The following is a 54520-nucleotide window of genomic DNA, read 5'->3' as shown; positions in this document are numbered from 1 at the left end:
CTGCGCACCGTGCTGGCCGGCATGGTGCCGTTCAATGTGGTGCAATCGCCTGACGGCGAGCTGCCGCTGCGCGTCCACCGCGCCAGCGACGGCAAGGTGATGATCGAGGATGGCGGCCCTGCCGGCCGTCTCGATGTCGCCGGCCTTCTCGATGTCGCCAGTCTTCTTGATGTCGAAGGGCTGGCGGTAGAGACGCATGGCGACATGAAGGCCGTGCTGTGGGGCAAGCTTTTGATGAACCTCAACAACGCTCTGGTGGCATTGTCGGACCTGCCGCTGGCGAGCGAACTCGCCGATCGGCGCTGGCGGCTGATCCTGGCCGGCCAGATCGACGAGGCGCTGCGGGCGATGAAAGCCTCCGGCATCGCGCCGGCGCGGATCGCCGGACCGCGGCCGGCGCTGCTGCCGAAAGTGCTCCGGCTGCCGGACTGGCTGTTCAAACGGCTGGCGCGGCGCATGCTGGCGATCGACCCTCAGGCACGCTCGTCGATGTGGGACGATCTGCAGCGCGGCCGGCCGACGGAAATCGGCGAGCTGCAAGGCGCGGTGCTCGGCCTCGCCGAAAAGACGGGGACGCCGGCGCCGCTCTTGAAAAGCGTTACCGCTTTGGTGCGCGCGGCGGAAGCGGCGCGGCTTGGCCCGCCCGGCCTGGCGCCGGAACAGGTCGTGCCGCCGGGTGCCTCTCGATCAGCGTGATCTTCTGCCAGATCTTGCGCGACAGGTTGGACGCCAGGTTCTCGATGTCATTGACGCCGTCGATGACGACATTGTCATTGACCGACTGCGCGAACAGCGCGGCGATCTTACCGGTGATCGACAGCATTTCGGAGCAATAATCGAGGTAGCGAGCGAGATCGGCGGCATTGGTGATGCGGGCCGGGGAATGCGCCGTCGGCTTGAAATCGGCCGAGAGCGCCGCCGGATCCTTGGTCAGCTGGTGCATGTCGATGACATGGATCAGCGAGCGCAGGCCGTGCAGCTGGCGAAACACCCGCTTGCGCTTTATGCGCTCCTCGGTGCGGATCAGCGCCAGCAGGCCGAGCACGGCAAGGATGATCATGTTGATCGTGGCTTCGATGCCTTGCACCGACTGCACCGCATCGTCAGCCTGGGAGATGTGAATGAGCGGCAGGATGGTGCCGACGAACAGGAAGATCAACGCGCCGGCGAGGACGGCGGCGATGATGAGCCCGCGCAGCCACCAGATCGGCGCTTCGAGCGCCTGGGCCGCCTTGGCCAGATCGCGTGACAGCGACACCAGTTCGGCGGCGACGCCGCGCAGCCCGGCCTGGGGAAACCGTTCCGCAACGCGCTCCTCAAGCCGTTCGGCGGTCTCGATGATCAGTTTCGGATCAAGCGTGCGGTAGCGCATGTCCGATCGGCCCTCAGAGCATGATGCCGAAAAGTGTGAAGCGGTTTTCGGACGACATCATGCTCTATCTCTTTGATTTAGAGACGGATTCAGATTTCAGGTCGATTCGACCTGAAATCATCCGGCTCTAGCGTTGCGCCGGCTCGTTGGTGCGCCGGCCATAGCGGTTGGGCCCAGGCTGCCCTGGAAACAGGCACAACACAAGAAAGGCGACGATCGAGACGACCGGTACGAACAGGATCAGCGCGGCAATGCCCGGCTTGTCGAGGTCGTGCAGCCGCTTCACCGCCAGCGCGATGTTCGACCATAGCGAGGCAATGAAAGCGATGAAGAAGATGAACGACCACATATTGCCCTCAGCCGAACCTTCCGGCACCAGCGTGAAGCGGTAGAGCGGGAAGGCCTGGATAATGGCGACGAGCAGGCCACCAAGAAAATAGGCCGCGCGGCTGACGCGGCCCGATGTCTTGAAGAAAAGCCAGGTGAGATTTGGACTGTCAGGCAAGCGGGTCCGGTCCGTATTGATTGGCACCGCTGGTGCCTTGGAGGATGCCGAGTTCGACCAGCAGCCAGATGCCGCCGATGACAGGTACGAGGCCAATCAGCGTCCACCAGCCCGACTTGTCGCGGTCGTGCCAGCGTTTCGCGTAGAGGGCAATAGCGAAATAGATCGATGCCAGCGCGAAGAGGATGCCGATGATGCCGACCTGAGCGCCGCTGCTGGTGGTGAAACGCGTGCCAAGGATCGAGTCGAGAATGAAGGCGACGATGCCGATAACGATGAACACGCCGATGCCGGCCCAGAACTTGGCGCGATTGATGCGGCCGTCGAAACTTGTCAGCAGATATTTCCAGTCCATGTCACCCCTCCATGTTGAACCAGCGCGACGGATTGTCGCGCCGGCGGAAGGTGCGCCCGCTTTGCGGAAAGATCAATCGCGCAGCAATTCGTTGATCGAGGTCTTGGACCGGGTCTTGGCGTCGACGCGCTTGACGATGACGGCGCAGTAGAGGCTAGGCCCCGGCTCGTTGTTCGGCAAAGGCTTGCCCGGCAGCGAGCCGGCGACGACCACCGAATTGGGCGGCACTTCGCCGTAGAAGATCTCACCGGTGGCGCGGTCGACGATCTTGGTCGACTGGCCGATGAACACGCCCATGCCGAGCACCGAGCCTTCGCGCACGATGCAGCCCTCGACGACTTCCGAACGCGCGCCGATGAAGCAATTGTCCTCGATGATGGTGGGGCCGGCCTGCATCGGCTCGAGCACGCCGCCAATGCCGACGCCACCCGACAGATGCACGTTCTTGCCGATCTGGGCGCAGGAGCCGACCGAGGCCCAGGTATCGACCATGGTCCCCGTATCGACATAGGCGCCGACATTGACAAAGGATGGCATCAGCACGGCGCCCGGCGCGACATAGGCGGAACGGCGCACGATCGACGACGGCACGGCGCGGAAGCCTGCCTTCTCGAAATCGACCGCACTCCAGCCATCGAACTTGGACGGCACCTTGTCCCACCAGACGGCCTGGCCCGGGCCACCCTTGATGATCTCCATCGGGTTGAGCCGGAAGGAGAGCAGAACGGCCTTCTTCAGCCACTGGTTGACCTGCCACGTGCCGTCGGCCTGGCGCTCGGCGACGCGCGCCGTGCCGCGGTCGAGCAGGTCGAGCGCGGCCTGGATGGCGTCGCGCGTCTCGCCGCGGGTCGCGGTCGAAATCGTATCGCGTTCGTCGAAGGCCTTCTCGATGGTCTTTTCGAGGCTCGCCAGATCGGGCTTCGACATGAATTCGCTCCATTACCAAGCTGTTAAGGGGCCGCGCCTTAACCTGTTTTGAAGTCGCGTGGACCCTGGGCGTGCTTCGCCTGCCTGGGTCTTTGCATAAGCAGGTTCTTGTCGCAAAACCGCCGGACACGTTTGCGGAACCTGCTTATGTTAAGGCTCAGTGAGGGTCAATCGCACCTGCGTCATGGGACGGCGCAGTCAAGGAAATCTGGACGGGTAATTTGATGACACCTATGGAAAAGGCGGGGTGGACGCCGCTGCCGCATTCGGACGAGGATCTGGAGCGGTCGAAAAGCGTGCCGGACACGCCGCAGACGCGGGCCGAGACCTACCGGCTTGCCTGGAACGATCCCGACTTCATGACGCGGCGCGAATTGCGCGCGGTGCGGCTGCAGCTCGAACTCTTGAAGCCGGAAATGATCCTGGCCGAGCGCGGCATCCGTTCGACGGTGATCCTGTTCGGCGGCGCGCGCCTGCCGGAACCCGGCGGCGTGGCCTGGGCGGCCAAGAACGAGACGCAGAAGAAGAACCTCGAGGAAAACAGCAAATATTACGAGGAGGCGCGCAAATTCGCCCGCCTGTGCTCGCGGCAATCGGCCGCCTCATACTACCGCGAATATGTAGTGGTGACCGGCGGCGGCCCCGGCGTGATGGAAGCGGGAAATCGCGGCGCCGACGATGTCGGCGCGCCGTCGATCGGACTCAACATCGTGCTGCCGCATGAGCAGGCGCCGAACGTCTATGTGACGCCGGAGCTGTGTTTCAACTTCCACTATTTCGCCATCCGCAAGATGCACTTCGTCATGCGCGCCAAGGCGGTGGCGGTGTTTCCCGGCGGCTTCGGCACGATGGACGAGTTCTTCGAGACGCTGACGCTGATCCAGACCGGACGCATGGAGCGCGTGCCGGTGATCCTGTTCGGCAAATCGTTCTGGAAACGCGCGATCAACCTCGACTTCCTCGCCGAGCAAGGCACGATCAGCCCCGGCGACCAGGACATCATCGATTTCGTCGACACCGCCGACGAGGCCTGGGGGATTGTCAGCCGGTTCTACAAGTTGGGGGAGTGAGGGAGGAGTTGGGGAACTCGAGAATTGAGGAATTGAGGAATTGAGGAGGATCGTGGCCCCCGCATTCCCGATCAAATCTCCAATTCTTCAGTTCTTCAATTCCCCTACTCCCTCTCCACAATCGCGGTCAAAAACCCCGCCAGATCGTCAGTGACGAAATCGACGTCGTCTTCCTGCGTGGGGTCGCGTTCCCAGATCTCGGCGAAGGTCGGCTCGAAATTGCGCGGCACGACGAGCACGGTGGTCATGCCCAGCGCCTTGGGCACCTCCAGGTTGCGGGCGAGGTCCTCGAACATCACCGCATTGTGGCCGGTAACGGCATGCAGCTCGGCGAACTTCTCGTAGGTCTGGCGCGCGGGCTTGGGATTGAGGCCGGCGGCGACGATATCGAAGATGTCGTCGAAATGGTCGAGGATGCCGAGCTGGCGCGCGGTGCGCTCGGCATGCCGGCGGTCGCCATTGGTGAAGATGAACTTGCGGCCGGGAAGCTGGCGGATAGCGGTGCCCAGGACAGGGTCGGGCACCAGCCATGAATAGTCGATGTCATGCACCTTCTCGAGGAAATCGTCGGGATCGATGCCGTGGCGCGCCATCAACCCGTTCAGCGTCGTGCCATATTCGCGATAAAGCTCCTTCTGCAGCTTGCGCGCCTCCTCGCGCGGCAGCGACAGCAGCTCCCCGACATAGGCGGTCATCTTGACGTCGATCTGCGAGAACAGATTCGAATGATGCGGATAGAGCGTGTTGTCGAGGTCGAACACCCAGTCGGTGACATGGGCGAAGCGGGCGGGGTCAGGCTGCGTGGTCATGCGCTCCTTATGGCATGAAACGCGGATTCTGAAATGGACTTTATCCACAACTTCCACGCGCTTTTGGTGGCAGAAATGGCCGCAAGATTCAAATTTTATGCAACCGGGAAAGGTGGCCTTCAGGGCTTGCTGGCACAGAGAAAGTCCTGTGGGGAGCCCGCGATGAACAGCATCATTCTGAAATCCGCCGCTATCGCTTTCGCCTCCGTCGCCGCCTCGCTTGTTCTGACGCTGATCATCGTTCCGGCCTTGGGATTCCCGATCAGCCGAACGATCTGGCTGAGTTCGACGCTCTGTCCGCTGGTGCTTGCATGGGCGGCCTGCGCCAGCACCTTCTGGCAGAGCGACAGGCTGAAGAACGCGCACCGCGAACTGGCCCGGGCACACGCCCAGCTTGCAGCCGCGCACCGCCGCCTGTCGGAGAAGGCCAGCCGCGACGACATGACCGGCATGCTCAACCGGGAAAGCTTCTTTGCCGCGTTGGACGGTTCGCGGCGCAAGTCCGACCGCGGCGCGCTGCTGATCATCGACGCCGACCATTTCAAGAAGATCAATGACAGTTTCGGCCACCTGACCGGTGACGACGCGCTGCTGCTGATCGCCAGCGCCATCGAGCGCGGCGTGCGCAGCGGCGACGTGCTTGGCCGCATCGGCGGCGAGGAGTTCGGCGCCTTTCTGGTCGGCGCCACCGAGCAGGAAGCCAAGCGTGTCGCCGAGCGCATTCGCCGAGAGGTCGAGCTGATCCGCTTCCGGCCGGTGGACGAACGGACCATTCCGCTGACCGTCAGCATCGGCGGCACCGTGTGCGGCGAGGACGTCAACGTATCGGATTTGATGCGCGCCGCGGACCGGCGCCTCTACCAGGCCAAGCATGGCGGCCGCAACCTGACGATCCTCGATACGGACATTTCCGCGGCCGCGTGAGCCGGCCGGTCGGGCACACCTCGCCCGTTAAGGAATTTCTAACCCTGTTTGCATTCGGTTGTAGCACTTGCCCGCCTTTTCACGCCTTGGGGCCGGGCTTGGCACGATACTGGCGTCTGTGACGATGCGTGTGCCGTTTGGGGAATGTCATGCGCGCATCGAGGCCCTTATCCGAGAGACCCGGCATGTGCTTCTTCAAGAAAATGTCGCGCCGCACGCTCGTGCAGGCGCTGATCGCCCTGCCTGCCTTGTCCTTGTTCCGCAAGCTGCCTGAAGCCGACGCGGCCCGTGCCGGTCCTTCAAGGGCCGATCCGTCACCGGCCGACCCGAATGAGATCGTCGAGGTCAATGGCTGGATCCTGAAGCGGAGCGACCTGGCATGATCTTCGACAGTCATGAGGCGTATCTCGCCGCCAACTTCAAACCCAAAGTCTGCATCCTCGGTTCGGGTCCGGCCGGCACCACCATTGCCCGCAAGCTGGGCGCCGCCGGCATCCCCGTCGTGGTGCTGGAGGCCGGCTCGCGCGAGTTCAGCGACGAGTCGCAGGATTTCTACCGCGGCACCACGGTCGGCGATTTCTATTTCGACCTCGACATCACCCGGCTGCGGTATATGGGCGGCAGCTCCAACCATTGGGCCGGCTGGTGCCGCGTGCTCGACAAGCAGGATTTCGAGCCGAAGGCCTGGGCACCCGACACAGGCTGGCCGATCCGACGCACCGACATCGAGCCCTATCTGCCGGAGGTGCACGATATCCTCGAACTTCCTGATTTCCGGCCTGATGTGCCGATCTCGGACGACATTCGCTGGGTGCAGCTGATCAAGAGCCCGGCGGTGCGCTTCGGCGAGAAATTCGCCGACGAGCTCGACAAGAGCCGCAACATCGCCGTCGTGCTCAACACCTATGCCACCGAGCTTGCCGGCGACGGCAAACGGGTGACCGGCGCCAAACTATGGTCCAACGGCCAGGACGCGGGCGCCTTCAGCGCCGACTATTTCATCGTCTGCACCGGCGGGCTGGAGAATTCACGGCTGCTTCTGTGGTCGAACCAGCGTTCCAATGGCGGCGTGGTCCCGAACGCCACGGCACTTGGCAGCTACTGGATGGAACACCCGACCTTCGAGGGCGGCAATGCCATTCTTGCCGACTATGGCGAGTTCGAGGTGGATGCCGTCAACGAGGCCTTCTTCTCGCCGACGCTTGCCGCGATGGAGCGCCTGCGGATCATGAATTTCGGCATCAGGCTGATCGAGACGCCCTATGCCGGCGTCAAACATGTGATTGCCGACCTCGCCTGCACGGCGCCCGACATGGCCGAATGGGTCGCCTATCGGCTCAGCCAGAACCTGCGCTGCGCGGCGCAGCTCTACGTCGCCTGGGAACAGGCGCCGCTGGCCTCCAACCGGATCGAGCTGTCCAAGACCGATGTCGACCATGCCGGCGTGCCGCGCATCGAGATGCACTGGAAGAAATCGGAGCTCGAGCGCCGCACGCTTGTCGAAGGCCTGAAGCTGTTCGGCACGACGCTCATCGAGAAGAATCTCGGCCGTGTCCGTCTCATGGACTGGATTGCCAATAGCGAGGATTATCCGACCGACGAGGAGACCGCCGGCCACCATCACATGGGCGGCACACGCATGGGCACCGACATCACCAGAAGCGTGGTGGACGCCAACTGCAAGGTGCACGGCATGGACAATCTCTATGTCGGCGGCTCCTCAGTGTTCTGCACATCCGGTCAAGCCAACCCGACGACGACGATCACCGCGCTGGCCTGCCGGCTGGGAGATCATCTGAGCAAGGTGGTCGCTGTCTGACATTCCACGGTAGCCGGCGCCAGTGATGGCGCCGGCAGATGCGCGGCATCGTGCTCCAGCTCAGAAGCCGTAGATGGCGATGCGCACCAGTACCGCCGCGGCGGCCAGCGCGACGAGCAGGATGCCGAGGCCGATGGGGGAACCCCAGCCGTACCATTCCATCGCCAGCTTGGCGTATTTGAATTCGTCCTCATGCGAGAGAGGGGTACGTTGTTCGATCGAGCTCATTTTTCACTCCGTGTCGGCGGCCGGCCCTTGCCTTGTCGGCAGTGCCGCCGCATATTGCTGCGATAGTCTAAATGTTAGACGGATTGATAGTTAGATGGTCGAAATAAATTCGTCAAGCGGATATCGCGACGAAATGGCGGCCGCGATCGGCGTTGCCGTGATGCAGTGGCAGGACGCCACGCAGGCCTATGACGAGGCGGTGGGAACGCGGCTCGGGCTGAACGTGGCCGAGCGCCATTGCATCGGGCTGCTCCATGGCGGCCCGCAATCGGCTGGCGCGATCGCGACCGCGACCGGCCTGACGCCGGCCGCCGTGACGGCGCTGATCGACCGGCTGGAGGCGCGCGGGCTGCTGACGCGCACGCGCAGTCTCGAGGACAGGCGCAAGGTGGTGATTGAAGCGACCGAGGCGACGCGGGAGCTGTCGGCGCGCTATTACGGCGCCATCGCCAAGGAGGGCGAAAAGGTGATCGCCACCTTCAGCGACGCCGAGCTCGCGACCATATCACGCTTCGTCAACGCCGCGCTCGACCTGCAGCGTGCCCAGCTTGCGCGGCTGAAGGCCGAGGGGCCGGACACCCCTGGATGATTGGGTGCGGTATGTCGGCGGCGTTGTCGCAAACGTCGGCGGGGAACGGCACTATTTCGGCTGGGCCCCGTAGACGGCCAGAAATGCCTCCACTGAGGCATCCGCGTGCCGTTCCAGTTCGGCCTTGGAGCGCCGGTTGCCGCCCGTGAACATGGCTTCATTCATGGGGATCCAAAGAAGCATCCCAAAAAGATGGCTGGCTGCCAGATAGGGATCGCTTGTTTGTAACAGTCCTCGATTGGTGAGCTTTTGAAAGCAGGACGCCGTCGAGGCAAGCATGCGCTCAAAACCTTTTTCGTACCAAGCGCGGCCAAGCTGCGGCATTCGATCCGCGTTGGCGATGATCAAGCGTCGCAGCTTCAACAACTCTTCATCCATGAGAACCGCTATCAGGCGTCTGGCAAGCTGCTGCAGGCCGCCTTCCATGAATTTCGCCTCGGAAAGCAGCGTCGTCACGGCCTCGATGATGTCATTGACCTGGGTAGCGGTTGACAGAACGACTTCGCCGAACAGCGTCTCCTTGTCGGTGAAATGCTTGTAGATGGTCTGCTTGGAAGCCCCCGCCTTGGTGGCGATTTCTTCCATGCTGGTCCCGTCATAACCCTTGCTGATGAACGCCGCCGTGGCCGCCTGGATGATCTCACGATCCTTGCGAGCCGATCTGGTCTCACCGTCGGTTTTCATTGCGCCCTTCCAACCAGTACTAGACGGTACCGTTCTCTCATGGTAGCCATGAAACGGTACTGGACTGACTAGTACCTGTCAACGAAGGCAAGGCTTAGACCGATGACCAAGATGATCTTCATAAATCTGCCGGTGCGCGATCTGCAGGCAGCGACCAACTTCTATCTCGCGATCGGCGGCACGCTCAATCCGCAGTTCTCGAACGACCAGGTCAGCTCGATCATGTTCTCCGACGCGATCGGGGTGATGTTGCTGACGCACCAGCATTACGGCCAGTTCACAACCCGCCAGATCGGCGACGCCAGGCGTGACAGCCAGATGCTGATCGCGCTCACCGCCGGCAGCAAGGACGAGGTCAATGCCACGATCGAGAAGGGCGTCGCGGCCGGCGGCCGCGCCGATCCCAACCCCGCGCAGGACCTCGGCTTCATGTTCAACCGCCACATCGAAGACCCCGACGGCAACGTCTGGGAGCTCCTGTGGATGAACCCCGCCGCCATGCAATAGCCCAGCGGGATCAAAGCGTCCAAAGCGCGTCGCGTTGAAACGGATTCATGCGACGCGCTTTGTGTTTTAGACCGTCGCCGGGTCGAGTGCCGGCTGGTCCTTGCGGCGCGCGACGATCGCCTCGAAATCGGCCGTCTGGAAAGCATCGCGCAAGGCGTCGAAGGATGGCAGCACGAAATAGGCGCGCTGGAACTTGTCGATCTCGTAGCCGGTGCGCATCACCGTTTCGAGATCGAAAGGCACATGGTGGGCGTCCTTGCCCTCGACGGCGAACTGCAATTCGGTGAAGGACGACATCAGGCCGGCGCCAAAGGCCTTCAACGGCTGGCCGGCCTCCTGCATCAAGCCGTATTCGGCCGTGTACCAGTAGAGCCGGGTGATCATCTCGTCACCGCCGAGCGCGATGATGTCGCCGGCCTTCTTGCCATACATCTGCATGAAGTCGGCGAAGACCGGCTGCGATAGCACCGGCACGTGGCCGAAGAAATCATGGAACATGTCCGGCTCGACGATGTAGTCGAGCTCCTGCCTGGTGCGCAGCCAGTTGGTGACCGGGAAGCGGCGGTTGGCGAGATGATCGAAGAAGGGGGCGGCGGGAATGAGGCCCGGCACCGCAACGATCTCCCAGCCGGTCAGCTTGCGCAGCTTGGTGCTGACGTCCTCGAAGTCGGGAATGCGGTCGAGCAGGCCGAGTTTGTCGACACCGTCGAGATAGGAATGGTGGGCGAGCTTGCGCGTCAGCTTGGTCTGGCGGTCGCACAATGTGCGCCACACCGCCTGTTCCTCGCCGCTGTAGTCATAGCCCTGGGCCACGGTGAAATCGGCACGGCATACCGAATAGTCGCCGCGCAACCCCTGCGCCGCGCAATCGCGGGCATATTCGGCAACGCTCATCGTCGTCATGGTTTTTCTCCTCGCAAATCGGCAATGGCAGACGTGTCCGAAGGGTAACCGGATTTGCCGAGGCAATTTGGTTCCGATGGTGGCTCATCAGCGATATTCGGGATAACATTCACTCACAATCCGGATCGGAGGAGTGAAAATGCCTCAATTTGACGACTTCGAGATCAAGATGCTCGATGTGCTGCAACGCGACGGGCGCAAGCCCGTCTCCGAACTGGCGCAAGAGATCGGCCTGTCGACGACGCCATGCGCGCGGCGCTTCGAGGCGCTGCAGGATGCCGGCATCATCAAGGGCTTTGCCGCGGTGATCAGCCGCCGCGCGGTCGGCCTGATGGTCGAGGTGTTCATCCAGGTGCGCCTGGTCAGCCACAGCGACGGCTCGCCGGAAAAATTCATTGCCGCGGTGCAGCGCATGGACGAGGTGTCCTCGTGCTGGACGATGACCGGCGACCACGACTTCCTGCTGCATGTGATGGTGCCTTCGGTCGACGAGCTCAACGCCTTCGTCATGCATCGGCTGATGCGGCTCGACGGCGTGCGCGACGTCCACACGCAGCTCGTGCTGCAGAACATCAAGGGCCCCGGCCACGTGCCGCTCGCGCATCTCAGGAAGTAGCGCCATCTCCAGCGCTCCTGCGGAAAAGCTGCACGCAAACTGCTGAAACGGGCCAATCGGGCGGCTAGATCGCCGGCCAGCATGCGCGGACCAATCTCTCGGAGGTCCGCCATGAAAATCGTCCTGATCAATCCGCCGCACACCGCCATCGGCAGCCGGGTGCCGGATGATCATCTGCCGCCGCTTGGACTGCTGGCGATCGGCGGCCCGCTCATCGATGCCGGCCACGACGTACGCCTCGTCGATGCCGAGTTCGGGCCGATGCCGCTCGACAAGGTGGTGGACGACGCCTTGGATGACATCCCGGACTTCGTCCTGATCGGCCATTCCGGCTCGACCTCGGCGCACCCGACCGCCTTGCTGATCGCGGAGATGATCAAGGAGCGCGAGCCGGCGACGATCATCATCTATGGCGGCGTCTTCCCGACCTACCACTGGTGCGACATATTGGCGGCGACCGACGTCTTCGACTTCATCGTGCGCGGCGAGGGCGAAGCGACCGTGGTGGCGCTGGTCGAGGCGCTGGAAATGCACCAGCCGCCGGCGAGCGTCGCCGGCGTCGCCTTTCGCGACGATCTGCGCCGGCCCTTCGCCACGCAGGCGGCCATGACCATTGCCGATCTCGACGCCTACCGCGTCGGCTGGGAGCTGATCGACCACCGCCGATACAGCTACTGGGGCGGCAAGCGCGCCGTGGTGATGCAGTTTTCGCGCGGCTGTCCGCATCTGTGCAACTATTGCGGCCAGCGCGGCTTCTGGACCCGTTGGCGGCATCGCGATCCCAAAAAGTTCGCGCAAGAGATCGCCTGGCTGCACCGCGAACATGGCGTCGAGCTGGTCAATCTCGCCGACGAGAACCCGACGGTTTCGAAGAAGGCGTGGCGGGCCGTTCTCGACGCCCTGATCGCCGAGAACGTGCCGGTGCTGATCGTCGGCTCGACGCGTGCCGACGACATCGTGCGCGACGCCGACATCCTGCATCTCTACCGCAAGGCTGGTGTCATCCGCTGGCTGCTCGGCATGGAAAACACCGACGAGCAGACGCTGCAATTGATCCGCAAGGGCGGCAGCACCTCGTCCGACCGCGAGGCGATAAGGCTGCTGCGAAAGCATGGCATATTGTCGATGGCGACGTGGGTGGCCGGCTTCGAGGATGAGGGGTTTCGCGACCTGTGGCGCGGTTTTCGCCAGCTCATCGCCTATGACCCCGACCAGATCCAGGCGCTCTATGTGACGCCGCATCGCTGGACGCCGTTCTTCCGCATCACGCGCGACCGCAAGGTCATCCAGAAGGATGCCCGGCTGTGGGACTACAAGCACCAGGTGCTGGAGATGACACGGCTGAAGCCGTGGATGCTGTTCTTCAGCGTCAAGCTGATCGAGCTTGCCGTGCAATCGCGGCCGAAGGCGCTGGCGCGCATCCTGTTCCACCCCGACCCCGAGCAGCGGCATTCGATGCGCTGGTACACCAGGATGGGCCGCCGGGTCTGGTTTCGCGAGGTCTGGGGTTTCCTGGTCCGAGACATCAGGGTGAAGGACGGCCCGACGCTTGCCGAATTCTGGGGCGCGCCGCAGGACGCCGAGGAGGAATCGATGATCGTCGCACGTCCACCGCGCAAGCCGGCCGAAGCTGCCGTCGCGATTTCGCCGGGCGCCTGACCGGCTTGCCGCTCTCTCACAAAAATACGCGGCGTATCTATATTGACATACGCCGCGTATCCACCCACATCCGGCATACGGGGCGTATGTAAATTGCCCCGGACAGTGGAGCGCAGGTCGCGATCGTCGGGAGATCGGGCCTGCCTTTGTTTGAACGGAGTGAAAATGACCAAACGTGACGCGATCTTCCCTGCCGGCCGGCAGGCTCTCTATGACATCAACCGCTATTCGGCGGCGATCCGCTCGGGAGACCTTCTGTTCGTCTCAGGGCAAGTGGGCAGCCGCGAGGACGGGTCACCCGAGCCTGTCTTCGAAAAGCAGGTCCAGCTTGCCTTCGACAACCTCGCGGCCGTACTGAAGGCCGCAGGCTGCACGTTCGACGACATTGTCGACGTCACCACATTCCACACCGATCCCGCCGCGCAGTGGCAGGCGATCGACGCCGTCCGACTGAAGGTGTTCGGCGAACCGCCCTACACGAACTGGACCGCGGTGGGCGTGAACTGGCTGGCGGGCTTCGACTTCGAGATAAAGGTCATCGCGCGCCTTCCGCAATCCGCCTGATCGGCTGAGCGGGAGCGACGAGTGTGCTGCTCAAGGCACGATCAGCGTGCCGGCGCCGTGTTCGGTGAAGAGTTCGAGCAGCACCGCATGCGGCGTCTTGCCGTTGAGGATGACGACGCCTTCGACGCCGCGCTCGATCGCCTCGATGCAGGTCTCGACCTTGGGGATCATGCCGCCGGAGACCGTGCCGTCCTTGATCAGCGCCCTGGCCTCGGCGACGGTCAATTCGTCGATCAGCTTCTTGTTCTTGTCGAGCACGCCGGGCACGTCGGTGAGGAACAAAAGGCGCGAGGCCTTGCAGGCGCCGGCAATGGCGCCGGCGAAAGTGTCGGCATTGATGTTGTAGGTATGGCCGTCGCGCCCGGGCGCCACCGGCGCCAGCACCGGGATCATTTCGGAGCGGGCCAGGAGGTCGAGCAGCGTGCGGTCGACCTCGACCGGCTCGCCGACGAAGCCCAGATCGAGCACCCGCTCGATGTTGGAATCGGGATCGATCATGGTCTTGCGCGCCTTTTCGGCGAACACCATGTTGCCGTCCTTGCCGCACAGGCCTATCGCCCATTCGCCCTCGGCGTTGATCAGCGCGACGATCTCCTTGTTGATCGAGCCGGCCAGCACCATCTCGACGATCTCGACCGTCTTCTGGTCGGTGACGCGCAAGCCGCCCTCGAATTTGGATTCTATGCCCATCTTGGTCAGCATGGCGCCGATCTGCGGCCCGCCGCCGTGAACGACGATCGGGTTGACGCCCGATTGCTTCAGCAGCGCGATGTCGCGGGCAAAGGCCTTGCCGAGCTCGATGTCGCCCATGGCGTGGCCGCCATATTTCACCACGACGGTCTTGTGTTCGTAGCGCTGCATGTAGGGCAAAGCGCGAGACAGCAGGGCGGCCTGCATTTCGGCGGTGGCGGCGATGTCCGTCATCGGGCGGTTCCCTGGCTTTTTGGTTTATGCATGTCGTTGCCCCAAAACCGCCGGGCACTTTTGGGCGACATGCATCAGGTAAAGACGGCGGCGTCTTAGCGGGAATTGGCGCGGGGGGCAAATGGCATTGCTGTCATATTCGCCGCGTTCACGGCCTCGTCATCATGACGGCACCATCAGCGGCGCCCGCCGTTTCAGCCAACCCGAAAGCTTCTCCATCTGCGCGGCGAAGGACAAAAGCGTCTCCTCGTCCCCCGGGCGCCCGGCGGCCTGGATGCCGAGCGGCAGGCCGGCCTCGGTGACATGGACGGGCAGCGCGATCGATGGCTGGCCGCTGACATTGTGGATCGCCGGCCAGTGCGTGAACAGAAGGCTCTTGTCCATCAACTGGCCGAACAGTGGCTTGAGCTTCAGCAAAGGCGTGAGATGAAGCTTGTCGAGCAGGTTTTCGATCAGCTCGTCGGCGCCTTTCGGGTCCATGGCGCCGCAGGCGAGCGGCGGGTGCGCGATAACAGGCATCAGCACCGCATCGTAGTGCGCGGTTTCCTCGATCATCCGGCGCGAGGCGGCGTGTAGCCGCTGCAGGCCGGCATAGATCTCGCCGGCAGAGACCATTTCGCCCAACCGGCCGAGCACCCGGGTGGCGCGCTCGACGTCGCCGGTAACGGAACGGCCGACGCGCAGCGCCTCGGCCCGCAGCGTGCCGGCAACAGCGGAAGCGACCGTCCTGCAGAAATCGGCCATGAAATCGCGGCCGATGAAGGGCAGGTCGATCTCCACGACGGTGTGGCCGCCCTCGCGCGCAAGCGCCACGGCGGTGTCCAGCGCTTTCATAGTTTCGGCCGAGATCGGCAGGCCAAGCGGCGACTCGCGGTAGACGGCCAGGCTGAGCTTGCCCGGGTCGCGCGCGGCAGCGGCGGCGAATGTGCCCTTCGGCGGCAGTGCCGCATAGGGCGACAGGGAGTCGGGACCGTGGGTGAGGTCGAGCAGCAGCGCGCAATCGCGCACCGAGCGGGTGACGGCATGATCGACCACCATGCCGTACCAGCTTTCGCTGACCAGCGGCGTCAGCGGGATGCGGCCGCGCGAGGTCTTGAGGCCGACCAGGCCCGTGCAGGCGGAAGGCACGCGGATCGAGCCCCCGCCATCGGAGGCATGCGCCACCGGCACCACGCCGGCAGCGACCAGGGCCGCCGCGCCGCCCGACGAGCCGCCACTGGTGTGGCCGGTGTTCCAGGGATTGCGGGTGATGCCGAAGGCCTTGGATTCGGTCATCAGCCGCAGCCCGTGCTCCGGCGATGTCGAAGTGACGATCGGGATCAGCCCGGCGGCGAGGTAGCGGTCGGTCATAACCGAATTGACGTCGGGCACCGAGGCCGGAATGCGGCTGCCGCCATGCGAGGGCACACCCTTGACGGCGATGCCGAGGTCCTTGATGGCAAAGGGCACTCCGGCCAGTGGCAGCGAGCGGTCCATGGTTTTCGCCCGCGCCCGCGCGGCCTCGTAGAGCGGCTCGGCCGTGGCATTGATTTCAGGCCTTGTGGCCTCGGCGCGCGCGATCGCCGCGTCGGTCAGCTCGATCGCCGACAGCTCGCCCTTGCGCACCAGACCGGCGAGGCCGGTCGCGTCTTCTTGCCACAGGATCCATTCGACCGACATCGGCGCTTCCCCGTTCCCCGCCAAGCTAGCCAGCGGCTCATCCCTTGGCAATCGAAGCCTGCGCCAGGACGCCGGACTTTAGGTGCACCGAATATTTCCAGCGTTGCAAATACAACGCAATCGCCTAACTTGGCGCGCATGACGCCGCAGGACATCACCAAGCTGATCGTCCGGACTTCGATGAAGGATCGGGCCGCGTTCGATCTGCTCTACCGGCAGACCAGCGCGAAACTTTTCGGTGTGTGCCTTCGTGTATTGAACGACCGGGGAGATGCTGAAGAAGCGCTACAGGAAGTCTTCGTCAAGATATGGACGAAGGCGGATCGTTTTGCCGTCTCCGATCTGAGCCCGATCTCCTGGCTGGTGGCAATCGCCCGCAACCACGCGATCGATCGCGTCAGGGCGCGGCGCAAGCCTGCCGCCGATATCGATGCCGCGCTTGACGTGGCCGATCCGGCACCGGGACCTGAAGCGATGGTGGTGGCGGGCGACGAATCCGTACGCATCCATCATTGTCTCGAGGAACTGGAGAAAGACCGGGCGGCGGCCGTCCGGGGCGCTTATCTCAAGGGCGAAAGCTATGCCGAACTGGCGGAGCGCCACGGCGTGCCGCTGAACACGATGCGTACCTGGCTGCGCCGTAGCCTGATGAAACTGAGAGAATGTCTGGAACGATGACACTGGCAGAGGACAATGGACCGGAACGTGGAGGCGACGACCTGTTCGCCGCCGAATACGTTCTCGGTGTTCTGCCGGTGGAAGAGCGGCAGATCGCCTCCAGGCGCATCGACAGCGAGACCGATTTCGCACGGCTCGTCGATGGCTGGGAGGTACGCCTGTCGCCATTGGCATCAGCCTATGCGGAGGTCGAGCCGCCGCCTTCGGTGAAGGCTGCTGTCGACCGCCGGCTGTTCGCATCGACCGCGGCCACATCGGCCGAGGCACGCGCCGGCCTGTGGTCCAGCCTCGCCTTCTGGCGCGGCCTTGCCGTGGCTGCGGTCGCGGCCCTGGCGCTCTATATCGCCGTGCCCTATGTCAATCGGCCGGCCGAACAGCCGCAGGCGCGGCTTGTCGCCTCGCTGGCGGCCGACGGCAGCGATGTAAAATATCTCGCCGTCTATGATTCCGAGCGGCATGACGTCAGCCTTTCGCATGTTTCCGGCACGCTCGCTTCCGGCAAGGACTTCGAACTTTGGATGATCGAGGGCAAGAACGCTCCGGTCTCGATGGGCGTCATCCCGGCCGGCGCGACCGCGCATATCGGGGTCTCGCCCGCCACGCAGCAGAAGCTGGCGCAGGGCGCGGTGCTGGCCGTTAGCCTGGAACCGGCCGGCGGCTCGCCGACGGGACAACCGACCGGACCGGTGGTTGCCGCTGGCGACCTGAAGGGCATCTGACCTGCTGCATATCGCAGCGAAGCCGTCTCCGGAATGTTCCCAATATATCTTATGTAACACATGCCTAGAACAGGTGTGCGTGCCGGCAAGAAGGCACGCCAGCAGATCTCTTTGCCCGAGCGAAAAAATCAAAAATCTGAGAATATTCTGAAACTCGTGCGTTTGTGTTCCGTATCTCCTCGCGTTCCCACAAATGGGAAGAGAAACCCGAGGAGTTTGAACATCATGCGTAGATACGCCACCCTTTTGCTTGCCGGTACGATCGCTATTTCCGCTCTTACCACCGCGGCCTATGCCGAAAACCCGATGGTTGGCGGCGCCGCCATGTATGCCCAGAAGAACATCGTCGAGAATGCCGTGAATTCGAAGGATCACACCACGCTGGTCGCCGCCGTCAAGGCCGCCGGCCTGGTCGACACTCTGCAGGGCGCCGGTCCGTTCACCGTCTTCGCGCCGACCAACGAGGCCTTCGCGGCACTGCCGGCCGGCACGGTCGACACGCTGCTCAAGCCCGAGAACAAGGACAAGCTGACCAAGGTCCTGACCTGCCATGTCATCGGCGCCAAGGCGATGGCGGCGGATGTGGCCTCGATGGCCAAGGCTGACGGCGGCACGCACAAGGTCAAGACGGTCGGCGGCTGCGAGCTGTCGCTGAAGGCCGAGGGCGGCAAGGTCACCGTCACCGACGAGAACGGCAATGTCGCCAATGTGACGATCGCCGATGTCGAGCAGTCCAACGGCGTCATCCACGTCATCGACAAGGTTCTTTTGCCGAAGATGTAACAAGGGGCTTGCCGCGTACGAACCTGCGGCAAGAGCTCTCCGCCGATTGCGTCATCCCGCTCCCGTGATCCGCAATCGACGCGCACGCTCCGCGCCGCGCATGGTCAACCATGGAACGGCGCGGAGTGTCGTTTGGGGCAACCGTCACCGGCTTTTGATTTTGGCGTGGCGGTATAGTTTGGCAAAAGGACAACCGGAGGAACTGGTCATGAACCGTCGCGACTTTCTTTTGAGCGGGGCCGCCGCCATTGGCGTCGTCGGAGCCGCCGCGACCATGCTGCGCATGGGCACTCCGCAGCCCGCGCTGGCGGCCGAGAAGTTCGAGATCACCAAGACGGACGACGAGTGGAAAGCCATATTGTCGCCCGCCGCTTTCGACGTGCTGCGCAAGCAAGGCACGGAATATCCGGGCACCAGCCCGCTGCTCAACGAGCACCGCAAGGGCATTTTCGCCTGCGCAGGCTGCGACCTGCCGGTCTACCCCTCTGAGACGAAATTCGATTCCGGCACCGGCTGGCCGAGCTTCTGGCAGGAGATCGCCAACGGCATCGGCAAGACCGAGGACAGGTCGCTCGGCATGACCCGCACCGAAGTGCATTGCCGCCGCTGCGGCGGTCATCTCGGCCATGTCTTCGACGACGGTCCGGCGCCGACCGGCCTGCGCCACTGCATCAACGGCGTGGCGCTGACCTTCAAGCCTGCCACGGCCTGACGAGTTAGACCGGAAACGAAAACTCCGGGTCTTGCGGCCCGGAGTTTTTTTGCGCGGTCAGAGCTTTTCGGGCGTGGACTGGAGGAACTTCCCGAAACCGCTGCCCACGTGTTGGTTATTCTGTTTTGGCGCAATTCCTGACGGAAAACCGCTTCACACTTTTCCTGGAATTGCTTAGTGCCCGCCGCCCCCACCTCCACTGGGCGCGGCCGGCTTGTTGATCAGCATGGTGAACAGGCCGAGCGTCGCGAACAGCACCGTCAGCATGTAGAACACGTCCATGAAGGACAGCAGCGCCGCCTGCTGATGGACCATGCCCGACAGCTTGGAGATCGCCGCACCGGCCGCGTCGAGGCCTGATGTCTGCTCGAAGTTCAGCGTCATGTTCTGCAGCTTGGTCTGCGCGGCGGCACTGCCCCACTGCACATGCTCGGCCAGCCTCGCATAGTGGAAGGCGTTGCGGTCGATCAGCACGGTGTTGATGAGGGCAAGGCCCACGGCACCGCCGAGGTTGCGGGTGAGGTTGAACAGGCCGGACGCGTTCTTCAGCCGGTCGGGCGGCAAGGTGCCGAGCGCGATGTTGTTGATCGGCACCATGCACAGCATCATCGAACAGCCGCGCAGGATCTGCGGGATGAGCAACTCGTAGAAATCCCAGTCGGCGGTCAGATGCGTCATCCACCAGGTGCCGGTGGCGAAGCCGAAGAAGCCGATCATCATCATCAGCCGCAAATCCATCTTACTCGACAGGATGCCCGAGATCGGCGCGGTGACGAACATCGCCAGGCCGCTGACGAACAGCGCCTCGCCGATCATCATCGAATCATAGCCGCGGATACGGCCGAGGAAGACCGGATAGAGATAGGTCAGGCCGTAGAGGCCGATGCCGATGACGAAGGAAAACAGCGAGCCGAAGGCAAAGTTGACGTTGCTGAAGGCCCTGAGATCGACGATCGGCTCCTCGGCGGTGAAGACACGCCAGAAGAAGATCACCGCGCCGACGCTCATGACGATGGCGCAGATGAACACACCCTGGTCCTGCAGCCAGTCATTGTTCGGACCCTCTTCCAGCACATATTCCATGCAGCCGAGGAAGGCCGCCATGCCGGCGAGGCCCCACCAGTCGAACTTGTTGAACAGCTTGAGATTGGGCTTGTCGAAATCGATCAGCGACCAGGCGGCGGTCGCCACCAGGATGCCGGGTACGACATTGACCAGGAACAGCCAGTGCCATGAAAAGGCGTGACTGATATAGCCGCCGACGGTCGGGCCGATGGTCGGCGCCAGCGTCGCCACCAGACCGATCATCGGCGAGACGACGGCGCGCTTGGAGGGCGGAAAGATGGTAAAGGCCGCGGCAAAGACGCTCGGGATCATGCCGCCGCCGATGAAGCCTTGCACGGCGCGGTAGACAATCATCTGGTCGATGTTGGTGGCGGTCGCGGCAAGCGCGCTGGCCGCGGTGAAGCCGGCAGCGGCGATGGTGAACAGCACGCGCGTCGACAGCATCCGGCTGAGGAAGCCCGACAACGGGATCATGACCACCTCGGCGATCAGATAGGCCGTCTGCACCCACGGAATTTCGTCGGAGCTGGCGCTGAGGCCCGCCTGGATTTCGGCCAGCGAAGCCGACACGATCTGGATGTCCAGGATCGCCATGAACATGCCGAAGACCATCGCCAGGAAGGCGATGACGCGGCGTGTGGAAATGGTGTCAGGGACCGCCGGCCTTGCCGGCGGCGCTCCTGCGGTGATGGTTGCGGTTGCCATTTCATGGGCCTCCTTGAGGCAGGCCGGGCGGCCCAGCGCTTCATCAGCCGCCGAGCCGCCCTCCGAAAGCGCTTAGTTGGTCGTCGCGGCAGGTGCGGTGCGGCTGTCGACGTTGACGACAACGCTCAAGCCAGCACGCAGCTTGCCGGCCTTCAGGGCATCGGCCGGCACGTCGATGCGGACCGGGACGCGCTGCACAACCTTGGTGAAGTTGCCGGTGGCGTTTTCCGGCGGCAGCAGCGAGAAGACCGCGCCCGAGGCCGGAGCGAGCGACGAGACGGTTCCCTGGATGGGATGGCCGTCTATGGCGTCGACCGAGATGTTGACCTTTTCGCCGGGAACCAGGCGGGCAAGCTGCGTCTCCTTGAAGTTGGCGACGATGTAGAGCTTGTCCAACGGCACGACGACGGCGAGCTTCTGGCCAGGGCTGACGAGGTCGCCCTGCTCGACGGAACGGTTGCCGACGACGCCGTCATAAGGCGCCTTGAGCACGGTGAAGGACAGGTCGCGCGCGGCCTTGTCGTGGCTGAGCTGCAGCGAAGCGAGCGTGCTCGCGGACTCGGCGCGCTGCGCCTCGAACACGCCGATATTGGCCTGCGCGGCGGCGATCTGCGCATCGGCGCCAACCAGCGCTGCATCGGCCTGGTCGAGCGCGGTCTGCGCGTCGTCCAGTTGCGCCTGCGTACCGACATGGGTCTTGACCAGCTGTGCGGCGCGCTGCTGGGCACGCGCGGCGTTGTCGGCAGCGGCCCGGTCGGCGACCTTCTGCGCCTGGGCCTGTTGCAGGGACGCCTGTGCTGCCTTGGTCTGCGCGTCGATGCGGTCGAGCGTCTTGGCCAGCGTGGCGATCTGCGCCTCGGTCTGGGCGACGGCGATCTTGTAGTCGCCATCGTCGATCGTCAGCAGCGGGTCGCCGGCCTTGACCAGCTGGTTCTCGCTGACCTTGACCTGGTCGACATAGCCGGAGATCTTGGGCGAAACGAACGCCATGTCGGCCTGGACATAGGCATCGTCGGTCGAGATCATGAAACGGCCCGTGGTCCAGTAGTCATAGCCGTACCATGCGCCGCCGCTCAGGAGGGCAAGGCCGATGATCGGCAGCAGGAAGGAGCGCACCGAGCGCTTCTTCTTGGCCGGAGCTTCAGCCGCCGGCGGCGGTGCCACCGGCAGGACGGGAATTTCCGGTGCTTCCGTCGCCGGAGCGACCTTGGCGTTGGGGAAAGGGCGGACTTCGGCAGTGCTGGGCGCGTTCGAGGACATGACATCTCTCTAAAGTAATAATACTGAACCGTTCGGTTCGATCCGGCCGTTGACATAGCGTGAAAAGAGGACCATATCAAGAGGCAATCGAACCGGTTGGTTCGAATTATTTTCGAGGTGTGACTTTTATGGCCGAGACAACGCCCGACGTCGAAAACGACAAATGCGGCGATCTGCTGGAGAGCCTGCGCCGTGGCAGGCCGGCGGCCGGACAGGACCCGGTCAAGCGCAGCCAGATCATCGATGGCGCCCGCCGTGTCTTCATAGACAAGGGCTTCGAGGCCGCCTCGATGAACGACATCACGCGCGAAGCGGGCGTGTCGAAGGGCACCATCTATGTCTACTTCGCCAACAAGGAAGAGCTGTTCGAGGCGCTGATCGAAGAAGAGCGCGGCACCATCTTCAAGAACATGTACGACATGCTCGACCGCGCCGACGATCTGCGCCAGACGCTGGTGAAGTTCGGCACGGTGCTGTCGATGAAGATCACCTCGGCCAAGGTCATCCAGGCGCAGCGCACGGTGATCGGCGCCTCCGACAGGATCCCCGACATGGGCGCGCGGTTCTACGAACGCGGCCCCAAACGCGGCCATGACAAGGTGGTGGAGTTTCTCAATGCCGCCATCGAACGCGGCCTGCTCAAGATCGACGATGTCGATCTTGCCGCCTACCAGTTCACCGAACTGTGCCTGGCCGGCCTCTTCCGGCAGTGCATCTTCGCCTACCGCACCAAGGCTCCGAGCGACGAAGAGATCGACCACATCGTCAGGTCGGGCGTCGGCATGTTCCTGAAGAACTACGGCACCGAACGGCTCGCCGAGGAAGAAAGCCACCAGATGATAGCGCTGGAGGCAAAGGCCCAGAGCGTTTCACCGTTTCATGGAAACGGCGAACCGCTCTAACTCACTGTTTTGACGCAATTCCCAAGGGAAAACCGCTCGCACTTTTCCTGGAATTGCCCTAGCCGCCATTAGCGGCAAGCACGATCGCGGCCTGCAATTCCTCCAGCCCCTCGCCCTTTTCCGATGACGTCGCCAGGACGAACGGAAACGCCGCCGGCCGTTTCTTGATCTTTTGCAGCGTCTCCTCGATCAGCCGCGGTACGCCGGCGACCTTGATCTTGTCGGTCTTGGTCAGCACGATCTGGTAGGACACCGCCGCCTTGTCGAGCAGCGACAGCACCTCGTCGTCCTTGGCCTTGATGCCGTGGCGGGCATCGATCAGCACATAGACCCGCTTCAGCGTCACCCGGCCCTTGAGATAGTCGAAGACCAACTTGGTCCACTCGTCGACCTTCTCCTTGGGCGCGGTGGCGTAGCCGTAGCCCGGCATGTCGACCAGTGCCATCGGCGGCAGGTCGGCGCCCTCGCCCGAAAATCCGTCCGGCACGAAATAATTCAATTCCTGCGTGCGCCCCGGCGTGTTGGAGGTGCGCGCCAGCCCTTTCTGGTTGACCAGCGCGTTGATCAGCGACGATTTGCCGACATTGGAGCGGCCGGCAAAGGCGATTTCCGGCGGCCCTTCCGGCGGCAGGAACTTCATGGCCGGCACGCCGCGGATGAAGATCCACCCGCGCGTGAACAGGTCGGTGGTGATCACAGTGCTGTTCAGAGCGTTCAAGCTGCTGCCTCCAGAAGAGAGATGTTGGCGCCCCTGATGGCATCGAGGTTGCGGCCGATCTTGTCCACCGGCCAATGCCACCATGCCAGTGCCAGCAAACGCCTGATCGTCCTGTCGTCGAAACGCATCTTCACCACCTTGGCGGCATTGCCGGCGACAATGGCATAGGGCGGCACATCGTGCGTCACAACCGATTTGGCGGCGATGATGGCGCCATGGCCGATTTCCACGCCGGGCAGGATAACCGCCTCCATGCCGATCCAGACATCGCTGCCGACCACCGTGTCGCCGCGCACCTCCTTCGACCATGTCGCCGGGTCAAAACCCTGTTCCCAGCCATGGCCGAAAATGTTGAACGGATAGGTGGAAAAGCCGGACATTGCGTGGTTGGCGCCGTTCATGATGAAGCGCGCGCCTTCGGCGATGGCGCAGAACTTGCCGATGATGAGCTTGTCGCCGATGAAGGGATAGTGGTGCAGCACGCATTTCTGCGCGAATTTGTCCGGTCCGTCCGGGTCGTCATAATAGGTGAAGTCGCCGATCTCGATGTTCGGCTCCGTCACCAGCGGCTTCAGGAAGCCGACGCGCGTGTGCATCGGGATCGGGTGCTTGATGTGGGGGTTGGGTCCGTCCATGTCGGTTCGTCCGGGAATTGGCAGACAGGCGCGTCCGCTGCCGGAGGCGCCTGGTCAAAATAACGTGATCCGCCCTATAGCACCAATCGGCCGGGGAGCGAGTCTTCCGTGCGTGCCAGGCTCATGTGTTGCCGCTCTTGCTGCGCAAGCCAGGCACGCCGGCCAAGCTCGACCATCGTGCCGTGATGGAATGATGCGCCGGAAACGGTTGATGTTCGATCGCTGAAGACCAGCGTCTTCAAGGTACGCAAAAAGAAACCGGGGCCCTGTGAGTGACTACAGGACCCCGGCCTCGCCGATTACGACTTCCCCAAGAAACTTGGCACCTCGTCATGAGGCGGGGATGGCAGGCCAAGAAAGCCCCAACGACCTGCCACTGCCCCCTTTCGCCGGAAGCCGCTACTTCGGCAACAGCACCTTGTTGACGACATGGATGACGCCGTTCGACTGGTTGACGTCGGCGATGGTCACCTTCGCCTCGCCGCCGGACTCGTCCACGATGTAGAGCTTGCCCTTCTTGACCTCGGCGGTCAGCGTGTCGCCGGAGACGGTCTTCATCTCGTATTTGCCGCCCATCGCCTTGGCTTGCTTCATCATCTCGGCGCCTGAAATCTTGCCGGCCACGACATGCGCGGTCAGCACCTTGGTCAGCTTGTCCTTGCTCTCGGGCTTGAGCAGCGTATCGACCGTGCCGGCCGGAAGTGCCGCGAAGGCCTCATTGGTCGGCGCGAAGACGGTGAACGGGCCGGCGCCCTGCAGCGTGTCGACCAGGCCGGCGGCCTTGACGGCGGCGACGAGCGTGGTGTGGTCCTTCGAATTGACGGCGTTCTCGACGATGTTCTTGGTGGTGTACATCGGCGCCCCGCCGACAACAGGGTTCTTGGCGTAGGCGGGGGCGGCAATCGCCACGCCGGCGACGAGAGCGGAAACGGCGATGATCCTGAACGACGGCAAGCGCATATAGTCTTCCTCCGGGTGAGGGCTGATCGGAATTGATAGCCTTTGGAAATGCACACGCAGTCACGCTCCGCGACCGCTTGCAGTTTCGCCGATCACGGGAACGTGAACGAATGTCCGCCCAAAGAAAAAGCCCGGACGAACCGGGCTTTTAGAGAGAGGGGAGCTTTTATTCCGCCGGCGACGGTTTCTTTTTGAACAGTGCCATCAGATTGTCCCATAGCTCGATCTTGGCGCCCTGGCGCTTCATGATCACACCCTGCTGGAGGATCGACAGCGTGTTGTTCCAGGCCCAGTAGATGACGAGGCCGGCCGGGAAGCCCGCCATCATGAAGGTGAAGATAACAGGCATCCAGGTGAAGATCGCGGCCTGCGTCGGATCCGGCGGCGTCGGGTTCATGCGCATCTGCAGGAACATGGTGACGCCCATGATCAGCGGCCAAACACCGATCATCAGCATGTGCGGCAGCGTGACCGGGACCAGGCCGAACAGGTTGAAGATCGACGTCGGGTCGGGCGCCGCCAGATCCTGGATCCAGCCGAAGAACGGCGCATGGCGCATCTCGATGGTGATGTAGAGCACCTTGTAGAGCGAGAAGAAGACCGGGATCTGCAGCGCCACCGGCCAGCAACCGGCAAGCGGATTGATCTTCTCGGTCTTGTACAGCTCCATCATCGCCTGCTGCTGCTTCATCTTGTCGTCCGCGTATTTCTCGCGGATCTCCAGCATCTTGGGCTGCACCTTCTTCATGTTCGCCATCGACGCGTAGGACTTGTTGGCGAGCGGAAAGAAGATGGCCTTGACGATGACGGTGGTGGCGAGGATCGCCAGGCCGAAATTGCCGAGGAATTTGTAGAGCGTGTCGATCAGCCAGAACATCGGCTTGGTGATGAAGTGGAACCAACCCCAGTCGATCAGAAGGTCGAACCGCTTGATGTGGCGCTCTTCGGCATAGGCGTTGATCTTGGCGACTTCCTTGGCGCCGGCGAAGACCTCGGTCTCGACGGTCGCCGACTGGCCGGCCTCGACATTGATCGCGTCGGTCAGGAAGTCGGACTGATAACGGTGGCGGCCATCCTCGAAATAGGCATAGCGCGGCTGGAACGGCTGCTTCTCTGTCGGCACAAGCGTGACGGCCCAATATTTGTCGGTGATGCCGAGCCAGCCGTCGCTCGACTTGCCCGGCTGGTACTGCTTGTCCTTCTCGATGGACGCGTATTTGTGTTCCTGCAGGCCTTCGGTGCCGGTGAAGCCGATCAGGCCCTCATGCAGAACATAGGTGCTGGCGACGGCAGGCTTGTCGTAGCGGGTGACGCGGCCGTAGTTGAACAGCGAAACCGCGCTGGTGCCGGAATTCTGCACCGTGTCGGTGACCGTGAACATGTAGTTGGCGTCGACGGAGAAGGTGCGCTTGAAGGTCAGGCCCTTGTCATTGGTGTAGGTGAGCGTCACCGGCGTCGACGGGCTCAGCGTCGGATTGCCGTCGACATTCCACACCGTTTCGGCACCCGGCACCATGCCGGTCTTGTCGTTGCCGACGAAGCCGATCTCGGCGAAATAGCCGGTAGGCAGCGCCTGCGGGTTGAGCAGTTCGATCTCGGGCGAATTCTTGTCGACGGTCTCGGTGTAGTGCTTGAGCTTGAGGTCGTCGAGGCGGGCGCCGGTCAGGTTGATCGAGCCCTCGAGGCTCGGCGTGTCGATCTTGACGCGCTTGGAAGCGGCCAGCGCCTGATCGCGGCCGGCCGCGGTGACGGTGTCACCGCCGGGCGCGTTGGGAATGGTGCCCGGCGCCGGAGCCGGTGTTCCAGCACCCGGATTGGCGGCCTCGGCCGCCTTCTTCTGCTCTTCCACCCGCTGCTGCTCGATCTTGGCGGCCTCGCGCTGCTGCTCGACGCGCGGGTTCATGTAGAAAACCTGCCACAAAGTCAGGATCAGCACCGACAGCGCGATGGTGATGAAGAAGTTCCGGTTGTTTTCCATCGAGAGCCCTTGGCCTATCGTGTTCCGCGAAGTCGGCGGGAGAGTTCGGCCTTCAACTGGCCGAAGGGGGCGCGCAGCGCATCATCGCGCCCGACGATGACATAATCATTGCCGGGCACCATGTCATCTGCGGCATGGACGCGGACGGCCTCTTTAAGCCGCCGCCTGACGCGGTTGCGCACAACAGCGTTGCCGACCTTCTTGGTGACGGTGTAGCCGACGCGCGGCACCCCGCCATCGCCGCGGTCGAGGACCTCGACGAGGAAAAACCGTCCGCGTCGCTTTTCACCACGACGGACGGCCAGGAATTCCGCGCGTTTCAGAAGCCGCTTGGGATTTTGCCCCACTGGCTTGCCGGTTGCGGGCAACGATATCGTCTCGCTTAGGCGCTGAGCCGCTTGCGGCCGCGGTTGCGGCGAGCTGCGACGACGCCACGACCACCCTTGGTGGCCATGCGGGCACGGAAACCGTGCCGGCGTTTGCGGACGAGTTTGGACGGTTGGTAGGTACGCTTCATTTGTTTTAATACCGCGGGGTGCGGCCCTTCTTGATTCTGTCACTCTGTAACAGGAGCTTTGCCGGGCCGGCTTTGGCGCGATCGAAACCGCGCCGGGACGAATGGCCCGAGCGTGAGCGGGCTTATAGAAAGAAGGGTTTTGGAAGTCAATCCGGCGCCGGTGCGGCGTGGACGCAGGCTTCATGACGGTAATTTAATGTTCCGGCCAAAGGATGAAATTGGCAAAAATGCCGTAATCGCCTAATCTTGGCCGATCAAGTGATTGTGAAGACAGGAACGCATGAGCGAAACCAGCCAAGCGGGGGAAGGGAACGGAACGGCGCCCGCCGCCGTCCGCACGGTACCCCTGTCGCGCGGCCTGTCGACGAAACTGCTGCTGCTGACGATCGTTTTTGTGCTTCTGGCCGAAGTGCTCATCTTCCTGCCCTGGATCGCCAGCTACCGGCTGAGCTGGCTCAAGGAGCGGCTGAGCACGGCGGCGGCCGTGTCGATCGTGCTGGTGCAGGGCGAGTCGACTTCGCTGTCGCGCACGGCGCAGAATGACGTGCTGATGGCGATCGGCGCCAAGGCGATCGCGGTGCGCGACGGCGGCGTCTCGCGGCTTCTGGTGGTGGCGGACATGCCGCCGCAGGTCGACGAGCATATCGACCTCGCCAGCGTCGGCATGATCAAGGGCATGACCGGCGCGCTCGATACGCTGTTCTTCGGCGGCGACCGGATGCTGCGCGTCTTCGGTCCGGTCGGCGACAGCGACAAGGAATTCGAGCTGATCATGCCGGACTACTCGCTGCGCAAGGCCATGCTCATCTATTCGCGCAACGTCGCCTTCGTCTCGCTGCTGATCTCGCTGTTCACCGCCATGCTGGTCTATGCCGCGATCGACCTGATCATGATCGGGCCGATCCGCACCATGACGCGCTCGATGCTGTCCTTCTCCGAAGCGCCCGACGATCCCGGCCGCATCATCCGTCCCGCCGCCCGCTCCGATGAGATCGGCGTCGCCGAACGCGAGCTGTCGCAGATGCAGGAGCGGCTGCAGAAGATGCTTTCGGAGCAGAAACACCTTGCCGATCTCGGCCTGGCGGTGTCGAAGATCAACCACGACATGCGCAACATCCTGGCCTCGGCGCAGCTGATATCGGACCGCCTGCGCCAGGTCAGGGACCCAACCGTGCAGGCCTTCGCGCCGAAGCTCTTGCGCGCGCTGGACCGGGCCGTCTCCTATTCGGAAGGCGTGCTGCACTATGGCCGCACGCAGGAGCCGCCGCCTTCGCGCCGCCGGGTGCGGCTGCGCCAGCTGGTCGAGGACGTGCACGGCCTGCTCGACATCGAGGAAGGCATCGAGTTCATCAACGCCGTCGAGGCGGCTTTCGAGGTGGACGCCGATTCCGACCAGCTGTTCAGGGTGCTCACCAATCTGTGCCGCAACTCGGTGCAGGCGATGGCGGCCGACACGGAGAGCGCCGTGGTGCGGCGGCTCGCCGTATCGGCCGAGCGCATGGGCAGCGTCAGCCGCATCGCCGTCACCGATACCGGCCCCGGCCTGCCGCCGAAGGCGCGCGAAAACCTGTTCGCGGCGTTCCGCGGCTCGGCGCGCAGCGGCGGCACCGGCCTTGGCCTGGCGATCGCCCACGAACTGATCCGGGCGCATGGCGGCACGGTGGAGCTGGTCGAATCGATCGGCGGGCGCACCACTTTCGCCGTCACCATTCCCGACCAGCCGGTGCGGCTCGATCAGGCCCGCGGCAGCCTGCGCCGCCCGGCGTGACGGCCTCGGCGCTGTTTTCCCGAGGCTTCTGCCCTTCGAGCCTGACGCTTTCGATGAGCTTCGCCCGAGACTTTTCCCCTCTCTGCCTGAGCGAGACCGGCTTCGCGGCAGCTTCAAAGCCCTGGGATCGGGGCCGTCGTCACCGGATGACACGCCCACGACAAAACTTTTGCCGGATCGGCTTGCTTTTCCCAAATTCAGTCGTTAGGGAACTGCACACATTCGCGGCCGGTCCTTGGGATCGGATCGCGGGGCCGTTGAAAACATGGCCTGATGCGCGCCCGTAGCTCAGCTGGATAGAGCACCAGACTACGAATCTGGGGGTCAGGAGTTCGAATCTCTTCGGGCGCGCCATTTCATCCACTGCCACCGCGCGACGCCACAATTTCCCGCCGATAGCCGCCGGAACCTCACCCGAGCCGAGATCGGGAAATGGCGGAAGGCGAAAAGCGCAGCAGCACGCTACTCCGGGAGCCCGGCGGTCCGCAGCGCATCGCCAAGAGTTGCCGCAAGCGCCGGGGCACAATTCACCCCGGCGAACTGGCGGCCATAGCGGAATGCTGGATGCAGTTCGAGCACCCTCGCGGCGGCTGCCTTTGCTTCTTCCAGCCGTCCGAGTTTCACGAGTGCCGCGGCCAATTGCACATAAGTGATGCTGTGCGCGGGATTGGCCTGAACTGACCTGTAGGCCGCACGGCAGGATTCCTCATAGCGGCCGCGCAGCAGATGGCTCATCGCCTGTGCGTCGAACGCGGCGAAGGTCCATGGATCGAACGGGCTGAGCCGCATGCCGCGCTCGCTCCATTCGATGGCCCGTTCGGCGTCGCCGGCCCACCCGAGAATGACGCTGCCAAGGATGTAGGTCAGTGCCGACGATGGACTGATGGCGAGTGCGGCTTCCAGCGCGGTGAAAGCAGCGCCGCGGTCGTGCCCATCCATGCCAATGGAAAACCCCGCGAGCGTCAGCGCCGCCGCATCGTCCTGTCCGTGCAGAATCGCGGAACGGGCGTGGCGGATCGAAGCGGCACGGTTGGCTTCCTGCAAGCCGGCGCGGAGGAAGAGGCAATGGTGGCACATCGCCGCGCTGCCGTGCGCCAACGCGTAGGCGGGATCGAGTTCGATCGCACGTTCGAGCAACACAAGCGCTCGCGTGATCTGCTCAGGCATGCCGGAATCGACATCGAGCTGGGCCCGGAGCACGAGATCGTAGGCATCGAGACTGTCGGGACGCTTGCGCTTCACCCTGTCGATTTCGGCACGCCGTATGCTTGGTGCAATTGCGCCAACGGCCGACAGCGCGATCTCATCCTGAAGCGCGAAGATATCGTCGGAGCTGCGGTCGTAGCGTTCGGCCCACACATGAGCGCCGGTCGATGCATCGATCATCTGGCCGGTCACACGCACGTTGCAGCCCGCCTTTCGCACGCTGCCTTCGAGCACATAGCGCACGCCAAGTTCGCGACCGACCTGCTTCACATCCACGGCACGACCCTTGTAGGCGAAGGTCGAGTTTCGCGCGATGACGAACAGCCACTTAATGCGTGCGAGGCCCGTGATGATGTCGTCGACCATCCCTTCGGCGAAGTAGTTCTGCTCTGGATCGCCGCTCAGGTTCGAGAACGGCAGAACCGCGACGGATGGCTTGTCGGGCAATGTCAGTGCCGACCCGGCAGGGGCAGGATCATTGGCCGCAACGGCCGGTCCGACATAGCGATAGCCGCGCCGCGGCAACGTTTCGATCCAGCTCTCCGCATCCGCCTCCTGCGCCAGCACCCGGCGCAAGGCTGCGATCTGAACCGTCAGATTGTTGTCGGCAACCGCCAATCCGCCCCAGCCGGCCTCGACCAGCGCGTCCTTTGACACCGGTACGCCCGCGTTTTCGAGCAGTTGGCGCAGCAGCGCGACGGCGCGCCGCCCAAGCATGGTCGGCTCGGTCCCTCGGTAGAGAATGCCCGCCGCCGGGTCGAGGCGGAACGGGCCGAACCGGTAGATGTCGCCTCCGATTGTCATTCAACGCTTTTAGCAGATTTTTAGGAACGGATTCACGACTTCCCGGCACGGAGCACCGATCTTACGCACGTGCCTGCAGAAGTCAGCACATGGTCGATGGAGGATCACATGAGCGCCGATGCCGTCATTCGCATGCCCGATGAGAAGAACGGAGTCATGCTGCGTGGTCATCCTATGGTCTTCCTCGTCACCGGCGAACATACCAAGCACACGAGCATGTTCGACTGGACGATCCCGGCGGGGTTCGCCACCGGGCGGCATGTTCACCGGGTGCAGGAGGAGACCTTCTACCTGCTTGAGGGCGAGTGTGAGTGGCATGTCGGCGACAAAACGATCCGCGCAACGCCCGGAACCTATCTGTTCATCCCGCCATGCGTGCCACACAACATCACGAATGTCAGCGAGAAACCGGCCCGCGTGCTGATGACAGTCTCTCCGCCCGGGCATGAGCACTATTTCGAAGAACTCGCGAAACTCGCTGCGCAGGGTGCGCCGGACCCAAAGGCGCTCGCCGATCTGCGAAACCGCTATGACACGGATCAGCTCTCGACTTTGACGACAAGACCGTGAGATCGATCAGGGCCGCAACGTCGCCAGTCGCCGGTTTTCCGTCTTCAACTGAGCGCCCTCAGCCACATCGAGAAGGCCGCGAGGGCCGGCATCCGCGGACTGTGGGCCATGGAGACGAGATAAAATCCGTAGCCGGGCAGGGAGAGCGGATGCGCCTTCACCAGCAGTCCGTTTCTCAATTCATTGCTCACGACCACGTCACTGCAGATCGCAACGCCCTGTCCGCCGACAACGGCATCGATCGCATGGAGCTCCTCGCGGAAACTCAGGTCCCAGACCTTTTCGAGGGGGGTGAAATCGGGATCGATCGACCGTGCAACCGCCAGCCATTGCCGCCAGGTCGGCGCTTCCGGATCGCGGTTCATCCAGTCATAGTGGATCAAAGGAAGACGCAGGAGATCCGCAGCCCGCGTGATCGGGCCATGGCGCTCCAGCAGATGTGGGCTGCAAACGGGAATGTATACGTCCCGAAACACCTCGTGTGCCACAAAATCGAGCGGCGGCTTTCGCGCATAGCGGATTGCGACGTCCGCGGCGCCCGCCCTCAGATCGAGGACAGTGTCCGTGCCGATGATCTCCAAAGGGACGGCGGGGTTTGCTTCACGCCATTTCGGCAGTTGCGGAACCAGCCATTTGCTGGCGAACGCGTTCGGGCTCGTCACGCGCAGCGGCGCTTGTACATCCTCTTCGATCAATAGCGCCACCGCCGAGGCCAACGCGTCGAAGCCATTGCGCAAGGCCGGATAGAGACGAGCGCCCGCGCTCGTTAGGAGCAACGGCCGCGGGCGGCGTTGGAACAGCTTGACACCGCAGGCCTCTTCCAACTGTCGGATCTGGTGGCTGATTGCCGTCGGCGTCACGCCGAGCTCCTTCGCGGCGGTCCCGAAGCTGTGATGCCGGGCTGCGGCCTCGAAGGCATGGAGCGCGCGAAGCGGTGGAAGCTTCCTCATTCCATCAGCGTAGATGAGATTTTCTCATCCAGCACCTGAATTCTTCGATTTTGAAATGGTTTGGCACTCCATGAGATGATGGCATGGGCATTTGCGGCGAGGAGCAGATCGGATGGAGCAGCGACAGCCATATGACGGCCTGATAGGCAAATCGCGCCCCGGACCTCGGCCCACCCCACGGCCACGGCTCAAGGGCAATGTGATCCTCGAGGGGAACGCCGGTTACGACGAGGCGCGTAAGGTCTGGAATGGCGCCATCGATAAAAAGCCGGCCATGATTGCCTACTGCGCCGATGCCCAGGATGTGGTTGAGGCTGTGACGTTCGCGAGATCCAGCGCGCTCCCGGTAGCCGTCCGCAGCGGAGGCCACAATGTCGCTGGCCTCTCGGTCTGTGACGGCGGCATGGTCATCGACCTGTCGCGGATGAAACGCATCGATGTCGATCCGGTCCGTCGAACCGCGCGCGCGGAGGCCGGCCTCGATCTGGGCGAATTCGATCGTGCCACGCAGGCGCACGGACTGGCGACCACCATGGGCGTCAACAGCGATACCGGTATCGCCGGGCTCACGCTTGGCGGCGGCTTCGGCAAGCTCGGGCGAAAATACGGGCTGACCTGCGACAATCTGATTGCCGCCGAAGTGGTGACCGCCGAGGGACAGATCCTGAGGGCCAGCGCGACCGAACACCCGGACCTGTTTTGGGGCTTGAGGGGCGGCGGCGGCAATTTTGGCATCGTGACGGCGTTTGAATACCAGTTGCATGCGCTCGGCACTTCACTGCTTGTCGCGTCGGCGCTTCATCCTTACGATCAGGCGCGTGGCGCCATGCAGTTCTATGATGAATTCGCCCGAAACGCTGCCGATGAGGTAAACGTCGATGCAGCTCTCGTAACGCTGCCGTCGGGCGACCGGTTCTTCAGCATCGCCGGCAGCTATGTCGGTTCGCAACATGACGGCGAGCTTGCCCTTTCACCGATCGTCAAGTTCGGCTCGCCCGTCGAGACACGCCTGGCAACTGTCCCTTATCTTGAGATTCAGTCGGGCGGCGATGCCCTGTTTCCGCGCGGCCGCCGCTACTATTGGAAGGCGCAATTCCTGCGCCAGATCAGCATAGGCGCGATTGATGCGCTGCTCGACGCCTATGCGCGAGCTCCCAACACCTCGTCTTTGCTGGTTTTCCAGCACGTCGGCGGGGCAATCGCACGGGTTCCGATAGCGGATTCACCCTACGCCAATCGCGATGCGGCCTTCGACTGCTTTCCGATCGCGATCTGGAACGATCCGGCCGATGACGACGCGAACATGGGTTGGGCGCGCGAGCTGTGGAGCGCCCTCAGGCCCTATTCGACCGGCGGTGTCTATGCCAACAATCTCGGTGACGAGGGCGAGGACCGGGTGCGTGACGCCTATGGTGAAAATTACGCACGCCTTGTCGCGCTCAAGGACAAATACGATCCGACCAATTTCTTCCGTCTCAACCAGAATATCAAGCCGACGGCATAGTCTATGGCATTGGGCGAAATCCAGGTGCGAAGCCGCTGGACGATTCTTGCTGTCCTGTTCGTCGCTCGTGCCGCCATCGCTTTTCAGTTTCAGAGCGTCGCGGCCGTCGCGCCACAGCTCAGCCAGGCTCTCGGCGCGAGCCTGGCCGATATCGGTGTTCTGATCGGACTCTATTTTGCGCCGGGCGCCATGCTGGCCTTGCCTGGCGGCGCGATCGGCCGCCGCTATGGCGACAAGGTGACGGTCCTCGCCGGACTGGTGATGATGCTGGCCGGCGAACTGCTGATGACCGCGTCACCGTCATGGAGCGCGCAGATCGCGGGCCGACTGACGGCGGGCATCGGCGGTGTTCTCCTGAATGTTCTGATGACCAAGATGGTCGCGGACTGGTTTGCCGGTCGGGAAATCGCCACCGCGATGGCCGTTTTCATCAACTCGTGGCCGGCTGGCATCGCAATCTCGCTGATGCTGTTGCCAGCAATCGGAGCGACATTCGGGCTCCATGCCGTCAACCTTGCCGTCGCGGGGTTGATCCTGATCGGTCTCTGCCTCGTGACTTTGGTCTATCGCGCGCCAGATGCGCCCGTCGCGGTCAAAGCAGAGCGCGGCAACCTGACCGCCGGCACGGTCTGCGCGGTGATTGCCGCCGGCTTGATCTGGTGCCTCTACAATATCGGCTTTGCGATGATCTTCAGTTTCGGGCCGTCGATGCTTGTCGAGCGAGGCTGGTCCAGTGCGGCCGCCGGACCAACCATCAGTATCGTGCTCTGGCTCGCCGTGCTTTCGGTTCCGTTCGGCGGCTTCCTCGCCGATCGGACCAAACGCGGAGAGACCATCGTCGTCACAGGCTGCATTGCCTTCGCGCTACTGACACTTCTCCTGTCGCGAAGCGGCGCCGTGCTTCCCATCGTCGTCGCTCTTGGAATCTTCTGCGGCTTGCCGGCTGGTGCGATCATGAGCCTGCCCGCGCGCGTGCTCGAGCAGAAAACGCGGCCGATCGGAATGGGATTATTCTACACGGTCTACTACGCCGGCATGCTGGCCGGACCGGCGATCGGAGGAAAGCTCTCCACATCGGTCGGCTCCGCGAGCGCCGCGCTCGACTTCGGCGCCGTCGCGCTCCTGGTTTGCCCGGTCATCCTGTGGCTCTTTCGTCGTATCGTTGCCGGCCGGTATCGGCCGGCCGCTTCACCGACTTGAGCGCGAGGCGGAGGTCACGCAAGGTCTGCGCTCCGGCTATTGTCGGTCGTAAAGTCCACAGGCCGCGATAAGGCGCACCAACTCCGCCTGTCGCCGCGTCTCCGTCTTTTCGGATAGGTGCTGCAGCTGGGTGCGGGCCGTGCCCGGGCTGATTTCAAGCTCATCCGCGACCACCTGAAGCCCTTCGCCCCGTGCGATCACCATGGCCGCGGCGGCTGCGGCCGCGGTCAGCCGACAGAGATTGCTCAACTGGTCCTGCGCGGTCTGCGGCGCGCTGTCCGGATCGGCCACGAACACGATCGCGGCGGGGATCGCAGGCCGGACCATTCACTGTTTGAGGGACCAGAGCGCTTGGAATGCGCTTCCGCAGGGCGTGAACCGCAAGGTCGCGTCATAGCTGGTCCTAACCGTACACGAAAGGCCGCCTAGCTCCCGCGCCTAAGGCACTGCGCCGGACAACATTAGAACGATGCCGACCGCTATCATTAGCAGCCCTGGCCAGTTGCGCGAGAAGCCGAGAAACCCGAGCCCACGCCGGCGCGGCTCAAGAGTTGGGCCAGGCGTTGCCAGCCTTGAGGCCGACCGGTCGGCTGGAGTGCCGTGCGGTGCCAAATTGCTGAGCCGACCGTATGAGAGTGCCGCGCCTGCCATGTAGACAATGCCAGCGATGATGAGTAACGCACCGATGAGGATGACAGTCAATTTTCGTCCTCCTCTCTTTAGCTTTCCAAGCCTGGCCCCGCAAATGAATGAAACGATCGTGACGGCTGACAGTTCCGGCAGGAGTGCCCAATCGGCTTGGACGTGTCGGGCCCGATGAAGGTGAGCGACCGTATGAGGCCGGCGCTTTCGCCACCTACGCAGGACCGGAGGTCAGTGCCGCGGGGAAACTCAGCGTTCTGGCTCCAATCGGCCAAACAACTGCTCGGCGACCAGCATAAGGACCTTGCCCACCATCGCGATGCCGGAAATTTGGCTGACGATTTGGGCGGCTCGCGGTCGCGTTCGCAGCAAAGATTGTGACGAACTGAGACGGTTCAGAGCGGCCTCTTGGGACCCATAGACCTGCCAGTGACCATTGATTGACCATGGCCTCCGCGACAGTCCTGAAGCGAAGTCCTTTTGGAATATCTTAGCCAATCGAGCCTAAACCGACGTCTGATTACGGCCCCTCAATAACCGCTGAGGACGAGGCCGCAACCGGGTGGTGAGCAGATTCTGTCGCGCGGCACGGTGTCTGCGCGGCTACGGTCGAGACCCGTAATGGCCGATTCTCGCGACATGTGCTCTCCGTCGCTAGTGGGAGACTACAGCGCCCTTGTCGGTCCAGGTGGGCGGCAAGCCAAATCGGGCGGCGACGAGCCCCGAAATGCCGGGAGCCCTCCCGAACGCCTTGCAGGCGTCGTATTTCGGATTGCCGCCCAGCGAAGCGCGCAGTCTTTGCATGGATGGTATCGCCGGCATTCCCTTGAATGGGTCCTTGCCCGTGACCACCATGCGGGCGAAGTCCGCGGCGAAGGCCGAAGAGAGGGCGTACGCATCCCCGACAGCGGACACCCGAGGCTTTGTCGTGATCATGTTGGCACCGCGCGACCAGAGCATGGCTGCCCTTTGCGAGCCTTCCTTGTCGATCGCCTCGGCCTCGATCGCCAGGCCGCCGAGGCCGATCGGAAGGCGCGGGATTGGAACCCCGAGCCCCGCCGCCGCGCCGCCGAGCGACGCAACGACTGAACCCGCCGCTGCCGTACGGTTCGTCGCAACGATGTTGGTGACCGTCGCTTGGACGGTGAGGTCCGCCGGCTGGCTCGCGGACACGACCTTGAAGCGGTCGGCAAGGTCGGTGCAGAGTGCCCGGTCGATCGCGTTGGTCACCAGCGTCAGGTCGTTGGTATCAAAGCCACGGCTGCCGACCTGCGTAGAGGTCGGTACGATGCGCACCGTCTGCGCGGCGAGCACCGGTGCCGAATCCACGCGCAATTTTGCATGCGTGAGGGTGCCGCCCGATGGGCGCATTCCGGCGGAGGAATCGAGGGACGTGCCCTCCGGCAAGGGCACATTTGTGCAGGCGGACAACCATGAGAACAGGGCCACGCTGAGCGCTGCCCGCGGCCGCATTTCAAGTCGCCGAAGCTTAACGATCATTGTCAAAATCGCCTGAACCGGGGATCATGGGTTCAGGCTTTACCGGCCCCAGCGTTAATGGCGGTAAAGGCAGTGTAAAGTTCGGTAAAACTTGCCATCAGCCTCGATCTTTAGCCGGCGCATACATCGCCGGCTGCCGGGGAAGCGCCAGCGTGATCGCGCGGCCCTGCAACCGCACGCAGGTTCGAAACCGTCTCAACGGGCGGGCAGCCGCTATCAAAAAAGGGGCAACATAGGCTTGAGGAGTCTTGCAAATCGCAACGTCTCGATGAGTTCGGACGCGGGGATTGCCAGGAGAAAGCAAGAACTGTCGATTGCAGTACGCTTCAGCGCAGCTGGGTTGAACGTCATGGGCAGCTGATCTGCGGCGTCGCCGGCGCTTCGTCCGAGGCGGGGGAAGAAGGCGGGAACCTCGCGGCAATATTCCCGGTAAGCATTGCCGAAAAGCCCGTGCAGGGCAATCGATTCGCGGGCGCAGACATAAGCGAAGACCAGATACCCGAACAAAAAATAGAAGGCCGCGATAGCGATTGACCCAAAAGTCAGGCCGATGCCGGCAAGCCCCAGGGAAGAAAAGAAGTACAGCGGGTTGCGGGTGTATCGATAAGGGCCGTTCGTAATGAGGTCCCGATTCTTGTGTCCGCCTATATACAGCGATGCCCAGCACCGCCCGGCGATACATAGGAGGATAAAGGCGCAACCCATGAATTCCATGCCTTGGCGAGGACGGCTCTCCGGCGGCCAAGCGCTCTGCGACAACAGGATTGGCATCAAAAGCAATGGGACGGCCAGCCAGAGGAACCGCATCCTCTTGCCCTGCTGGAACACCGCATCGGTCGCCGACATCAGTCCGTTCTCTCGCATTTGAAGAACCGGGATCACGGTCCAGCTTTAGCGATGCCGGCGTTAATGGCCGTAAAGGCAGTGTAAAGTTGGGTAAAACTTGGGTAGTGGGTCAGTGTATTACAACTTCGTCCGCATCCATAAGACGCTGCGCGTTCCCCCAGCTATGGCCGCTGGCGTCACTGACAGGCTTTCGGAAATTGGTGATATGTCGCGCTCGTTGAAGCTAAGGAAGCCGAGAAACCGACGGTGCGCGGGCCCTACAAAGCACAGGCGCGCCAACCTCTCAGCGTTGGAGGCGCTTAATGATTTCTGCGGGTAGCATAGTGACCGTCATTGGTGCGCCTGAGGACCTTAAGGATGATCTTCCGGGCGATTACATGCGCACCAAAGAACTTTTCCTCGGATGTGTCGGGCGAAAATTTGAGGTTATCAGCGTCACGAATGATTCGGGGACACACTTGCTGGAGTTGGAGGTCGGTGAGGTCTTTGGAGAACCCGCCTACATGCATTCGATCTGGATCGAGGAGAAATATGTGTCGGCGGTCAACCCGCCAACGCATGAGGCTGAGTAGGCCGCCTGCCATGGTGCTTGTAATTCAAACTGACCCACTACCAAAACTTGCGATCAGCCTCGATCGTTCGCCGGGCCGCTCGTCGCCGGCCGCCGGGGAATCTCCAGCATGATGGCCAGGCCGCCGACATCCGGTAGCGACGCGTATACCCGCCCGCCATGGCACTCGATCGCCGCCGTCCGTGCCTGTCGCGACGTCATACCCTTCTTCGACCAGGTATTCCTGCAGCAGCGTCGTCAACTCGACATCGTCGTCGATGAGGAGGACCTTGTTCATTGCACTCCGTCCGTCATTCACGCCGGTCACCCATAAGGCACAAACGCGCGCGGGCGGCGGGATTTTACCCAGCTTAACACAACTTGACCGCGCTCAAGGTTCACCCGGCTACGCATGCACCGGCGACACCGGTCGCGTCCGACCACCGCTGAGATCCGTCCCCTTTCAATTTGGCTTCGCCGGCCCGCCCTGCTTTCATGGCGGCGATGGGATCGGCGCGCAGCGCCGATCACCGCGCCCATGCCGGCGAAACTCAGACCCGCGGCACCTGACTATATCCGCCTGAACATGTAGGTCGTCGCGTGCAGCGCCTTGCCGTCCGGGTCCCAGGCGAAGCCAGGGATCACACCAGCCACCTCGAAGCCAACGGAAACGTATAGCGGCTCCGCGGCGTCCCCGGTTCGCGTGTCGAGGGTTACGAGGGTTTTGCCCAGTTCACGCGCACGATTCAGCGCTTCATTCATCAGGGCTCGCCCGATGCCGAGCCTGCGTGCTTGCGGATGGACGATCATCTTTGCGATCTCGCAGCGATGCGGCTGGTTGGGCGGCATGGCGGTGAGAAGCTGGACGGTTCCGACGATCTCGCCGCCCCGCTCCGCGCCGAAAAGCACTCTGCGTCCCGCAGCGACCCCACGCTGAACATCGCCCGACCAGAACCGAGCCGCGTCCTCGTAGGGCATGGGCGCCATGAAGCTGATCGCCGCGCCATCGGCTACGCTGTCTGCGAGAACCCTGGAAAGCTCCCCCAGCCTTTTCTCGATGGCGAGACCGTCGAGTTCAATGATCTGCGTTTCCATGTATGGCGGTTCCTTAAGCCATGGCGATAATGTAGCGGGCCGATTGTTCGCCGGTCTCAAAGGAAGAGGCGCCGCGCAGCCGATAGCGCAGGCAGTCACCGGGACGCAGGTCGTGCCGAACGCCATCGGCGATCAAAACAAGCGCACCCGCCAAAAGCACCAAGTGGTGTTCGTGCCCCGGAAGAGCGGGCCGCTCGTAGACGATGCGCTGGTTGGGCGCGATCTCGCACTCGATCATTTCCAGCTTCAGTCGCCCGCTGGGCGGCGAAAGAGCACGGCGGGTGAAGCCCTTCTCCTGGTCCGACCATATGCTTTGGTCAGCGCGGCGGACAAGCGGGGGAAAGTCCGGCTCGAGCGGCGCCAGAAGCTGGGAAAGCGGCAACGCGAAAGCCGATGCCAGACGACCAAGCGTTTCCGCTGTTGGGCTGACTTCGCCATTCTCGATCCGGGACAGCGTCGCCCGACTGACCCCGCTGTTTGCCGCGAGCTCCTGAAGGGTAAGTCCACGAACTGCCCGGAGCAGGCGAAGATGGTCGGCCAAGGCTTTGAAGTGGGGTGAGGCTGTATCCATATGTGAGAAAATATCCCAAATAAGGGAAATTGCAAGCTTGACCCGACCATGAATTTGTCTATCGCACGCACCCAAAGGCAGTTTCCGGGTAATGCCGGAAGCGGCCGTGAACGTCTCGGAAGCGGTCGGAAGCGGCGGCAGGCCACAGCACATAGCCGGCCTCTCGGAGCCTGCGCCATCTTCAGCAAGGAGGACCTGGAGGCGTCCGCTTTGACAATTCATCCTCTTCATCCTTGAGGCACCCACGCGGAAAAACGGGAGCGTTTCCAGGCTAGCCGATCTCTTCAGGGAGAAAGCCACCTGTCTGGCGCTTCCACAGCCGTGCAAACAGGCCGTCCCGCTTGACCAGTTCGTCCGGCTTTCCTTCTTCGACGATCCGGCCCTGCTCGAGCACGACTATCCGGTCCATCATGGCAATCGTCGAGAGGCGATGTGCGATTGCGATCACCGTCTTTCCCTCCATCACGAGGTTAAGCCTCTCCTGGATGGCAGCCTCGGACTCGCTGTCGAGGGCGGAGGTTGCCTCGTCGAGCACCAGGATCGGCGCGTTCTTCAACAACACGCGGGCGATGGCGACCCGCTGGCGCTGGCCGCCTGACAGCTTGATGCCGCGGTCGCCGACGAAGGCTTCATAGCCCTTGCGGCCTTCGGCGTCCGAAAGATCGGCGATGAAGGCATCGGCGGCGGCCATCTTGGCCACCTCTTGGATCTCCTGTTCGCTCGCCTCCGGCCGGCCATAGCGGATATTGTCGCCGACAGAACGATGCAGCAGCGCGACATCCTGCGCGATAACACCGATGGCGCGCCGAAGGCTTGCCTGGCTGACGGCGCGGATATCCTGTCCGTCGATCAGGATTGCGCCCTCCTTGACATCGTAGAAGCGCATCAGCAGGTTCGCGAGCGTGGTCTTGCCAGCGCCCGAGAGGCCGACGAGGCCGACCTTCTCGCCCGGGCGGATCCTCAGCGACAGATCCTCGATGACCGGCTTTCCGGCCTTGTAGGCGAAGCGCACGTTTTCGAAACGGATCTCGCCGGTCTCGACCTTGAGATGGGCCGCATCCGGCCAGTCGGTGATGGTGGGCGGGGTCGTCATGACCGGCATGGCGTCCTTGATCGTGCCGATCGCCTGGAAGATCTGCTGGCCCATCTGCAGGAATGTGAAGATCTGTGTCGACAGGCGCTGGAGGATGTAGACGGCGCCGACAAACTGGCCGATGGAGAGAAACCCATTGACGAGACCGGAAAATCCGATCGAAAGCGTGGTCAGCCACAGCGTCATGTTGAGGACGACGACAGTCAGTTCCGAGGTACGGTAGATGCGTTGTTCGCTGTGTTGGGTGTGCACGGTCTGCTGGATGATGCGACGGATAGCGCCCGCCTCGCTGTCCTCGGCGGCGAACTGCTTGATCATCTGCATGTTGGTGTAGAGATCGGTGATGGCGCCCGCCACCATGCTGCGCTGCCTGGCGGTGCGGCGCGAGCGCTCGGCAAAGGTGGGAACGACCCTGACGGTGAATGCCACGTTCAGCGCGATCCAGACGACCACCGGCAAGGCAAGCTGCCAGGACAGCGCGCTGAGCAGGACCACCGAACCAACCAACTGCAGCAGGAAGCGTGGAATGGACTGGAACGCGGCAATGATCTGCTGCTGGACGGCAGATGCCACCTGCTGCAGGCGCGAGGCGACCTGACCGGCATAGAGGTCATGGAAGAAGGAGAGATCCTGCCGTTCCACCGCCTTGTGGCCCTGCCACTGGATGGCGGCCGGCATGCCGACGCCGAGCGTGTGCGAGGTCAGCGTGTTGAGCAGGAACGAGACCACCGGCATGGCCGGAAAGATCAGCAGGCCGAGGAACGTCAAAAGCGGCCATTCGTTATGCAGGAAGGCTGAAGCGCCCTGTTGCGTGACGCCATCGACGATAACCGAAAGCCCCCAGACGATCGTCAGATTGATGGCTTCCATCGCCATGGAGGAAAGCGCCAGGGCAATCAGCACGCCGCGAAACATCGAAATGAAGTGCAGGAGGACGGCGGCAGGCCCCTTGGCGGGCAGCGGCCGGTAGGGAATATCCAGCGGCCGGATCAAGTTTTCGAACGGGCGGTAGATCGTATCGGAAATCGACATGGTGCGCTTGAGCTCTGGATGGAACCGAGGGCGAGGACTCAACTGCCGCAATAGGATCACCTGCCGGCCGCAACCACAATTAGAACATCTCCGGCAAATGTCATGAAGGGGTAGCTGCTTTTCCAACAGCGGCGCCGCCATGCGCGATGTCGTCCGGGCTCGCCGCCAAAGCGAACCCGTCCCCCGTCGCCTTGGCTCAACACAAGACCGGACTTCAGCGGCGAATTTCCATCCGGCGGGCCGCGAGATTATGCGGGAACGTAGGTCAACCTGATCACATCCTCGCCGATCCGATCATGGGTCATAAGGCGCAGTGGTGGCCGGGGTCCGGCGAAATAGGGCTTGCCGTGCCCCAGCACGACGGCGTGCAGGTAGATCCGATACTCATCGATCAGGCCAAGTTCGGTGAGGCTTTGCGCCAGGTTCGGGCCGGCAACTTCAATCTCCCCGTCGCGCTCGCCCTTTAACTCCCGGATCGCGCCCTCGAGATCATCCGCGACAAGCCTGGCGTTGGGGCCAACCGACTTCAACGAGCGCGAGACGACCCATTTCGGCTGTCTCCGCCACGCCGCCGCGAAGGCGCGTTCGTCCGCATTCCATTCAGGATGATCGTCGTCCCAGTATCGCATGATTTCATACATCTGGCGGCCATAGACACTGCCCGCCTGCGCCTGAGCTTCCTTGATGAAGTGGCGCAAGAGCGTGGGGCCTGGCGCAAATGCCATATGGTCGACATAGCCGTCCAGGGACTGGTTCATTCCGAACACGAGCTTGGCCATACCCCTTCCTCCTCACCCGGCACGTCCGCGGTTCCGATTGTGTTATGCAATCGGTTATAGGCTAGATCGACTGATTTTGGATCGCAATTGGTTTTTGGGACCACCGCTTGCAAAACAGGATCAGTCCGCTGATAAATGACCGCTTGCCAGTTGCAATCAGTTGAAGGCGTACGCATGATCACGGTGTTCGGGGAAGGCAGAGGCTTTCGGGTTGTCTGGCTGCTGGAGGAGATGGGGCTCGCTTACCGTTTGCGGCCCGTGGACCTGGCGGCCGGCGTGCAGGACGACACGGAGTTCCTGGCCATCAACCCTGGCGGGTTCATCCCGGCTATTCGGGACGGCGACGTCGTCATGGTCGAGTCGATTGCGATCATGCAGTACTTGATGGCGCGCTATGGGCCGACGCCGCTGGCGCCAGGCGCGCAAGATCCTGCATTCCCCGCGTACCAGCAGTTCCTCCACCTCGGCGAAGCCAGCCTCGCGGCCCCCATTTATTTCGTCGGCGGCGCCCGCAATTTTGCACCCGAGGTGGAGCGAAGGAACTGGAGCGCCCGCCAGGCTCTCCGCGTGTTCCAGACCCGGCTGGGACTGGTGAGCCGGCAGCTGGCGCTTTCGCCATATCTGGCCGGCGACAGGTTCACCGCCGCCGACATCTCGGTTTACTACGCATTACAGCTGGCCCGCGGATTTGGCGGAGTCGCCCTCGGTGCCGCCGAGCAAACCTACATGGCCCGGCTCAGCGAACGCGATGCCTTCGGGCGGGCGATGGAAAGCTGTCAGGCCACGCGGGCGTGGGTCGAGGCGTCCGCCAAAGCGTGCCGCGCCTGAACGGATTCATGCCTCGCGCTTTGGTCTCCTCAGGACGCCTTGGCGAGAAAACTCTGGTAGTCCGACTTCGCCTGCAGCAGGCGCAGCACGTTTTCGCGTGAGCCGCGCACATGGGCACGGGCCAGGGCGCCGGCCCGGGCGGCATCGCCGGCGCAGATCGCTTCGACGATCTCGGCATGCTCGTCGCGGGCGATCTTCCATTCGTCGAGCCACAAGAGTTCGGTCCAGACATAGTGCTGGCACTTGTCGAGGATGCCGCACAGCATGCCGTGCAGCATGGCATTGCCGCTGATCTCGGCGATGACGCGGTGCAGGCCGATGCCGACCTCCAACTCCTGGAATTTTTCCTTTGTGGTGCGGTCGGGAATGGCGGCCAACCGCTCGCATTCGGCCAGCATGGCGCGCAGCCGCGCTTTGTCCTTGTCGGTCGCGGCGGCCGCGGCCAGTTCGGTCGCATGGCCGTCCAGCAGTTCGCGGATGGCGAAGGCCTCACGGAACATGTTGATGTCGAACTCGGTGACGACATAGCCCTGGCGCGGGCGGCCTGTGACGAGGCCGTCGCGCTCGAGGCGGTTGAAGGCCTCGCGCACCGGCGTGCGGCTGACATTGAGCTTTGCGGCGATGTCGTTCTCGGTGACGCGCGAGCCGGGTGGAATCTGACCGGTACGATCATCGCCTTCAGCGAAGTGTAGACCGAGTCGCGCAGCGTGTTTTTGGTTTGCTTGGCCCCAGATTGGTTTCCAATTTCGCGCTTTAGCCTGTTGTCGTCCCATTTGGAGTCGTAGCCGGTCTGATTTGCCACGCCCAGGGCGGCACCATCCCAAAGACTCGCCCGGCCGGAAATAGATCGTGCCGGTGGTGCACTGCACCGGTATCGGTTTCTGAACGTCGTCACCGGGGGTATTGACGATGAAATAAAATTTGGATTTGATAATACGTGGATACAAAAATATTTTTTAGGTGCGCCGTGCCAGCAGCCTTTCCGGCAGAACCACAGATGTCCTCCACTGCGGAGGAAGAGGCGTACAGGCACGTTCAGAGAGCCCTTCGCCTCGGCCGCTACAAACCGGGCGACAGGCTTATTCCGGAGGAGATTGCCGCCGAGATCGGCATGAGTCGCATGCCGGTGCGGGAAGCCTTTCGGCGCCTGGCCTCCGACGGGCTGGTGGTTCTGAGGCCCAATCGTGGATGCGTGGTCGCAGGCCTGACGGTCGATGAGCTTTACGAGATTTTCGAAATTCGCTCGGTTCTGGAGGGACTGGCCGTAAGGCTGGCGATGCCCCGGATCGATGAGGAGGAGTTCGAGGAACTCGATCGCCTGCTCGAGCGCATGGAACGCGCGGGCCAGAGCGGCAGCAGCGACTGGGTGGTCCGCCACCAGGAATTCCATGGCCGTATCTGTGCGCTAAGCCGGAGGCCCAAGCTTATCCATCAGATATCGGCGCTGCATGTGGTGATAGAGCCCTACATGCGCATCTGGTTCGACGACTGTGACAAGCCGCATTCTGCGCGCGAGGAGCATGCCGCCGTGATCGCGGCCTTGCGTTCAGGCGACGAACTTCACGCGGAAAAGGTGATGCAGGATCATATTCTCAGCACAGCACCGATGCTGGCCGAGTTCGTGAGTCCGAGTCGGTGACCAACGCCGGCCGGACAAGAATGGCCTCGAACCGGCAATGCGGCCGGACGTAGGAACAGATCGATCACCTATCAAAAAAGGGGAACCACATGAAAGTTTGTCGTTTGGCCGCAGTTGCCGCAGCACTCAGCATGCTCGGCTTCATGCACACCGCATTGGCCGAGGATGCGCCCAAGGCCATAACCATCGCCACGGAGGGCGCCTACGCACCGTGGAACTTCACCAACGCAGAGGGCAAGCTCGACGGACTGGAGATCGAACTCGCCAACAATCTTTGCGAGCGGATGAAGGTCAAATGCACCATCATCGCTCAGGACTGGGACGGACTTATTCCTTCGCTGAAGGTCGGCAAGTTCGATGTGATCATGGCCAGCATGTTCATCACGCCGAAACGCCTCGAGACCATTGACTTCACCCAGCCTTATGCGATCGACCCGGGCGGGTTCGCAGCCGCCAAGGATAGCGATCTGGGGAAGCTCGGCGCTTCGACCGAGAAATTCAAACTGGACGATGAGGCTGCTTCCAAGGCCGCGGTCGACAAGTTGAAGCCCCTGCTGAAGGGCAAGGTGGTCGGTGTCCAGGCGGCCACGGCCATGCTCGAATTCCTCAAGAAATACTTCGGCGACACGGTGGAGATTCGCGAATACAAGACGACCGAGCAGCACGATCTCGATCTGGCCGCGGGCCGCATCGATGCAATATTCGCTCAGAAGACAGCGCTCGCCGCGACGCTCGCAAAACCCGAATTCTCGGGCTTCACGATTGCAGGTCCGGGCTTTGTCGGCGGCTTGTTCGGCGCCGGAACGGGTGCGGGACTCAGGAAGGAAGACGCCAAGCTCAAGGAAATGCTGAACGACGCGATCAGCGCCGCCATTACCGACGGGACCATTAAACGTATCTCGGAAAAATGGGTGAAAACGGACGTGACGCCGGTCAAGTAGCCACGTGTGTATTCTGTCCGGCCGATTGGTATCAACCGATCGGCCGGGTGCCGCGCTGAACGATCAGGTTTCACATGACGGACGCACTCCATATCCTTTCCGTGGGTAAGGGCGGCTGGGGCGGAGCCCTGCTGCTGGCAGCTGGCGTGACATTTGCGCTGTCAGTCCTCGGCTTCCTGCTCGGCGCTCTCTTCGGCGCGGTTGCAGCAGGAGGCCGGCTCTCCACGAGAGCCTTACCGTCATGGGTCGCCAAGGGGTATGGCACGGTGTTCAGGGGCGTGCCCGATCTGTTGACGATCTACCTGCTTTACTATGGCGGCAGCATAGCATTGACTGAGATCGGTAAATTCTTCGGCAGCGCAGGCTTCGTCGGGCTGCCGACATTTGCGACTGGCGTCCTGGCGATCGGCATCATTTCGGGCGCCTATCAAGCCGAGGTCTATCGCGGAGCATATCTCGCGGTCGATCTCGGCCAGCTTGAGGCTAGCAAGGCGCTCGGCCTGTCCCGGTTCCAATCGCTGCGTCTCGTCATCGTGCCTCAACTGATGCGGCACGCCCTGCCGGGCCTCGGAAATGTCTGGCAGCTTGTGCTCAAGGATTCGGCCTTGATCTCCGTGATCGGCTTGGTGGAATTGATGCGGCAATCTCAGATCGGCGCGGGATCGATGCGGGAGCCCTTCGTCTTCTATATAGCAGCCGCGACGCTGTATTTCCTCATCGCTACCGTGACCGGATCGGTCTTCCGCTACGGCGAGGCACGGGCGTGGCGAGGCACGGTCCACGCATGATCGACTTCGCCTTCTTTGTCGAGATCATTCCCACCCTTCTCTCCGGCTTGCCGTTAACCTTGCAACTTGCGGGGTTGTCGATCGGAATAGGCTTCGCCTTGGCCCTGTTGCTCGCGCTGGCGCAGCAGGGAAATCATCGGATGCTGGTCTGGCCCATACGCTCCTTCGTTGCCGTCTTCCGCGGCACGCCATTGCTCGTCCAGATATTCCTCATCTATTACGGCCTCGGCCAGTTCCGCCCCACACTTCAGGCAGTTGGGCTCTGGTGGCTGTTTCGCGAGCCCTATTGGTGCGCCATCATTGCGCTCAGTCTCAATACCGCGGCCTATGGCAGCGAAATCCTGCGGGGTGCGATACAGGGTGTGCCGCGCGGCCTTGTCGAGGCCGCCTCTGCCTTCGGCATGACACGGCTCCAGACCCTGCGTCTCGTCGTTCTGCCTTTGGCGCTGCGCCAAGCCATACCGAGCTACGGCAACGAGATCATCCTCATGGTAAAGGGTACGTCGCTTGCATCGATCGTCACCCTGATGGAAGTGACGGGCATCGCCCAGGGGCTTATTTCGCAGACCTATCGCGCCGTAGAGGTTTTCGTGGCCGCGGGCACGATCTATCTCACCATCAATTTCACGATCATCTCGGCACTGAACGCGCTGGAAACCTGGCTAACGCCTTATCGAGCCCGAGCCTGATACGCGTCTGGCGTAACGAGGAGAATTGGCAAAATGAGCAGTGTCGAGAAGCCGAAGCGATCCGTTGCCGTGTCGTGTTACGCCATGGCGGCAACGTCGCATCCATCAGACCAAGGGATACAAAGACAGAATGCGTGATTTCCAGTTTCCCGGCCGCTCGCCGGTTCGTGCCACGCAAGCGGTTGCCGCGACCTCGCACCCGCTTGCGACCCTTGCCGCGATCGACATGCTGCGCGCCGGCGGCAATGCCATGGACGCAGCCGTCTGCGCCGCCGCCGTGCAGGGCGTCGTGGAGCCGCAATCGACCGGCATCGGCGGCGATTGCTTTGTCCTCTACTGCCCGAAGGGACAAGGCGACGTGCTGGCCTTCAACGGTTCGGGCCGCGCGCCCGCTGGCGCCACCGTCGACTGGTACCTCGACAGGGGTTTCAACGAGCTTCCGAAACAGGGACCGCACGCGGTGACCGTGCCGGGCGCCGTCGATGCCTGGAGCCGTCTGTTGGAAGACCATGGCCGCAAGAGCCTGGCCGAAGTTCTGGCGCCCGCCATCCACCATGCCGAGAACGGCTATGTCGTGCATGACCGCGTCGCCTTCGACTGGGCCGATCCGGAGACCGACCTGTCGGCCGACGAGCATGCCGCGCGCATCTTCCTGCCGGGCGGCCAGGCGCCGAAGGCCGGCGATGTCCACCGCCAGCCCGAACTCGCCGCCACCTTGCGGATCATTGCCAAGCATGGCCGCGCCGGCTTCTACGAGGGCGCCGTTGCCGACGACATGGTGCGCCGGCTCAATGAACTGGGCGGGCTGCATAGCCACGAGGATTTCGCGGCGACCAAGGGCGACTATGTGACGCCGGTCGGGACCACCTATGGCGGCCATGAGATCCACCAGATGCCGCCGAACAATCAGGGGTTGACGGCGCTGCTCATGCTGAACGTGCTGTCGGGCTTCAGGCTCGCCGGGCTCGACCCCAACGGCGCCGAGCGCCTGCATCTGGAGATCGAAGCCGGACGCCTGGCCTATCAGGACCGCGACCGCTTCGTCGGCGACCAGGACCAGGTTGATGTGCCGGTGCGGCAACTTCTGTCCGGCGCCTATGCCGACCGGCTGCGCGCCGAAATCCACCGCGACCGCGCAATGACGCACCTGCCGCGCCTGGAGCTGCCCGGCAGCGACACGGTCTATATCTCGATCGTCGACCGTGACCGAAACGCGGTCTCCTTCATCAACTCGACCTACTATTCCTTCGGCAGCGGCGTCGTCGGCCCGAAGACCGGTGTCGTGCTGCAGAACCGTGGCTCGAGCTTCCGCCTCGACCCGGCGCACCCGAACGCGATCGCGCCCGGCAAGCGGCCGATGCACACGATCATGCCTGGCATGGCGACGAAAGACGGCCGCGTGGTGATGCCGTTCGGCGTCATGGGCGGCGGCTACCAGCCTTTCGGCCATGTCCATCTTTTGACCAATATGATCGACTTCGGCATGGATCCGCAGCAAGCGCTGGATGCGCCGCGTGTGTTCTACAATGATGATACCGTGGAGGCTGAGCGCAACGTTCCCACCGAGGCGATCGAAGGCTTGCGCAAGCGCGGCCATCGCGTCGTCGAACCGCAGCATCCGCTTGGCGGCGGGCAGGCGGTGCTGATCGACTGGGAGAAAGGCACGCTCACCGGCGCTTCCGATCCGCGCAAGGATGGGATGGCGCTGGGATATTGAGGGGCGATCGGGGAGCCGGTTCGTGGACGTTGGCGATGCCCCTCATCCACCCTCCGGGCGTTCGTCGTTCGAGGAGCCAAGCAGTTGGCTTTTCGTCCTGCGCGGACCACTCCTCAACGCCCCGTGAACAGTAGAAGGAAGCGGCGCTTGTCCCCAGGGCTTTCTAGAAGCAGTCGTTTGACACATAGTCGGTGACCATGAGCACGAATTCAAAAGACCTCTCCCATCGTCTCGCCGCCGGCGCCGACGACGCGCCGGCGATCCTGGCGCCCGACAGGGCGACGCTCAGCCATGGCGGGCTGCGCCGCCTGATCGCAACCACGGCTGGGCGGCTGCATGCGCTCGGCATCGGCCGGGGCGACCGGGTGGCGATCGTGCTGCCGAACGGACCGGAGATGGCCACCGCCTTCGTCGCGGTGGCGGCCGCCGCGTCGACGGCGCCGCTCAATCCCGCCTATCGCGCCGACGAGCTCGATTTTTACCTCACCGACATCGGCGCCAAGGCGATCCTCGTCGCGGAGAACGAGAGCGGTCCGGCGGTGGCGGTGGCCGGACGTCTCGGCATCGGCGTGCTGCGGCTTATCGTTTCGCCGGGCGTGCCTGCCGGCTCCTTCACCATCGAGGGCGCGGCGATCGGCCCGCAGGCGGCGGCCGACGTGGCCGGAGATGACGACATCGCGCTGCTGCTGCACACGTCGGGCACGACATCGCGTCCAAAACTGGTGCCGCTCAGCCATGCCAACATCGCCGCCTCGGCGCGTCATATCGGCGCCACGCTCGGCCTGAGCGCCGATGACCGCTGCCTCAACATCATGCCGCTGTTCCACATCCACGGCCTGATCGCGGCGGTGCTGTCGTCGCTGGCAGCGGGCGGCAGCATCTACTGCACGCCGGGCTTCAACGCGCTGCGCTTCTTCCAGTGGCTGGGCGATGCCAAGCCAAGCTGGTACACGGCGGTGCCAACCATGCACCAGGCGATCCTGCCGCGGGCCGCGCGCAATGAAGAGGTGCTAGCCGCGGCACGCCTGCGCTTCATCCGCTCGTCCTCGGCGTCGCTGCCGGCGCAAGTGATGGCGGAACTGGAAGCGACCTTCGGCTGCCCGGTGATCGAATCCTACGGGATGACCGAGGCCGCCCACCAGATGGCGTCGAACCGGCTGCCGCCGGGCCTGCGCAAGCCAGGCAGCGTCGGCGCCGGCGCCGGACCGGAGGTCGCGGTGATGGCGCCGGACGGGCGGCTGATGGAAGCCGGCGAGACCGGCGAGATCGTCATTCGCGGACCCAATGTCACCGCAGGCTATGAAAAGAACCCGGATGCCAATGCCACGGCCTTCGCGCATGGCTGGTTCCACACCGGCGACCAGGGCGTGCTCGACGAGGACTTCTATCTCCGCGTCACTGGCCGGCTGAAGGAGATCATCAACCGCGGCGGCGAGAAGATCTCGCCGCTCGAGGTCGACGACGTGCTGATGGACCATCCCGCGGTCGCGCAGGTCGTCACCTTCGCCATGCCGCATGACAAGCTTGGCGAGGAGGTGGCGGCGGCCGTGGTGCTGCGCGAAGGCATGAGCGCCACGGAGAGCGACATCCGCAGCCATGCCGCGACGCGGCTCGCCGACTTCAAGGTGCCGCGCAAGGTCCTGATCCTGGACGAGATCCCCAAGGGCGCGACCGGCAAGCTGCAGCGCATCGGGCTCGCCGCCAAACTCGGGCTTTGACGATGAAGATCACCATTTTCGGCGCCGGTGCGATCGGCGGCTATCTCGCCGCCAAGCTGGCGATCGCCGGCCGCACCGACCTGTCGATCGTCGCGCGCGGCGCGCATCTGGAAGCGATCCGGGCGAACGGACTGCGCCTGTTCGAGGACGGCGAGGAGTTGGTGGCGCCGGTAAGAGCCGCCGCCAGGGCCGAGGAGCTCGGCGTGCAGGACACTGTCGTGTTGGCGCTGAAAGCCCATTCGCTGACCCCGGCGCTGGACCAGATCGCGCCGCTGCTCGGGGACCATACATCCGTCGTCACCATGCAGAACGGCGTGCCGTGGTGGTATTTCCATCAACTGGGCGGGCCGCTCGAAGGCACAAGGCTGAACGCGGTCGATCCCGCAGGGGCGATCTGGCAGCGGATCGGGCCGCAGCGCGTCATCGGCTCGGTCGTCTATCCCGCCGTCGAGGTCGACGCGCCCGGCCTCATCCGGCATGTCGAGGGCAAGCGCTTCTCGCTCGGCGAACCCTCGGGCGAACGCAGCGAACGGGTGACGCGACTGGCGGAGGAAATGGTCAAGGCCGGCCTGCAGGCGCCGGTGCGCGACGACATACGCAGCGAAATCTGGGTGAAGCTGTGGGGCAATCTCTCCTTCAACCCGATCTCGGCGCTGACCGGCTCCACGCTGGCGGGAATCGTCGCCGACGAAGGCACCCGCGCGCTAGCCCGCACCATGATGCTGGAAGCCCAGGCGATCGGCGAAAGCCTCGGCGTGCGCTTTCCGATCGGGGTCGACCGCCGCATCAAGGGCGCCGGCGATGTCGGCGAGCACAAGACCTCGATGCTGCAGGATCTGGAACGCGGCCGACCGATGGAAATCGACGCGCTGGTGAGCGCGGTGCAGGAGCTTGGCCGGCTGACGGATCGGCCGACACCGGCGATCGACGCGGTGTCGGCGCTGGTGAAGCGGCTGGCGGTGGAGCGCGGGTGTTACGGGTGAAGGGGGCACGGCGGGCCAAACCTTGACGCGTTCGCGGCCTGCCCAACATATCGTGGGCGCCCTTGTTGCCGATCCAGAGGACGTGCCGAAACAGAGAGACCCTGACCTGCATCCAGCCTTTGGTTTCAAGGAACCGCCTCCATGCTCCGACATGCCTGCTTCCTCGGAATTTTGGCCATGACAAGGGCTCATGCCGCAATGGCACAGAGCGATGATGAAATGAAAGCATGCGTCAGCCAGTCCGGCGGCTACACGGGGAAAATGCTGGATTGCGGGAAAGTCGAGATCGACAAGTACGATGCCAGGTTGAACGCCGCTTACAACACCTTGATGCGTCGTGAGCATGGCCCTCAACGTGCCCGGTTGCAGCGCGAGCAGCGCGCTTGGCTGAAACATCATCTGCGGGAAACGCACCGTCTTGCCGCCGATCCCGACAACGGAGAAGCCGCCTTCTTCACATCTCAAGGGTTTGAACTGGACGATCTGAGCGCGCGCACCGCCGAACTCGAAAAGCGTGTGCAGCAAAGCCCGTAGCCACTCAAACGGGTTATCGTTGGCCGGCGCCCTGGCGCGGCCCGATCAATCGCGCCCGGTCGATCTGGAACTGATCAGTGCTTGCCCTGTCGCTTGAGAAGCCGTGCATAAACCTCCCCGACAATGCCGCGCCGGAAGACCAGCACGCACACCATGAAGATCATCCCGGTGGCGATGGTCACCGGGAAACCGGAGGTGGCAAGCGTGTTCTCCAGCCCGACGACGAGGCTGGCGCCGACGATCGGCCCGACCATGGTGCCGATGCCGCCCAGAAGCGTCATCAGGATCACCTCGCCCGACATCTGCCAGGTGACGTCGGTGAGCGTGGCGAACTGGAAGACGATCGCCTTGAGGGAGCCTGCCAGCCCGGCCAGCGCCGCCGACATGACGAAGGCGCCGAGCTTGTAGTTGGCGACGGAATAGCCCAGCGAAATGGCGCGGCTCTCGTTTTCCCGGATCGAGCGCAGGATCATGCCGAAGGGTGAATTGACGATGCGCCAGATGGCGAAAACGCCGATGAGGAATACCGCGAGCACGAAGTAGTACATGTTCAGCGAGACGTTCAGGTCGAGGACGCCGAACAGCATGCCGCGCGGCACGCCCTGAATGCCGTCCTCGCCCTCGGTGAAAGGCGCCTGCACGCAGAAGAAGAAGAACATCTGCGACAGCGCCAGGGTGATCATGGCGAAATAGATGCCTTGCCGGCGAATGGCGAAGAAGCCCATGACCAGGCCGAGCAGCGCGCCGCCCGCCATGCCGAGCAGGATGCCGGCTTCCGGCGGCCAGCCCCACACCTTGACGGCATGCGCGGTGAAATAGGCGGCTCC

59 protein-coding genes, 1 tRNA gene and 2 pseudogenes (2 of these 62 running past the window's edge) are annotated in these 54520 nt (G+C 63.2%); 31 read left to right on the top strand and 31 right to left on the bottom strand.

Features of this window, described 5'->3' with window-relative positions; genetic code table 11:
• Positions 1-696: the 3' portion of a 2-dehydropantoate 2-reductase gene (locus CK226_RS16910; protein WP_095792497.1), read on the top strand. Its footprint begins 375 nt before the window's first position; 696 of the gene's 1071 nt are visible here — the last part of the coding sequence; its start codon lies off the left edge, out of view; it ends in the stop codon at positions 694-696.
• Here CK226_RS16910 and CK226_RS16905 read toward each other — a convergent pair.
• The 4 genes from CK226_RS16905 to dapD form a co-directional block, all read right to left on the bottom strand.
• Positions 599-1372, bottom strand: a complete 774-nt coding sequence (locus CK226_RS16905) for a hypothetical protein (RefSeq protein WP_095792496.1) — start codon at positions 1370-1372, stop codon at positions 599-601. The two genes, CK226_RS16910 and CK226_RS16905, sit on opposite strands and share 98 nt — an antisense overlap.
• 127 nt (positions 1373-1499) lie before the next feature.
• Positions 1500-1877: a DUF805 domain-containing protein gene (locus CK226_RS16900; protein WP_179296442.1), complete on the bottom strand. Its 378-nt coding sequence runs from the start codon at positions 1875-1877 to the stop codon at positions 1500-1502.
• Complete coding sequence (locus CK226_RS16895; protein ID WP_095773254.1) at positions 1870-2232, bottom strand: DUF805 domain-containing protein; 363 nt, start codon at positions 2230-2232, stop codon at positions 1870-1872. The genes CK226_RS16900 and CK226_RS16895 overlap by 8 nt, the downstream gene beginning before the upstream one ends.
• A 72-nt stretch (positions 2233-2304) precedes the next feature.
• On the bottom strand, positions 2305-3159 hold the full coding sequence (gene dapD / locus CK226_RS16890) for a 2,3,4,5-tetrahydropyridine-2,6-dicarboxylate N-succinyltransferase (RefSeq protein WP_095792495.1): 855 nt from the start codon (positions 3157-3159) through the stop codon (positions 2305-2307).
• A gap of 224 nt (positions 3160-3383) precedes the next feature.
• On the opposite strand from dapD, the gene CK226_RS16885 reads away from it, so the two are divergent.
• Positions 3384-4229: an LOG family protein gene (locus tag CK226_RS16885; RefSeq protein WP_095773256.1), complete on the top strand. Its 846-nt coding sequence runs from the start codon at positions 3384-3386 to the stop codon at positions 4227-4229.
• Between the two features lie 104 nt (positions 4230-4333).
• Here CK226_RS16885 and CK226_RS16880 read toward each other — a convergent pair whose 3' ends face one another.
• A complete protein-coding gene (locus CK226_RS16880) occupies positions 4334-5038 on the bottom strand; it encodes a pyrimidine 5'-nucleotidase (RefSeq protein ID WP_095773257.1) in 705 nt (234 codons plus the stop codon).
• Between the two features lie 162 nt (positions 5039-5200).
• Between CK226_RS16880 and CK226_RS16875 the strand changes: the two genes are divergently transcribed.
• From CK226_RS16875 to CK226_RS16865, 3 genes are all read left to right on the top strand, one after another.
• Positions 5201-5962, top strand: a complete 762-nt coding sequence (locus CK226_RS16875; protein ID WP_095792494.1) for a GGDEF domain-containing protein — start codon at positions 5201-5203, stop codon at positions 5960-5962.
• Between the two features lie 185 nt (positions 5963-6147).
• Positions 6148-6345: a hypothetical protein gene (locus tag CK226_RS16870; protein WP_095792493.1), complete on the top strand. Its 198-nt coding sequence runs from the start codon at positions 6148-6150 to the stop codon at positions 6343-6345.
• Entirely contained in the window at positions 6342-7781 is a 1440-nt protein-coding gene (locus CK226_RS16865) for a GMC family oxidoreductase (protein WP_095792492.1), read from the top strand. Before CK226_RS16870 ends, CK226_RS16865 begins: the two co-directional genes overlap by 4 nt.
• A gap of 60 nt (positions 7782-7841) precedes the next feature.
• Here the strand turns inward: CK226_RS16865 and CK226_RS34925 are convergent, their stop codons facing one another.
• Positions 7842-8009, bottom strand: coding sequence for a hypothetical protein (locus tag CK226_RS34925; protein ID WP_179301067.1), 168 nt, complete (start codon positions 8007-8009; stop codon positions 7842-7844).
• Between the two features lie 94 nt (positions 8010-8103).
• On the opposite strand from CK226_RS34925, the gene CK226_RS16860 reads away from it, so the two are divergent.
• Complete coding sequence (locus CK226_RS16860) at positions 8104-8598, top strand: MarR family transcriptional regulator (RefSeq protein ID WP_095792491.1); 495 nt, start codon at positions 8104-8106, stop codon at positions 8596-8598.
• 51 nt (positions 8599-8649) lie between these two features.
• Here the strand turns inward: CK226_RS16860 and CK226_RS16855 are convergent, their stop codons facing one another.
• Positions 8650-9282, bottom strand: a complete 633-nt coding sequence (locus CK226_RS16855) for a TetR/AcrR family transcriptional regulator (protein ID WP_095792490.1) — start codon at positions 9280-9282, stop codon at positions 8650-8652.
• Between the two features lie 102 nt (positions 9283-9384).
• On the opposite strand from CK226_RS16855, the gene CK226_RS16850 reads away from it, so the two are divergent.
• Positions 9385-9789, top strand: coding sequence for a VOC family protein (locus CK226_RS16850; protein WP_095792489.1), 405 nt, complete (start codon positions 9385-9387; stop codon positions 9787-9789).
• 66 nt (positions 9790-9855) lie between these two features.
• Here CK226_RS16850 and phhA read toward each other — a convergent pair whose 3' ends face one another.
• Complete coding sequence (gene phhA, locus CK226_RS16845) at positions 9856-10692, bottom strand: phenylalanine 4-monooxygenase (RefSeq protein WP_095773264.1); 837 nt, start codon at positions 10690-10692, stop codon at positions 9856-9858.
• Positions 10693-10831: 139 nt separating this feature from the next.
• On the opposite strand from phhA, the gene CK226_RS16840 reads away from it, so the two are divergent.
• From CK226_RS16840 to CK226_RS16830, 3 genes are all read left to right on the top strand, one after another.
• Positions 10832-11308, top strand: coding sequence for an Lrp/AsnC family transcriptional regulator (locus tag CK226_RS16840; protein ID WP_095788497.1), 477 nt, complete (start codon positions 10832-10834; stop codon positions 11306-11308).
• Positions 11309-11419: 111 nt separating this feature from the next.
• Positions 11420-12967: a magnesium-protoporphyrin IX monomethyl ester anaerobic oxidative cyclase gene (gene bchE, locus CK226_RS16835; RefSeq protein WP_095792488.1), complete on the top strand. Its 1548-nt coding sequence runs from the start codon at positions 11420-11422 to the stop codon at positions 12965-12967.
• A 165-nt stretch (positions 12968-13132) separates the two neighbouring features.
• Positions 13133-13531 (top strand): RidA family protein, encoded by a 399-nt coding sequence (locus CK226_RS16830; protein ID WP_095792487.1) that lies wholly within the window; start codon positions 13133-13135, stop codon positions 13529-13531.
• A gap of 30 nt (positions 13532-13561) precedes the next feature.
• Here CK226_RS16830 and argB read toward each other — a convergent pair whose 3' ends face one another.
• Both argB and CK226_RS16820 read right to left on the bottom strand, forming a co-directional pair.
• Positions 13562-14455, bottom strand: coding sequence for an acetylglutamate kinase (gene argB / locus CK226_RS16825; RefSeq protein ID WP_038651183.1), 894 nt, complete (start codon positions 14453-14455; stop codon positions 13562-13564).
• A 162-nt stretch (positions 14456-14617) separates the two neighbouring features.
• Positions 14618-16114: an amidase gene (locus tag CK226_RS16820; RefSeq protein ID WP_095792486.1), complete on the bottom strand. Its 1497-nt coding sequence runs from the start codon at positions 16112-16114 to the stop codon at positions 14618-14620.
• 138 nt (positions 16115-16252) lie between these two features.
• Here CK226_RS16820 and CK226_RS16815 point away from each other — a divergent pair, with 138 nt between their 5' ends.
• The 4 genes from CK226_RS16815 to msrB all read left to right on the top strand — a co-directional run bounded on the left by CK226_RS16815 (position 16253) and on the right by msrB (position 19006).
• Complete coding sequence (locus tag CK226_RS16815; protein WP_095788500.1) at positions 16253-16792, top strand: sigma-70 family RNA polymerase sigma factor; 540 nt, start codon at positions 16253-16255, stop codon at positions 16790-16792.
• A complete protein-coding gene (locus CK226_RS16810; protein ID WP_095792485.1) occupies positions 16789-17511 on the top strand; it encodes an anti-sigma factor in 723 nt (240 codons plus the stop codon). Before CK226_RS16815 ends, CK226_RS16810 begins: the two co-directional genes overlap by 4 nt.
• A 225-nt stretch (positions 17512-17736) precedes the next feature.
• Complete coding sequence (locus CK226_RS16805; RefSeq protein ID WP_095792540.1) at positions 17737-18294, top strand: fasciclin domain-containing protein; 558 nt, start codon at positions 17737-17739, stop codon at positions 18292-18294.
• 208 nt (positions 18295-18502) lie between these two features.
• Positions 18503-19006: a peptide-methionine (R)-S-oxide reductase MsrB gene (msrB, locus tag CK226_RS16800; protein ID WP_095773270.1), complete on the top strand. Its 504-nt coding sequence runs from the start codon at positions 18503-18505 to the stop codon at positions 19004-19006.
• 174 nt (positions 19007-19180) lie between these two features.
• On the opposite strand, the gene CK226_RS16795 is transcribed toward msrB, so the two are convergent.
• Together CK226_RS16795 and CK226_RS16790 are read right to left on the bottom strand one after the other, a co-directional pair.
• Positions 19181-20776, bottom strand: coding sequence for a DHA2 family efflux MFS transporter permease subunit (locus CK226_RS16795; RefSeq protein WP_095788502.1), 1596 nt, complete (start codon positions 20774-20776; stop codon positions 19181-19183).
• A 72-nt stretch (positions 20777-20848) separates the two neighbouring features.
• On the bottom strand, positions 20849-22036 hold the full coding sequence (locus CK226_RS16790; protein ID WP_095792484.1) for an HlyD family secretion protein: 1188 nt from the start codon (positions 22034-22036) through the stop codon (positions 20849-20851).
• A 128-nt stretch (positions 22037-22164) separates the two neighbouring features.
• Here CK226_RS16790 and CK226_RS16785 point away from each other — a divergent pair, with 128 nt between their 5' ends.
• Complete coding sequence (locus CK226_RS16785; protein ID WP_095792483.1) at positions 22165-22938, top strand: TetR/AcrR family transcriptional regulator; 774 nt, start codon at positions 22165-22167, stop codon at positions 22936-22938.
• A 58-nt stretch (positions 22939-22996) separates the two neighbouring features.
• Here the strand turns inward: CK226_RS16785 and yihA are convergent, their stop codons facing one another.
• The 6 genes from yihA to rpmH all read right to left on the bottom strand — a co-directional run bounded on the left by yihA (position 22997) and on the right by rpmH (position 27746).
• On the bottom strand, positions 22997-23656 hold the full coding sequence (gene yihA / locus CK226_RS16780; protein WP_019862432.1) for a ribosome biogenesis GTP-binding protein YihA/YsxC: 660 nt from the start codon (positions 23654-23656) through the stop codon (positions 22997-22999).
• Positions 23653-24291, bottom strand: a complete 639-nt coding sequence (locus CK226_RS16775; protein WP_095792482.1) for a CatB-related O-acetyltransferase — start codon at positions 24289-24291, stop codon at positions 23653-23655. The genes yihA and CK226_RS16775 overlap by 4 nt, the downstream gene beginning before the upstream one ends.
• Before the next feature lie 399 nt (positions 24292-24690).
• On the bottom strand, positions 24691-25251 hold the full coding sequence (locus CK226_RS16770) for a fasciclin domain-containing protein (RefSeq protein WP_095773275.1): 561 nt from the start codon (positions 25249-25251) through the stop codon (positions 24691-24693).
• Between the two features lie 166 nt (positions 25252-25417).
• Positions 25418-27229: a membrane protein insertase YidC gene (yidC, locus tag CK226_RS16765; protein WP_095788504.1), complete on the bottom strand. Its 1812-nt coding sequence runs from the start codon at positions 27227-27229 to the stop codon at positions 25418-25420.
• 14 nt (positions 27230-27243) lie between these two features.
• Positions 27244-27597: a ribonuclease P protein component gene (gene rnpA, locus CK226_RS16760; RefSeq protein WP_027040889.1), complete on the bottom strand. Its 354-nt coding sequence runs from the start codon at positions 27595-27597 to the stop codon at positions 27244-27246.
• Between the two features lie 14 nt (positions 27598-27611).
• Positions 27612-27746 (bottom strand): 50S ribosomal protein L34, encoded by a 135-nt coding sequence (gene rpmH, locus CK226_RS16755; protein ID WP_008833937.1) that lies wholly within the window; start codon positions 27744-27746, stop codon positions 27612-27614.
• 280 nt (positions 27747-28026) lie between these two features.
• Between rpmH and CK226_RS16750 the strand changes: the two genes are divergently transcribed.
• Entirely contained in the window at positions 28027-29514 is a 1488-nt protein-coding gene (locus tag CK226_RS16750; protein WP_095792481.1) for a HAMP domain-containing sensor histidine kinase, read from the top strand.
• Positions 29515-29791: 277 nt separating this feature from the next.
• Positions 29792-29868, top strand: a tRNA-Arg gene (locus tag CK226_RS16745).
• 108 nt (positions 29869-29976) lie between these two features.
• Here CK226_RS16745 and CK226_RS16740 read toward each other — a convergent pair.
• Entirely contained in the window at positions 29977-31524 is a 1548-nt protein-coding gene (locus tag CK226_RS16740) for a winged helix-turn-helix domain-containing tetratricopeptide repeat protein (RefSeq protein WP_095792480.1), read from the bottom strand.
• A gap of 108 nt (positions 31525-31632) precedes the next feature.
• Between CK226_RS16740 and CK226_RS16735 the strand changes: the two genes are divergently transcribed.
• The gene (locus CK226_RS16735) at positions 31633-32094 is read left to right on the top strand and encodes a cupin domain-containing protein (protein WP_095788677.1); all 462 of its coding nucleotides are present in this window, start codon (positions 31633-31635) and stop codon (positions 32092-32094) included.
• Positions 32095-32138: 44 nt separating this feature from the next.
• Here CK226_RS16735 and CK226_RS16730 read toward each other — a convergent pair whose 3' ends face one another.
• On the bottom strand, positions 32139-33044 hold the full coding sequence (locus CK226_RS16730) for a LysR substrate-binding domain-containing protein (RefSeq protein WP_095792479.1): 906 nt from the start codon (positions 33042-33044) through the stop codon (positions 32139-32141).
• A 112-nt stretch (positions 33045-33156) separates the two neighbouring features.
• Here CK226_RS16730 and CK226_RS16725 point away from each other — a divergent pair, with 112 nt between their 5' ends.
• Entirely contained in the window at positions 33157-34548 is a 1392-nt protein-coding gene (locus tag CK226_RS16725; RefSeq protein WP_095792478.1) for an FAD-binding oxidoreductase, read from the top strand.
• Between the two features lie 3 nt (positions 34549-34551).
• Positions 34552-35748 (top strand): MFS transporter, encoded by a 1197-nt coding sequence (locus CK226_RS16720; RefSeq protein WP_245437765.1) that lies wholly within the window; start codon positions 34552-34554, stop codon positions 35746-35748.
• 36 nt (positions 35749-35784) lie between these two features.
• On the opposite strand, the gene CK226_RS16715 is transcribed toward CK226_RS16720, so the two are convergent.
• From CK226_RS16715 to CK226_RS16695, 4 genes are all read right to left on the bottom strand, one after another.
• Complete coding sequence (locus tag CK226_RS16715) at positions 35785-36075, bottom strand: helix-turn-helix transcriptional regulator (RefSeq protein WP_095773281.1); 291 nt, start codon at positions 36073-36075, stop codon at positions 35785-35787.
• A gap of 111 nt (positions 36076-36186) precedes the next feature.
• Positions 36187-36450: a hypothetical protein gene (locus tag CK226_RS35545; RefSeq protein WP_095773282.1), complete on the bottom strand. Its 264-nt coding sequence runs from the start codon at positions 36448-36450 to the stop codon at positions 36187-36189.
• Positions 36451-37044: 594 nt separating this feature from the next.
• Positions 37045-37890, bottom strand: a complete 846-nt coding sequence (locus CK226_RS16700; RefSeq protein ID WP_095792476.1) for a DUF3313 domain-containing protein — start codon at positions 37888-37890, stop codon at positions 37045-37047.
• Positions 37891-38106: 216 nt separating this feature from the next.
• On the bottom strand, positions 38107-38736 hold the full coding sequence (locus tag CK226_RS16695) for an isoprenylcysteine carboxylmethyltransferase family protein (RefSeq protein ID WP_179301066.1): 630 nt from the start codon (positions 38734-38736) through the stop codon (positions 38107-38109).
• 109 nt (positions 38737-38845) lie between these two features.
• Here CK226_RS16695 and CK226_RS35540 point away from each other — a divergent pair.
• Together CK226_RS35540 and CK226_RS16690 are read left to right on the top strand one after the other, a co-directional pair.
• Positions 38846-38944 (top strand): annotated as a pseudogene (locus tag CK226_RS35540) (IS1 family transposase); the annotation flags it as partial.
• A gap of 94 nt (positions 38945-39038) precedes the next feature.
• On the top strand, positions 39039-39308 hold the full coding sequence (locus CK226_RS16690; RefSeq protein ID WP_095773285.1) for a hypothetical protein: 270 nt from the start codon (positions 39039-39041) through the stop codon (positions 39306-39308).
• 174 nt (positions 39309-39482) lie between these two features.
• On the opposite strand, the pseudogene CK226_RS16685 reads toward CK226_RS16690, so the two are convergent.
• The 5 genes and pseudogenes from CK226_RS16685 to CK226_RS16665 form a co-directional block, all read right to left on the bottom strand.
• Positions 39483-39584 (bottom strand): annotated as a pseudogene (locus tag CK226_RS16685) (DNA-binding response regulator); the annotation flags it as partial.
• A 272-nt stretch (positions 39585-39856) separates the two neighbouring features.
• The gene (locus CK226_RS16680; RefSeq protein ID WP_095792473.1) at positions 39857-40381 is read right to left on the bottom strand and encodes a GNAT family N-acetyltransferase; all 525 of its coding nucleotides are present in this window, start codon (positions 40379-40381) and stop codon (positions 39857-39859) included.
• Between the two features lie 13 nt (positions 40382-40394).
• A complete protein-coding gene (locus tag CK226_RS16675; protein ID WP_095792472.1) occupies positions 40395-40952 on the bottom strand; it encodes an XRE family transcriptional regulator in 558 nt (185 codons plus the stop codon).
• A 271-nt stretch (positions 40953-41223) separates the two neighbouring features.
• Positions 41224-43077 carry an ABC transporter ATP-binding protein gene (locus CK226_RS16670; RefSeq protein ID WP_095792471.1) on the bottom strand — a complete coding sequence of 618 codons (1854 nt, stop codon included), beginning with the start codon at positions 43075-43077 and terminating at the stop codon, positions 41224-41226.
• Between the two features lie 248 nt (positions 43078-43325).
• Positions 43326-43856, bottom strand: a complete 531-nt coding sequence (locus CK226_RS16665; protein ID WP_095792470.1) for a dihydrofolate reductase family protein — start codon at positions 43854-43856, stop codon at positions 43326-43328.
• Positions 43857-44030: 174 nt separating this feature from the next.
• Here CK226_RS16665 and CK226_RS16660 point away from each other — a divergent pair, with 174 nt between their 5' ends.
• A complete protein-coding gene (locus CK226_RS16660) occupies positions 44031-44684 on the top strand; it encodes a glutathione S-transferase family protein (RefSeq protein WP_095792469.1) in 654 nt (217 codons plus the stop codon).
• Between the two features lie 29 nt (positions 44685-44713).
• On the opposite strand, the gene CK226_RS16655 is transcribed toward CK226_RS16660, so the two are convergent.
• The gene (locus CK226_RS16655) at positions 44714-45457 is read right to left on the bottom strand and encodes a GntR family transcriptional regulator (RefSeq protein ID WP_245437764.1); all 744 of its coding nucleotides are present in this window, start codon (positions 45455-45457) and stop codon (positions 44714-44716) included.
• A gap of 224 nt (positions 45458-45681) precedes the next feature.
• Here CK226_RS16655 and CK226_RS16650 point away from each other — a divergent pair, with 224 nt between their 5' ends.
• The 8 genes from CK226_RS16650 to CK226_RS16615 all read left to right on the top strand — a co-directional run bounded on the left by CK226_RS16650 (position 45682) and on the right by CK226_RS16615 (position 53693).
• Positions 45682-46323: a GntR family transcriptional regulator gene (locus CK226_RS16650; RefSeq protein ID WP_095773293.1), complete on the top strand. Its 642-nt coding sequence runs from the start codon at positions 45682-45684 to the stop codon at positions 46321-46323.
• 89 nt (positions 46324-46412) lie between these two features.
• Positions 46413-47264, top strand: coding sequence for a transporter substrate-binding domain-containing protein (locus CK226_RS16645; RefSeq protein ID WP_095792468.1), 852 nt, complete (start codon positions 46413-46415; stop codon positions 47262-47264).
• Positions 47265-47338: 74 nt separating this feature from the next.
• Positions 47339-48052 carry an ABC transporter permease subunit gene (locus tag CK226_RS16640; protein ID WP_095773295.1) on the top strand — a complete coding sequence of 238 codons (714 nt, stop codon included), beginning with the start codon at positions 47339-47341 and terminating at the stop codon, positions 48050-48052.
• Positions 48049-48741, top strand: coding sequence for an ABC transporter permease (locus tag CK226_RS16635; protein ID WP_095792467.1), 693 nt, complete (start codon positions 48049-48051; stop codon positions 48739-48741). The genes CK226_RS16640 and CK226_RS16635 overlap by 4 nt, the downstream gene beginning before the upstream one ends.
• A gap of 130 nt (positions 48742-48871) precedes the next feature.
• Positions 48872-50458: a gamma-glutamyltransferase gene (ggt, locus tag CK226_RS16630; RefSeq protein WP_095792466.1), complete on the top strand. Its 1587-nt coding sequence runs from the start codon at positions 48872-48874 to the stop codon at positions 50456-50458.
• A 197-nt stretch (positions 50459-50655) separates the two neighbouring features.
• On the top strand, positions 50656-52176 hold the full coding sequence (locus CK226_RS16625; protein WP_095792465.1) for an acyl--CoA ligase: 1521 nt from the start codon (positions 50656-50658) through the stop codon (positions 52174-52176).
• Positions 52177-52178: 2 nt separating this feature from the next.
• The gene (locus tag CK226_RS16620) at positions 52179-53159 is read left to right on the top strand and encodes a 2-dehydropantoate 2-reductase (RefSeq protein WP_095792464.1); all 981 of its coding nucleotides are present in this window, start codon (positions 52179-52181) and stop codon (positions 53157-53159) included.
• Positions 53160-53300: 141 nt separating this feature from the next.
• Positions 53301-53693 carry a lysozyme inhibitor LprI family protein gene (locus tag CK226_RS16615; protein WP_095792463.1) on the top strand — a complete coding sequence of 131 codons (393 nt, stop codon included), beginning with the start codon at positions 53301-53303 and terminating at the stop codon, positions 53691-53693.
• 74 nt (positions 53694-53767) lie between these two features.
• Here the strand turns inward: CK226_RS16615 and CK226_RS16610 are convergent, their stop codons facing one another.
• Positions 53768-54520, bottom strand: the 3' portion of a protein-coding gene (locus CK226_RS16610; protein WP_095792462.1) for a branched-chain amino acid ABC transporter permease. It continues 219 nt past the right edge of the window; the window shows 753 of its 972 coding nt (coding positions 220-972); its start codon lies beyond the right edge, outside the window; its stop codon occupies positions 53768-53770.

The organism is Mesorhizobium sp. WSM4311, from assembly GCF_002295115.1.
Taxonomy (GTDB): Bacteria; Pseudomonadota; Alphaproteobacteria; order Rhizobiales; family Rhizobiaceae; genus Mesorhizobium.
Note: the sequence above shows the minus strand (reverse complement) of the source record. Positions and strands in the feature narration are given on the sequence as shown.

Bases quoted from the DNA above. Each gene is read 5' to 3' on its own strand.
- CK226_RS16905 (WP_095792496.1), bottom strand. From the start codon at position 1,372: ATGCGCTACCGCACGCTTGATCCGAAACTGATCATCGAGACCGCCGAA.
- CK226_RS16895 (WP_095773254.1), bottom strand. From the start codon at position 2,232: ATGGACTGGAAATATCTGCTGACAAGTTTCGACGGCCGCATCAATCGC.
- dapD (WP_095792495.1), bottom strand. From the start codon at position 3,159: ATGTCGAAGCCCGATCTGGCGAGCCTCGAAAAGACCATCGAGAAGGCC.
- CK226_RS16885 (WP_095773256.1), top strand. From the start codon at position 3,384: ATGACACCTATGGAAAAGGCGGGGTGGACGCCGCTGCCGCATTCGGAC.
- CK226_RS16880 (WP_095773257.1), bottom strand. From the start codon at position 5,038: ATGACCACGCAGCCTGACCCCGCCCGCTTCGCCCATGTCACCGACTGG.
- CK226_RS16875 (WP_095792494.1), top strand. From the start codon at position 5,201: ATGAACAGCATCATTCTGAAATCCGCCGCTATCGCTTTCGCCTCCGTC.
- CK226_RS16870 (WP_095792493.1), top strand. From the start codon at position 6,148: ATGTGCTTCTTCAAGAAAATGTCGCGCCGCACGCTCGTGCAGGCGCTG.
- CK226_RS16865 (WP_095792492.1), top strand. From the start codon at position 6,342: ATGATCTTCGACAGTCATGAGGCGTATCTCGCCGCCAACTTCAAACCC.
- CK226_RS34925 (WP_179301067.1), bottom strand. From the start codon at position 8,009: ATGAGCTCGATCGAACAACGTACCCCTCTCTCGCATGAGGACGAATTC.
- CK226_RS16860 (WP_095792491.1), top strand. From the start codon at position 8,104: ATGGTCGAAATAAATTCGTCAAGCGGATATCGCGACGAAATGGCGGCC.
- CK226_RS16855 (WP_095792490.1), bottom strand. From the start codon at position 9,282: ATGAAAACCGACGGTGAGACCAGATCGGCTCGCAAGGATCGTGAGATC.
- CK226_RS16850 (WP_095792489.1), top strand. From the start codon at position 9,385: ATGACCAAGATGATCTTCATAAATCTGCCGGTGCGCGATCTGCAGGCA.
- phhA (WP_095773264.1), bottom strand. From the start codon at position 10,692: ATGACGACGATGAGCGTTGCCGAATATGCCCGCGATTGCGCGGCGCAG.
- CK226_RS16840 (WP_095788497.1), top strand. From the start codon at position 10,832: ATGCCTCAATTTGACGACTTCGAGATCAAGATGCTCGATGTGCTGCAA.
- bchE (WP_095792488.1), top strand. From the start codon at position 11,420: ATGAAAATCGTCCTGATCAATCCGCCGCACACCGCCATCGGCAGCCGG.
- CK226_RS16830 (WP_095792487.1), top strand. From the start codon at position 13,133: ATGACCAAACGTGACGCGATCTTCCCTGCCGGCCGGCAGGCTCTCTAT.
- argB (WP_038651183.1), bottom strand. From the start codon at position 14,455: ATGACGGACATCGCCGCCACCGCCGAAATGCAGGCCGCCCTGCTGTCT.
- CK226_RS16820 (WP_095792486.1), bottom strand. From the start codon at position 16,114: ATGTCGGTCGAATGGATCCTGTGGCAAGAAGACGCGACCGGCCTCGCC.
- CK226_RS16815 (WP_095788500.1), top strand. From the start codon at position 16,253: ATGACGCCGCAGGACATCACCAAGCTGATCGTCCGGACTTCGATGAAG.
- CK226_RS16810 (WP_095792485.1), top strand. From the start codon at position 16,789: ATGACACTGGCAGAGGACAATGGACCGGAACGTGGAGGCGACGACCTG.
- CK226_RS16805 (WP_095792540.1), top strand. From the start codon at position 17,737: ATGCGTAGATACGCCACCCTTTTGCTTGCCGGTACGATCGCTATTTCC.
- msrB (WP_095773270.1), top strand. From the start codon at position 18,503: ATGAACCGTCGCGACTTTCTTTTGAGCGGGGCCGCCGCCATTGGCGTC.
- CK226_RS16795 (WP_095788502.1), bottom strand. From the start codon at position 20,776: ATGGCAACCGCAACCATCACCGCAGGAGCGCCGCCGGCAAGGCCGGCG.
- CK226_RS16790 (WP_095792484.1), bottom strand. From the start codon at position 22,036: ATGTCCTCGAACGCGCCCAGCACTGCCGAAGTCCGCCCTTTCCCCAAC.
- CK226_RS16785 (WP_095792483.1), top strand. From the start codon at position 22,165: ATGGCCGAGACAACGCCCGACGTCGAAAACGACAAATGCGGCGATCTG.
- CK226_RS16775 (WP_095792482.1), bottom strand. From the start codon at position 24,291: ATGGACGGACCCAACCCCCACATCAAGCACCCGATCCCGATGCACACG.
- CK226_RS16770 (WP_095773275.1), bottom strand. From the start codon at position 25,251: ATGCGCTTGCCGTCGTTCAGGATCATCGCCGTTTCCGCTCTCGTCGCC.
- yidC (WP_095788504.1), bottom strand. From the start codon at position 27,229: ATGGAAAACAACCGGAACTTCTTCATCACCATCGCGCTGTCGGTGCTG.
- rpmH (WP_008833937.1), bottom strand. From the start codon at position 27,746: ATGAAGCGTACCTACCAACCGTCCAAACTCGTCCGCAAACGCCGGCAC.
- CK226_RS16750 (WP_095792481.1), top strand. From the start codon at position 28,027: ATGAGCGAAACCAGCCAAGCGGGGGAAGGGAACGGAACGGCGCCCGCC.
- CK226_RS16740 (WP_095792480.1), bottom strand. From the start codon at position 31,524: ATGACAATCGGAGGCGACATCTACCGGTTCGGCCCGTTCCGCCTCGAC.
- CK226_RS16735 (WP_095788677.1), top strand. From the start codon at position 31,633: ATGAGCGCCGATGCCGTCATTCGCATGCCCGATGAGAAGAACGGAGTC.
- CK226_RS16730 (WP_095792479.1), bottom strand. From the start codon at position 33,044: ATGAGGAAGCTTCCACCGCTTCGCGCGCTCCATGCCTTCGAGGCCGCA.
- CK226_RS16725 (WP_095792478.1), top strand. From the start codon at position 33,157: ATGGAGCAGCGACAGCCATATGACGGCCTGATAGGCAAATCGCGCCCC.
- CK226_RS16720 (WP_245437765.1), top strand. From the start codon at position 34,552: ATGGCATTGGGCGAAATCCAGGTGCGAAGCCGCTGGACGATTCTTGCT.
- CK226_RS16715 (WP_095773281.1), bottom strand. From the start codon at position 36,075: ATGGTCCGGCCTGCGATCCCCGCCGCGATCGTGTTCGTGGCCGATCCG.
- CK226_RS16700 (WP_095792476.1), bottom strand. From the start codon at position 37,890: ATGATCGTTAAGCTTCGGCGACTTGAAATGCGGCCGCGGGCAGCGCTC.
- CK226_RS16695 (WP_179301066.1), bottom strand. From the start codon at position 38,736: ATGTCGGCGACCGATGCGGTGTTCCAGCAGGGCAAGAGGATGCGGTTC.
- CK226_RS16690 (WP_095773285.1), top strand. From the start codon at position 39,039: ATGATTTCTGCGGGTAGCATAGTGACCGTCATTGGTGCGCCTGAGGAC.
- CK226_RS16680 (WP_095792473.1), bottom strand. From the start codon at position 40,381: ATGGAAACGCAGATCATTGAACTCGACGGTCTCGCCATCGAGAAAAGG.
- CK226_RS16675 (WP_095792472.1), bottom strand. From the start codon at position 40,952: ATGGATACAGCCTCACCCCACTTCAAAGCCTTGGCCGACCATCTTCGC.
- CK226_RS16670 (WP_095792471.1), bottom strand. From the start codon at position 43,077: ATGTCGATTTCCGATACGATCTACCGCCCGTTCGAAAACTTGATCCGG.
- CK226_RS16665 (WP_095792470.1), bottom strand. From the start codon at position 43,856: ATGGCCAAGCTCGTGTTCGGAATGAACCAGTCCCTGGACGGCTATGTC.
- CK226_RS16660 (WP_095792469.1), top strand. From the start codon at position 44,031: ATGATCACGGTGTTCGGGGAAGGCAGAGGCTTTCGGGTTGTCTGGCTG.
- CK226_RS16655 (WP_245437764.1), bottom strand. From the start codon at position 45,457: ATGGGACGACAACAGGCTAAAGCGCGAAATTGGAAACCAATCTGGGGC.
- CK226_RS16650 (WP_095773293.1), top strand. From the start codon at position 45,682: ATGTCCTCCACTGCGGAGGAAGAGGCGTACAGGCACGTTCAGAGAGCC.
- CK226_RS16645 (WP_095792468.1), top strand. From the start codon at position 46,413: ATGAAAGTTTGTCGTTTGGCCGCAGTTGCCGCAGCACTCAGCATGCTC.
- CK226_RS16640 (WP_095773295.1), top strand. From the start codon at position 47,339: ATGACGGACGCACTCCATATCCTTTCCGTGGGTAAGGGCGGCTGGGGC.
- CK226_RS16635 (WP_095792467.1), top strand. From the start codon at position 48,049: ATGATCGACTTCGCCTTCTTTGTCGAGATCATTCCCACCCTTCTCTCC.
- ggt (WP_095792466.1), top strand. From the start codon at position 48,872: ATGCGTGATTTCCAGTTTCCCGGCCGCTCGCCGGTTCGTGCCACGCAA.
- CK226_RS16625 (WP_095792465.1), top strand. From the start codon at position 50,656: ATGAGCACGAATTCAAAAGACCTCTCCCATCGTCTCGCCGCCGGCGCC.
- CK226_RS16620 (WP_095792464.1), top strand. From the start codon at position 52,179: ATGAAGATCACCATTTTCGGCGCCGGTGCGATCGGCGGCTATCTCGCC.
- CK226_RS16615 (WP_095792463.1), top strand. From the start codon at position 53,301: ATGCTCCGACATGCCTGCTTCCTCGGAATTTTGGCCATGACAAGGGCT.